Below are 57671 nucleotides of genomic sequence, written 5' to 3' on the forward strand. Positions count from 1 at the left end.
AGGTACAGATTTATCCGCAGGACGTACTGTAGGTTTAGCAGCTGTTTTATCTGCTTCATTATTACAAGCTACAGACTACGCTTATAGAATGTATCCTGATCTACAAAAATTGCCTGTACTTGTACCTATCCTAATTGCCATGGTAGTGTGTGCTTTAATAGGTCTTCTAAATGGATTTATTGTGTCCGTGCTTAAGGTGCCACCTTTTATTGCCACCTTAGGTATGATGATTATCGTTTATGGACTTAATTCAATATATTATGATAGGCCTCCTTATGGAGCACAGCCTATAGGTGGATTGGATCCTGATTTTTCTAAGTTTGTAACGGGAAGTTTTCAAAAAGGCGCTTTTGAGTTACCTTATTTAATAATTTATGCTTTCATCGTCACAGCAATTATATGGGTATTATGGAATAAAACTCGCTTTGGTAAAAATATGTATGCTATTGGTGGAAATCCAGAAGCAGCTTCGGTTTCGGGAGTCAATGTTACTAAATATATAATATTAATATACATGCTGGCAGGAGCGCTTTATGGATTTGCAGGGACTCTAGAGGCTGGTCGTGTGGGCAGTGCCACCAATAATACTGGAAATATGTATGAATTAGATGCAATAGCAGCTTGTGTTGTTGGTGGAGTTTCTTTATCTGGTGGTGTTGGAACAGTGCCAGGTATCATCACAGGAGTTTTGATATTCCAAGTTATAAACTATGGACTTGCGTTCATAGGGCTTAACCCTTATCTACAATATATAGTTAAAGGATTAATCATAATAGGTGCTGTAGCTATTGATATTAGAAAGTATATAAGGAAAAAGTAAAAAAGTATGACAATTAGATTGAAAAGCCTGTTAGACATATAAGATCTAATGGGTTTTATTTTTTAAAGTTATTTACATAAAAATTAAAAAGGATATTACAATTTTCTGTTAATTAATGATATTATATATATATTAAATGAAAGTTCTTATGTTAGGTACCTATTATGAGGTCAGAATGTATTTGAACTTTCCTACTATATATATAAGAAGTTTATTATTAAAATAAACCTTTAGGATTTATGACTTTTACAATGAAATTTTGCGTATTTTATAGTAAGTATAGTTACTTTGGGATAAAGGGGTATAATTATGGAAAGAGAAATTATGATAATGCGAAAAAAACGAAGGCAAAGAAAGAAACGAGCTAGAGCAATAGCAACTGCAATCTCCATGATATTAGGAATATTAATTTTAACTAGTATTTTTAGCATGTTTAAAAATGGAGAATCTAATAATAAGGGCATTTTTAATTTGTTTGGTGCTCCAGCCAAAACTTCTAGTGATAAACTGGTGGTATGTATAGATCCTGGTCATGGAGGCTATGATATTGGAGCTAAAAAATATATAGATAAGAAAGAGAAGGAAATCAATTTAGAAATAGCTTTAGAGCTTGGTAGAATATTAGAAAAGAATAATATAAAAGTTATATATACCAGAGATAGTGATAAAGTATCCTGGCCTGATAATGAGAAAGAGGATTTAAAGAAAAGATGCGAAATAACTAATAATGCTAAAGCGGATATTTTTATATCCATACATTGTAATTCTGATAACGATCCTAAAATAAAGGGAATAGAAACTTGGAGTCAAGATGGCAATTTAAAATCTAAAGAGTTAGCAAAAGCCATCCAACAAAATTTATCTTCTTATAATTATTCTGAAGATAGAGGTGTTAAAACTCAATCAGACAAAAATTTGTATGTATTAAGAAATACACAAGCAGCGGCGGTTTTAGTAGAAATAGGCTATATAAGTAATGCTTCAGACAATAATTTCATTAGTTCTAGCGAAGGTCAGAAAAAAATAGGACAAGCTATTGCTGATAGTATTTTAAAACTAGATATAAAGGAATAGATAATAAAAACCTAAGGACTAATTATATAAATAACTGATCCTTAGGTTTTAATAAGTCATATGAATTTATCTTTTCATATCGAAGATTTTTTTACTATCAATATATTCATAAACATTAACTAAGGCTTCTCCGAATCTTTGGTAATGTACAACTTCTCTTGCCCATAAGAATTTAAGAACTTCTTTTACATCTACGTCATCTGTTAAATCTATTAAATGCTCATAGGTGGTGCGAGCTTTTTGTTCTGCAGCCATATCCTCATGAAGATCAGTGACCGGATCTCCAGTGGCTTGAATATAGGCAGAAGTCCAAGGCACTCCATTTGCATCTGTAGGAAATAATGCATTATCATGTTGGGCATAGTGGCCTCCTAAGCCAGCGTCTTTTAATTCGTCAGGGGTAGCGTCTTTAGTCATTTGATATATCATTGCACAAATTATTTCAACGTGAGCTAGTTCTTCAGTTCCTATGTCTGTAAGCAAGGCTTTGGCTTTGCCTGTGGGCATAGTATATCTTTGCGTTAAATATCTTATAGCTGCGCTTAATTCTCCATCAGGTCCCCCGTATTGAGTCACTAGAAACTTAGCCATTCTTAAATCTTTATTTTTAATATTAACTGGATGCTCTAATTTTTTTTCATATATCCACATAACTTAACCCCCTAATCCTCATTTTCCCATGGCCAAGGTTCATTAACCCATTCCCAAGGTGCTTTACTTTGAGCATTTCCGAAATTTGTTAATGGTCCAAATTCCATTTCATAGTCATTTTTTAAGCAAGCTAATTGGGAGGCCATAAAATTATAATCAGCCAAGGCTTTTAAGTTATCAGGATTATTATCCAAAAATAAGTTTAATTCTACTGCAGCAAACTCCACCTCTTGAATTTTTTTTAATAATTTAAATTGATTATCCTTGTTATAGTGACGTTCAGACATTTTTATCCTCCTACTCCATTGATTTAATTGGGAATGGCTCATAAAGATTTGGGAATAGCATCCCTTTTCTCAAGGCCTCATTGATAGGGAACATGCCAATATAAGGTTGTCTAGGCACATAAGCTCTTGCAAATTTAAGGCTACTTACCATTGGGTGTCCCTTAGTCTTTTCTTTATGCTTTCTCTCTGGAGTAAAGTAAGGATTAAAATTATCGTACATAGCTTTCCACCCTTCGTTATAATTACAATACTATTTTATGTAAGGAAAGCTTTTAGTGTGAATACTTTAATATGATATTTAATATATTTAATAGGATTGCTCTATATAATTTTTAAAGCTATTTACTAAAAAAATAGCTAATATAAAAAAATCTGCTTTTAATTGCTATTTAGCATAATTTTTATATTAGCTATTATTAGAAATATTATAGAATTTTAGTTATTTCTTCTATTATAATAGAGTATTTTCCCTCTGGAGAATCCACTGTTACCTCTTGACCTGCTTTGCATTTATATAAAACCTTTCCTAAAGGAGATTCTATGCTTATTTTATTATTTAATGGATCAGCCTCGATAGTTGTTACATTGATACTGTGATTATAATATTATGAAGTAATATTGTAAATAATCTAAAAATGTCATAAATCTATTGACGAACTATATTAAAACTTAAAAAGGTATGAAAAACTTGAATATAAAGTTATAATATATGTATATTTATGTGAAGAAAACTTTTATAAAACTATATATTTATAGAACTTTAACAATTCATTCACGTATTATTAATAAAATTATAGTTATTTATAAAATGCAAGAATTAAATTGGAAAGAATAAGGGAATGATACCTATTAATAAATATGCATCAAAAAAAGAATGAAAACGTTTAATATTAATAGTAATTTGTTGCTAAATTAATAAATAAAAAATAATTATTTTATATAATATTTAAAATTATGCAAGTAAAGAATGTAGAATTTTGCAGATTGATATTCAAAAAATGTTAAAATGCACATAATTTGCTGCAGGATTCAACGATTTTTTTGGAGGTTATAATACAAATACCTTTAAATATGACATAAATTTTGAATATATTATATAAAATAATTTAAAAAAATTAATTAAACAGCAAAAAAAGTATTTTATTTTTATAAAAAGTATGATATGATAAAAAACATCAAAGTAAATAAAAAAAATCATATTTTTAAAAACCTGCATATTCACTATTCAGAAAAAAAGTAAAAATGCAAGTTTATTAAATTGTTATCCATTAATAATTGTTATTGATTACTTATTCCTTTATTTTTAATATCTTAAGGAGTAGGTAATTTAAATAAAACTATAAAGGGGGAAACATTAATGAAAAAAAATACACTAAAGAAACTTATGGCTGTTTTAGCAGTGGCACTTAGTGTAAATTTAACTCTTGCTGGTTGTGGAAAAAAATCAGGAGATGGGACTACAGGTTCCAAAAAAGACACTATAGTAATTGCACAAGGATCTGACGCTAAATCATTAGATCCGCATGCAACTAATGACCAACCATCATCAAGAGTTAGCAAACAAATCTACAGCAGACTAGTTGAAGCAGACGAGGACATGAAAATCATACCTGGTTTAGCTGAAAAGTGGACAAAAGTAGATAACGTAACTTGGGAATTTAATTTGAGAAAAGGTGTTAAATTCCACAATGGGGAAGAACTAAAGGCTAAAGACGTAGTATTTTCGCTAAAAAGAATGGAACAATCAAAGGTTGTTGCAGAAATTATTGAAGCAGTAAAATCCGTTGAAGCTAAAGATGATTACACAGTAATCATAAAAACAAAAGAGCCATTTGCTCCATTATTAGCTCACTTAGCTCACACAGCTGCTTCCATATTAAATGAAAAAGCTGTTACAGCAGGTGGACAAAACTACGGACAAAATCCAGTTGGAACAGGTGCATATAAATTTGTAAGCTGGGAAGCTGGAAATAAAATAAATTTAGAAGCTTTTGACGGATATTTCGGAGAAAAAGCAAAGGTTAAAAATGCAGTATTTAGAAATATCGTTGAAGGAACAAACAGAACTATAGGTTTAGAAACTGGTGAAGTTGATATAGCATATGATATAGAGCCAGTAGACAAAGAAAAAGTTAAGACCCATAAGAACCTACAATTAATAGAAGGACCATCTTTATCTTATGCATACATTGGAATGAATACTAAAAAAGCTCCTTTCAATGATCCTAAAGTAAGACAAGCTATCAACTTAGCTGTAGATAAAGAAGCTATAATTAAAACTGTATTAAATGGAGCAGGACAAGTTGCTAATGCACCTATAGCTCCTCAAGTATTTGGATATAACAAAGATATTAAAGGCTATCCATATGATAAAGAAAAAGCTAAAGCTCTATTAAAAGAAGCTGGAAAAGAAAATCTTAAAACTACTATCTGGACAAATGATAACCCAGTTAGAGTTCAAATAGCACAAATAGTACAAGCACAATTAAAAGAAGTTGGAGTAGATGCTAAGATTGAAACTCTTGAGTGGAGTGCATACTTAGATAGAACTGCTAAAGGCGAGCATGATATGTATATTTTAGGATGGACAACTGTAACAGGTGATGCAGACTATGCTTTAAATCCACTATACAGCACAAAATCTCATGGTTCAACTGGTAACAGAACATTCTTCTCTGATGCAGAAGTTGATAAGTTATTAGAAGAAGCTAAAGTTCAATCAGATGAAAAGGTAAGACTTGATGCTTATAAGAAGATCATGGAAAAAATCGTTGCTGCAGCTCCAGACATAATGTTATACTATACAACTCAAAATGCTGGATTACAAAAGAGTGTTGAAGGTTTCAAATTGCACCCAGCAGGACATCATAATATTTCAAATGTAAGCTTTAAGTAAAAAAACAAAATAGGACCTTCTTAGAAGGTCCTATTTTAAAGCTAATGCAAATACCAAAGGGGGATTGTAATGCATAAGTATATTATAAAAAGAATTTTGCTTCTTATACCGGTATTATTAGGTGTAACATTCATAGTTTTCTCCATTATGTATCTAACTCCTGGGGATCCAGCTCAGCTGATACTAGGAGAAAAAGCTAGCCCAGAATCTGTTGCGGCTTTAAGAACTCAAATGGGATTAGACAAGCCATTCATTGTTCAATATTTTACGTTCATAGGTAAAGCAGTTACCGGAGATTTTGGTAGATCCTATACTACTAATAGAGCGGTTTTTGCTGAAATTTTCCAAAGATTCCCGAATACTTTAACTTTAGCGGTAGTTGGTGTTGTACTATCTATTGCTATAGGTATACCAGTAGGTATCATTTCTGCTACTAAACAATATTCAATTACTGATAACGTTTCAATGGTTGTAGCTTTATTAGGAGTTTCTATGCCAAACTTCTGGTTTGGATTAATGTTAATTCTTATATTCTCAGTTAACTTAGGTTGGTTGCCTTCAGGTGGCTTTACAAGTTTAAAGAGCCTTATATTACCTGCTATAACATTAGGATATAGTTCGTCAGCAATTGTTACTCGTATGACGAGATCCTCCATGCTTGAAGTAATTAGACAAGATTATATAAGAACTGCAAGGGCAAAAGGGGTTAAAGAGAAGACAGTAATACTAAGACATGGATTAAAGAATGCTTTAATTCCAGTAATAACTGTAGTTGGTTTACAATTTGGACATTTACTTGGTGGTGCTGTTTTAACAGAGACAGTTTTCTCATGGCCTGGAGTTGGAAGATTATTGGTTGATGCTATAAGAGCAAAAGACACTCCAATGGTATTGGCATCTGTAGTGTTCCTAGCAACTGCATTCAGTATATGTAACTTGCTAGTAGATATACTATATGCCTATGTAGACCCTAGAATTAAGTCTCAGTACAGTAAATAATTTTGCTAAATGTTACAGGAGGGAATATAGATGGCTAATAAAAAGAGAAGTCAATGGGCCGAAGTTTGGAGAAGACTTAGAAAAAATAAAACTGCTATGATCGGTCTAGGTATATTAATAGTTTTAATATTATTAGCATTTTGTGCTGATTTTATCGCAGATTGGAACGATGTAGTAATAAAACAAGATCTTCCAAACAGACTAAAAGGACCAGGAAATGGCCATATTTTAGGAACAGACGAGTTTGGTAGAGATATTTTCGCAAGATTAGTGCATGGTTCTAGAGTATCCTTACTAGTTGGTGTAGTGGCAGTGAGTATAGCTGTACTAATAGGAGGTACTTTAGGTGCGATAGCTGGTTTCTATGGTGGTAATTTAGATAATGTAATCATGAGAATTATGGATATATTTTTAGCTATACCAAGTATATTACTTGCTATCTCCATAGTATCGGCTTTAGGTCCAAGCTTATTTAACTTAATGCTATCCATAGGTATTTCATCGGTACCGAGTTACGCTAGAATAGTTAGAGCTTCAGTGCTTTCTATAAGAGATCAAGAATTCGTTGAGGCTGCAAGAGCTATTGGTGCTAATGATTTTAGAATAGTAGTAAAGCACATTATACCTAATGCTTTAGCTCCAGTTATAGTTCAAGGAACATTAGGGGTTGCAGGTGCGATCTTATCTACAGCTGGATTAAGCTTCATAGGACTAGGAATTCAACCGCCAGCACCAGAATGGGGTTCCATGCTCTCAGGTGGTAGACAGTTCTTAAGATATGCATGGCATGTAACAACTTTCCCAGGAATTGCTATAATGCTCACTATCTTATCCCTTAACCTATTAGGTGATGGATTAAGAGATGCGTTAGATCCAAGACTAAAGAATTAATTCGGAGGTTAAAGCAATGGAAAACAAAGAGAAATTACTTAAAATTGAAAACTTGCACATTAACTTTATTACAGTAGATGGTACTGTTAAAGCTGTTAATGGTGTTGATTTAGAATTAAACAAAGGAGAAACCTTGGGACTAGTTGGAGAAACAGGTGCAGGTAAAACTACTACTGCCCTTGGAATCATGAGACTTGTACCAAATCCTCCAGGAAAGATTCTTGATGGAGATATACAATTTGAAGGACAAAGCCTTCTAAAATTAAGCGAAGAGGAAATGAGACGTATCAGAGGAAATAAAGTTTCTATGATATTCCAAGATCCTATGACCTCTTTAAATCCTGTAGAAACAGTAGGAGATCAAATCGCTGAAGTTATTTCTATACATCAAGACGTAACTAATGAAGAAGCTAAAAAGAAAGCGGCTGAAATGCTTGAGCTTGTTGGAATTCCAGCTGCAAGATTAAATGAATATCCACACCAATTCTCAGGTGGTATGAAGCAAAGGGTTGTTATAGCTATTGCTCTTGCATGTAATCCTCAGCTATTAATAGCTGACGAACCAACAACAGCACTAGACGTTACAATTCAGGCACAAGTTCTTGAAATGATGAATAAGCTTAAAAGGGATTTAGGCACTTCCATGCTATTAATTACTCATGATCTTGGTGTTGTGGCACAGGTTTGTGATAAAGTAGCCATCATGTATGGTGGAGAAATAGTTGAAGCTGGAAGCTTAGAGGATATATTTGAAAATACAAAACATCCATATACCATGGGATTATTCGGTTCTATACCAAACATGGAGGATGATGTGGACAGATTAAGCCCAATTAAGGGATTAATGCCAGACCCAACTAACTTGCCAAGTGGATGTAAATTCCATCCAAGATGTCCTTATGCAAAGCCAATATGCCAGGAAAAGATCCCAACAAAAACCGAAGTAAGTCCTGGACACAAAACTATATGCTTAATGTATGAAGAAGCAACAAAATCACTATTTGATGGACCTAAGGAGGAAAAATAATGAGTGAAAGCTTAATTCAAGTAAAAAATTTAAAAAAGTACTTTAAGACTCCAAAGGGACTTCTTCATGCTGTAGATGGTATTGACTTTGACATTAAAAAAGGTGAAACCTTAGGAGTGGTTGGTGAATCAGGTTGTGGTAAATCCACTACTGGTAGATTGCTTTTAAGATTAATAGAAGCTACGGATGGAGAGGTTCTTTTCGAAGGAAAGAATGTTCTAAAATATAATAATGAGCAAATGAGACAATTAAGAAAAGAGATGCAAATAATATTCCAAGACCCATTCTCATCTTTAAATCCAAGAATGTCTGTTTCAGAAATAATTGGAGAGCCACTTATAATTCATAAAGCTGTAAGCAGCAAAGAGGAATTAGCTAAAAAAGTTGCTCAGTTAATGGATACAGTAGGATTAACCGAGAGATTAGTCAATGCTTATCCTCACGAACTTGATGGAGGAAGAAGACAGAGAATAGGAATAGGTAGAGCTTTAGCTTTGAATCCTAAATTCATCGTTTGTGATGAGCCTGTTTCAGCTCTTGACGTGTCTATTCAAGCTCAGGTTTTAAATCTTATGCAAGATCTTCAAAAGGATCTTGGTTTAACTTATATGTTTATAACTCATGACCTTTCAGTTGTTAAACATATTTCAAATGATATTGCAGTTATGTATCTTGGTAAGCTTGTTGAGAAAGCTCCAGCTAAGGAATTATTTAAAAATCCAATGCACCCTTATACAAAAGCTTTATTATCAGCAATACCAGTACCAAGCATAAAGAACAAGAAAGAAAGAATATTATTAAAAGGAGAAATCACTTCTCCAATTAATCCAGCGCCAGGTTGTAGATTTGCTAAGCGTTGTCAATATGCTAAGGAAAAATGCTTCACTGACGATCCAGCACTAGTTAAATTTGGTAATGATCATTTTGTATCATGCCACTTTACTAAAGAATTAAATAACCTATAAGATATAGAAGAGGATGAGTTTCCTCTACTTTAAAACTGCTACTTTACATTATGTAGCAGTTTTTTTATTATAGCAAAATTCTATTTGCCTTTTAAAATACTAGCACATATTTAAGTTTCATTTAAGATAGCTATAAGGGATAATTAAGGAAAGGTTGCTATTATTAATATGAGTAGTATTAAATAAAGGAGTAATGATATGAATAAAATAAAAATAAAGCTTAAAAATCTTTGTTTAGCATTGAAGAATAAGATAAGACATACTAAACCCTTATCTAATGGTTGGAAAGGTTCCACTATAGCTTTAGCCATAATTACAATTATACTGTTTACGATACAAGGATATTTTCTTACGAGACCTAATGGTATCGTACCCTTTGTAGTAGGAACCATCATAGCTATATTGGTGGTAGCTTTAGCTACTGGCATTGTAACTTTAATAATGCATTTAGTTAAAAAGATCCCAAGCTCCTTTCTTTGGGCGCTTATATCTTCACTTTTACTACTATATATAACTTTTATAGCTCCAATAGGAATAGCTGCACTTGTAGTTATATCTATAATATTTCTTTTTTCTATATTGGGCGCTCTGCTGTATAAATTTATAAAAGGAGATTTTAGAAATATCAAGGGTTTTAAAAAAATAGCAATGAGTTTTATAGCTGTGTTTGCAGTAATATCAACGCTTTTAGGGGGATTCTGGCTAATAAATAATGGACAATCATCAGAGGAAGTATTAACTATGAGTAAATATAAAAATAATAGCTTATATAGTTCAATGCTTGAAGATCCGTCAAAACAAGGAAGTCTAAAGGTAAAAACTTTAACCTATGGTAGTGAAAATAATTATCGTAAAGAGTTTAATAAAGAAGATTCTCTAATTTCTAAAACAGTGGACGGATCGGCCTTCGTAGAAAAGTGGTCTTCTTTAAGAAAGAAAAATTTGGGCTTTGGGCCGGATAAAATGCCGTTAAATGGTAAGGTGTGGTATCCAGATTCACAGGGCACCTTTCCTTTAGTTATAATAGTGCATGGTAATCATATAATGTCGGACTACTCCGATGATGGCTATGAATATTTAGGTCAGCTCTTAGCTAGTAAAGGCTACATTTTTGTATCCATAGATGAAAACTTTTTAAACGTATCTCCCTATAATGATATGTTTTTAGTAAGTCCTATTGAGAAAGAAAATCCTGCTAGAGCAATGGTGATGCTAGAGCATATTAGGCTTTGGGAACAGTGGAGTAAGGAGGAAGGAAATCCTTTTTATAAAAAGATAGATATGAATAATATAGCTTTAATAGGACATTCTAGAGGTGGAGAAGCCGTAGCTATTGCGGCAGCCTATAATAAGCTAAAGGCTCACCCAGACAATGGGAACATAAAGTTTGACTATAATTTTAGTATACGTTCTATTGTATCTATAGCAGGGACAGATAAGCAATATAAGCCTTCAGGAAAACTTTTGCCCTTAAAGGATATCAATTACTTAGCACTACAAGGTTCACATGATATGGATGTTACCTCCTTTAGCGGGTTAATGCAATATGATAGGGTTAGTTATACAGGTAAGGAGGATTATTTTAAAGCCTGCATTTATGTTTATGGGGCTAATCATGGTCAATTCAATAGTACCTGGGGAAGAGAGGATGGTGTAGGATTAGGTAATAGGCTTTTTAATACTAAACAGCTTATGACTAAAGAGCAACAAGAAGAGACTGCTAAAGTTATTATATCTTCTTTCTTAGATACTACACTAAAAGGAGAAACTGAGTACAGAAAGATTTTCAGGGATTTGGGCTATGCAATGAAGTGGTTGCCAGATAATTTGTATATAAATAACTATTTTCAATCAAATACTTCTTTAATTAGTAATTTTCAAGAAGATATAGATATAACAAGCACCACCCTTTTAGGAGGAAAGATGCTAGGTGAGAACTTTGAAGAGTGGAAGGAAGAAAAGGTTAAATTTAAGCATAGGGAAGAAGATTATAGTGCAGTTAAATTAGCCTGGAATAATACTAAGAATTCCAAGACACCAGAATATTCTATAGTATTACCAGATGAAAGGCCTAATTTATCAGAAAGCAGTTTATTGGCATTTTCCATAGCTGATAATGATACTAAAAAGGAAAAGGCTTTTAAAAACTCCTTCATTGATTTAACTATAAGATTAGAGGATGTAGAAGGAAATAAAGCAGAGCTTCCATTAAGTCATTTTTCACCTCTATTACCAATGGTAGAAGGAAAAATAATAAAAAAGCCATTTAGCAATTTCATTCCTAATAAAGAACCTATTTTTCAAAGCTTTGAATTCCAATTGAAGGAGTTCAAAAAATCAAACGAAAGTTTTGATATAAAACAGTTAAGAAAAATAAGCTATATCTTTAATAAAACCGAAAAAGGATCTATTTTAATGGATGATATCGGTATAAGGAGATAAATAAATATAATATAAAAGGTGTTTAAATGTTAAAATATATTTATATATAAAAACTTATAAAGACACTTAAGTGTATAAGTAAGATGAGAGGTGAAGGTTATGGTAGATATAGCTTTATTAGGCTCTGGGGGAGGTATGCCTATACCTGAAAGATTTTTATCAGCCCTTCTTATAAATTATAGAGGCAGAAAGATATTGATAGATTGTGGAGAAGGTACACAGGTTTCTATGAGAATGTTAGGCTGGGGATTTAAATCTATTGATATCATTTGTATAACCCATGGTCACGGTGATCATATTGTAGGGCTACCAGGTTTACTTGCTACCATAGGTAATAGTGGCAGGACTGAGCCTTTAACCATAATTGGACCAGAAGGCATAGCTGATATAATAAGAGGGCTTAGAGTAATAGCACCCTATCTACCTTATTCCATAGAAATAATAGAAAATCCAAAAGAAGATTTAAAAGTAAATCTTGAAGAGACTTTAATAGTAACCGAAAATCAATTGAGCACAAAAACTGAGGATATACTTATATCCTCAGTGGAGTTAGAACACTCTTGCCCTTGTGTAGGTTACGGTTTTTATGTTAACAGAAAGCCAAAATTTGATGTAGAGAAAGCTATGAAAAATGAGGTGCCAAAACTTTTATGGAATAGACTCCAAAAGGGAGAATATATAGAGTATGAAGGTAAGGCATATGGGCCTAATTTAGTGCTTGGAGATAATAGAAGAGGAATAAAAATAAACTATATCACTGATACAAGGCCTGTAGACAAAATAGTAGAATTTATTAAAGAAAGTTATTTATTTGTGTGCGAGGGTACCTATGGAGAGGATAAGGATTTAGATAAAGCTATAAAAAACAAGCATATGACATTTAGAGAAGCAGCTCAGCTAGCTTATGAGGGTAAGGTGAAGCAATTGCTTTTAACTCATTTTACTCCAGCTATGACAGAACCAGAAGGATATATAAATAATGCAACAGATGTTTTTGAAAATACAATTTTGGGATATGATAGGTTTATGAAATCCTTGCAGTTTGAAGACTAGTCTTTTTAATGCACAATTCACAATGAAGGGAAATTTTTCTCCTCTAACGCTACGAAAAAAAATTCTCCTCAATTGTGCATTGTGAACTGTGAATTGAAAAAAAGCGACTTTCGTCGCTTTTTCTATTTAACTTCCACAATCCATCCTTCAGGAGCATGTACATCTCCAAATTGAATTCCACATAAGGTATCATAAAGCTTTTTAGTTATAGGACCTACTTCAGTTTCGCTATGGAATACATGTAAATTTTCTTTGTATTCTATGCCTCCGATAGGAGTTATAACTGCAGCGGTTCCACAAGCTCCAGCCTCTTTAAACATATCTAGTTTATCGACGAAAACATCGCCTTCTTCTACTTGCAAACCTAAATATTCTTTAGCCACGTGCATTAATGAATACTTGGTTATGCTTGGAAGAATTGATGGGGATTTAGGAGTTATGAATTTGTCATCCTTAGTTATTCCAAAGAAGTTTGCAGCCCCTACTTCTTCTATTTTAGTATGGGTAGCTGGATCTAAATAAATGCAATCTGCAAAACCTTTTTTAACTGCTACTTCGTGAGGTAATAAGCTTCCAGCATAGTTTCCGCCTACTTTAGCAGCACCAGTTCCATAAGGAGCTGCTCTGTCGTAATCAGATATCATAAAGTTCACAGGAGCCATACCACCTTTAAAATATGGACCTACTGGTGAGCAGAACACACAGAAGATGTATTCAGCAGCAGGTTTTACTCCAAGGTTGTCTCCTACTCCTATAACAAAAGGTCTTAAATATAGAGTTGCTCCACTTCCATAAGGAGGAACGAAAGCTTTATTTGCCTTAACCACTTGAATACAAGCATCGATAAATCTTTCCTCAGGAAATTCAGGCATTAAAAGTCTTCTACAGCTATTATTAAGTCTCTTTGAATTTTGATCTGGTCTAAATAATTGAATTTTGCCATCTTTTGTAGCATAGGCTTTTAGGCCCTCAAAGCATTGTTGTCCATAGTGAAGAGCTGTAGAACCTTCACTAATAGATAGATTATTGTCTTCTACTAGTTTTCCATCATCCCAATTGCCATCTTTCCATTTAGATATATATCTGAAGTCAGTTTTTGTGTAAGTAAAGCCTAATTTTCCCCAATCGATATTAATAGTTTTTGTCATAATCAGCACCTCTTTTATATTTGATATATTGTCTATTATATAATATATTATAATATAAAATCGTTTACATAACTCACTAAAATATTAAATTCTTAAAATTTATGTTAAATGCAAATAAATCTTGAAATCCTTAATAGCTTGTCACTAAATTTAAAAAATAATTTTTAATTTGTGAATAAAATGTACTTGAAATTATATTATGTAAATGATATCATATAAATATAAACAGTGTACAAAATTTTGTACACTGCAATCAATCCTAATATTCAAGGTGGTAAATATGGACATAAAAATGCAGCTCATGCAAAAAAATGGCTTAGTGGCAATAAAACTGGCTAGGGAACTTATGACCATGTCAGAGGGTGATAGAATACCTACTGTAGCAGCTTATGCGGAAAAATATGGAACTGCTAGAGGTACAGTACAATCAGCTCTTAAGCTATTAGAGGAACATAGAGCCATAAGTTTAGAGCCTAGAGGACATTTAGGTACCTTTATCAGTTTTATGGACTATAAGGTATTATGGCAATTCACGGACCTTGGTACTATTATGGGAGTTATGCCCTTACCCTATTCAAAATTATATGAAGGGTTGGCCACTGGACTATATAAGACCATGCATAAAAAAGAAATTCCCTTTAGTTTGGCTTATATGAGAGGTGCCGTAACTAGATTAAAAGCGTTAGAAGATGCAAGATATGATTTTGCAATTGTATCTAAATTAGCAGCAAAGCATAGCATGGAAAAAGGTGCGAATCTAGACATAGCAGTAGAGTTTGGGGAATATAGTTATGTAAATGAACACGCTCTTTTATTTGCGGATCCAACAAAAAATAAAATTGAAGATGGAATGAAAATAGGAATAGACTCAACTTCTATAGATCACTATTTATTAACTATAAGTCAGTGTAAAGAAAAAAAGGTTCAGTTTATTGATATACCTTATAATCAAGTAATTATGAAATTAGAAAATGGCAATATCGATGCAGCTATATGGAATATTGATGAAATCATTGAAAGAAAGCTAGAAATAAATTATCAATATCTAGATGAAAAGATATTTAAGAGAGAAGATACGGAGGCTGTTATCGTTATTAATAAGAATAATTATGGCGTTAGAAATCTTCTTGCTCAATTTATAAGTGGACAAGAAGTGATTAAGTATCAATTAGAGGTAGTGGCTGGAGAACTTATTCCAAACTATTAATTTTTTTAAGATCAATATACAAAAAAATGTACATTAGGAGGAAGTCATGGATTTTCATATTAGATTACAAGTTTTAAAAGATGCAGATATGATTAGTGAGGCTACATATGAGGGAGTTATGAGAGTCATTGGTATGTTTGAAAAGGAAATCAACATAAAACTTACAGAAGAAAATGCTTCAATGCTCGTTACTCACCTATGTATAGCTTGTGAAAGAATTAGAAAGGGGGAATTCGTTGAAGAGATAGATGATTTTATCTACGATGAAATTAGAAAAAATGCATATTTTCAAGAAGCGGAACAGACACTAAAAGCTATGGAAAAAGAACTTCATTTAGAAATTCCTGAAAGAGAAAAACCATTTATCATGATGCACTTATGCACTTTATATGAAAATACTAGAGTCTAAAAATTTTAAAAGAGGCTTAATATATATAAGATTTGAAAGGAGATATTGAAAATGTTAAGGATAGTTGTAGGTGGGCAAATAGAGAAAAATAAAGTAGCAGAAATTATAAAAAAAATTGGAGGAGAGAAAGTTTCTGTAACTATAAAATCAGATATTGAGGCAGCTATGGCCATTAAGACAAATCAAGCTGATTATTACTTTGGAGCATGTAACACTGGAGGCGGAGGGGCCTTAGCCATGGCTATTGCATTACTTGGAATGGGGCTTTGTGCCACAGTTTCAATGCCTGGAAAAATAAGATCTGATGAAGAGATAGTAAAAGAAGTAGAAAGCGGAAAAAAAGCTTTTGGCTTCACACCACAGCATGCTGAACAGGTTATACCTGTTATCATGAATAAAATATTAAAATAGATTTAAGGGGGAGTAAACATGAAGTATATTCTAGTTGCTTTAATAGGAGCATTAGCTTCAATTTTAGCTAACATGGGAGTTGCAGTATTCAACGATGGATTAAGACCTGTTGTCCCAGAATACCTAGAAGGTAGAATGGATAAAAAAGCTATTGCAGCTACCAGCTTTGCTTTGGGCTTTGGATTGGTTATCGGTTTTGGTATACCAGTATCCATTGCAGCTACTATTATATTAATTCACAGTATTTTACTTGGTACAGACATAATCGGTACCTGGGCACCAAGTGGTAAAAAAGGACTTATTATTTCTGGTGTTATTGGTGCAGTGTACGGATTAGGTATTGTAAGCGGGCTAAAGTTTATTGTAGACTTATTTGCAAAATTACCAGTAAACTTCTTGCCACAACTAGGACAAGTAGGAACTCCAATAGTTGCAGCTTTTGCAGCTTTTCCAGCCCTTGTAGTAGGCTATCAATATGGAGTTAAAAAAGGAGGAATAACCTTAATAATTTCCTTCTTAGTTAGACAATTTGTTCAATATTATGGAAAATTCAAAATAGGTAATGCTAGTGTAGCTATTAACCCTGAAGGAATGGCTCTACTTGCAGGTATGATTATGATGCTTGCCTTCGCTATGAGAGAGAAGGCAGACCCAAATGCTACTTCTGTAGATTTAACCGCTATATTTAGTGAAAGAGTAAAAAGAATTAAAAAGAATATTCCTTATCTTGCAGTAATGGGAGGCTTAGTGGCAGCAGCTACAAGTACTTCAATCATAGCTGGTGACCCAATTTCTTTAAACTTATTAGCTAAGGGTCAAAATATTGAAGCTGCTATGACAGCTTTTGCTAGGGGCATAGGCTTTATTCCTCTAGTGGCAACTACTGCTATAGCTACTGGAGTATATGGTCCAGTTGGAATGACTTTTGTATTTGTGGTAGGACTTCTTGTAAAGCAACCTTTATTGGCCTTTGTACTTGGTGCAGTGGTTATAAGCTTAGAAGTATTGCTTCTTGATGTACTTGCAAAGTTCTTGGATAAGTTCCCAGGAGTAAGAGGCTGTGCTGATAATATAAGAACCGCTTCTAGTAAACTTCTAGAAGTAGCCTTACTTGTAGGGGGAGCTATGGCAGCTAATGCAATGGCACCAGGATTAGGATTTTTCATAGTTGGAGGTATATATGTATTAAATCAAACCTCTAAGAAGCCTATTGTTAATATGGCAGTAGGTCCTGTGGCAGCAATTTTTGTAGGAGTACTAATAAACATTTTATATGTTTTAGGTCTATATTTAAAACCTTAATGACATAGGGAAACAACTTTAACTAATAACTTATACATGCACCATAATGGCTTAAAGATGCCATTTTGGAACATGTATAAGTTAAGTTTTCCTAGTGTTTCCCTATAAATGGAGGCCTAGGGCCTCCATTTTAAAAGAAATCTATCCTTAGGAGTGAAGCTAATGGAAGATAATAAAATAAATAAAATGCTAAGAGTTTCGAAGGCTTCTATAAGAGCTTTAGGGCTTATAGATAGCACTGTAGAGAAAGTTAATGAGGATGCATTAGTTGAAATTGCAGAAATATTAAAGGGACAAGAGGAAGTAACTACTTTTGGAGTAAAGAATACGGATCAAATAAGCAGGAGATATATTAAAAGGTTAGTTGATACGAAAAAGTATGTTTGGCATACCATTGATACTATGGCTGAAGGAGGAAGAGCCATAGATATAAATTTAATAAATCCAATTACGGGAAAACCTATGACAGGTTCTTCTAGTGCTACCGCTATCAATGTATTATATGGCATCAATGATATTGGAATAGGCACTGACGGAGGTGGCTCTGTACTAGCTCCAGCTCTTAGTCTTAATTTGATATCTATCATGGCAAAAGGCATGGGACTAAAAGGAGATACAGGAAAAACCTCTACGGATGGAATAAGTTTTGTACCAGGGATTGGAGTTATGAGTCAATCCTTTAGGAAGGCGAAAGATTGCGTTTATACAATGCTTGATATAGATAAAGAAGAATTACTTAATTTAAAAGATATTAAAGTATTAGTTTGCAAAGAGCATAATATAAAATTACCTGATGGAAGTGACATGAGAAGAAGTCTAGAAAAAGTGGTAAAAAGACTAGCAGAACTACAGGTAGAAATAATAGAAGAAAAGTTTCCAGACTTTTACGAGAGAGAAAAATCCATAACCTGGGCTCTAAATAAGCTAAAGGAATATGATATGATTCTTACTTTAGAAGGCCCTATAGATTTAATGGGCTTTGGAGATTCTGTTTTTGGTACCTTAGGCGACTTTGCCAAGAGCATTCAAAACCAAGGTGGAAAATATATGATAAAAATTGCTAATATGATCAACGCTACTTCTATTACTTTGCCTATAGACGAGGTAGCTTCAGGTATAGTAATCACCGCAAGAGAAGGACTTAAGGAAGGAATTAAAGCTATTGCCCTAGCTGAAGGTATAAAAGATCTATATACACTACCTGAGTTATATCATAAATATTTTCAAGAAGCTTATAAAAGAAAGAAAAACGAAATACTATTCTCAGTAAAAGGGGTGTAATAAATGAAATTAAAAGATGGAGTCACCTATATGCACGAACATATCACCATAGATTTAAGCGGAGTAAAAAAGGACTTAGACTGCAGATTAGATGTGATGGAAGATACTATTGAAGAGTTTAAGGCATTAAAAAAACTTGGTGTAGAGAATTTAGTAGATGTAACCAATAGAGGCATGGGAAGAAATATAGACTTTGCTCTTAAAGTACAAGAAGAGTCTGGCATAAATGTAATTTTCTCTACGGGCTATTATAAAGAACCTTTTCTTCCGGAAGAGGTATATAAACTTAGTGAAAAAGAATTAAGCAAAATAATGGTGGAGGAAATTTTATATGGTATTGATGGCTCTGGAGTAAAAGCTGAAATCATAGGTGAGGTTGGTACTAGCAAGGATACTGTAACACCTATAGAAAAGAAGGTAATCATTGCGGCTGCTATGACTCATATAGAAACTGGAAAGCCAATTACTACTCATACCACCTTAGGAACCTCAGGCTTAGAACAAATTAATATTTTTAATGAATACAAGATAGATTTAGATAAGGTGATTATTGGTCACGTAGATTTAAGCGGAGATATAGATTATATATTAAGGCTTATTGATAAAGGTGTATATGTAGCTTTTGATACTATAGGAAAGATAAATTATATGTCTGAGGAAAGAAGACTAGAAATGTTAAAGGAAATATGTAATAGAGGTCTTTCTGAAAGAGTGGTCATGTCTGTAGATATCACAAGAAAATCTCATTTAAAGCATAGAGGTGGTATTGGCTATAGTTATCTATTAAATAGCTTTATACCTTATATAAAAGAAAATGGCATATCAGAGCAGAATATAAACAATATGCTAAGAAATAACCCGCAGAAAATTTTTAAGTAGGAAGTGAAGAACATGAAGGCATACCCATTAGAATCCATTACAATAGAGGAAGCAAAAAAATTTCAATTTAAACTTATAGATACTATAACAAAGCACTTTCATGGAGAAGAGATACTATCTCTAGGAGATTTAGGAGTAGTTCAAGGCTTGAATAAACCTACCACTACCCTTAAAGTAGAAAAGGTATTAGCAGATTTTTTTCAGGTAGAGGCTGCAGTATTAGTAAGAGGAGCAGGAACCGCAGCCATTAGATGGGGATTATATAGCATGATAAAGCCAGGGCAAACTATCCTTGTCCATGAGGCACCTATATATCCAACTACCATGGTAACTATTGAAAGCATGGGACTAAATATTGTTAAAGCAGATTTTAATAATAGCGTAGAAATAAAGAAAGCCTTAGAAGAAAACAAAATAGACGGAGTGCTTATTCAATACACAAGACAAAAGATAGATGATTGTTATGATATGAAAGAAGTAGTAGAAGTTATAAAAAAACAGGATGAAAATATGCCTATTATTACTGATGATAATTATGCAGTGATGAAGGTTGAAAATATTGGAGTGCAATGTGGCGCTGACTTATCTGCCTTTTCAATGTTTAAGCTTTTAGGGCCAGAGGGTATTGGATGCGTAGTAGGTAAGAAAGAGTATATCGAAAAGATAATAAAGAGTAATTACTCTGGAGGCGGGCAGGTACAAGGTCATGAGGCTATGGAGGTATTAAGAGGACTTACCTATGCGCCAGTAGCTTTAGCTATTCAGGCAGAAGTTAATGATGAACTAGTGAATAGATTGAATAGTGGAGAAATAAAAGAGGTAAAGAATGCTTTTTTAGCTAATGCTCAATCTAAAGTACTATTAGTAGAATTTGAAAAGCCTATAGCCAGAGAGTTATTGAAATATGCAGAGAAGCTTGGAGCAGCACCTAATCCAGTAGGTGCGGAATCTAAATATGAATTTGTACCCATGTTTTATAGAGTTTCTGGAACCTTTAGAGCTGCAGATCCTACTTTAGAGGAGAGAATGATCAGAATTAATCCCATGAGAGCAGGGGCTCACACCATAATTAGAATTTTAAAAGAAGCAATAGAGCAATTAAGTTAAGCAGCGGGGGGTGAAAGATATGTTTTTAGACACAACTTTAAGAAAAAATCCTAACTTAATAGAGGCAGCTTTTAGCCTTCATCAGCAAGGCTTAATACAACCGGATACCTATATATTGGATTTAGATGCCATTATTAATAATGGAGCTTATTTAAAAGAAGAAGCAGATAAATATGGCATTGAACTTTATTTTATGACAAAGCAATTTGGAAGAAATCCTTATGTTGCAAAGGAGCTTATGAAATTAGGTTATGCCGGTGCTGTAGCAGTAGATTATAAGGAAGCAGATGTACTGTACGATAATGGGGTAAGGCTTGGAAATGTAGGGCACATAGTTCAAGTACCTAGCCATAAGGTGGAGGAAATGCTTTTAAAGTCTCCAGGAGTTATTACGGTTTATTCCATAGATAAGGCAAAGGAGATATCCAAGGCTGCTGTAAAGCTAGGCTTGCATCAAAATATTATGCTTAGGGTTATAGATGAAGGTGATATGTTATATCCAGCACAGTATGGGGGTTTTTATTTAGAAGAACTTATTGAAAGTACTGCTGAAATAATTAAGCTTCCTAATATTAGGGTCTATGGAGTAACTTCTTTCCCTTGCTTTTTATACGATGAAAATCTTAAAGAAATAAGACCTACTCATAATGTAAAAACTGTTATGAAGGCAAAGGAAATTATCGAAAAGACTTTCTCCATAAAATTAGGTCAAATCAATACTCCTTCTGCTACCTGTGGAAGCAGTATAAAAATCATTGCTGAACAGGGAGGAACTCATGGAGAACCAGGTCATGGACTACTAGGAACTACTCCACTGCATGTAGTAAGAGATGAGGTAGAGATTCCTGCCATTATTTACGTCAGTGAAATTTCTCATAATTTAAAATCTCAATGCTTTTGCTATGGAGGTGGACATTATAGAAGATCACATATGGAGAATGCTTTTGTAGGACAAAATATGGATAATATGAAGACCTTGAAAACAGAAATGCCAGATAGCGATAGTATAGATTACTATATAGGGCTGCAGGGTAATGCCAAGGTTGGTGATACAGCGCTGCTTGCTTTTAGAACGCAAATTTTTGTAACTAGAAGTGAGGTAGCTGTGGTTAAAGGAATTCAGCAGGGTAAGGCGGAAATCCTAGGAATTTATGATAGTCTAGGAAAGCGCTTGAGGTAATGCAAAGGAGGAAATAATATGAAAAGATTTGTGGTAGTGGTTTTAGATAGTTTTGGAGTAGGAGCCATGGAAGATGTAAAGGAAGTGCGCCCTCAGGATCTTGGTTCTAATACCTGTAAACACATTCTTGATAGATTGCCAGAGCTTAGATTACCTAATTTAGAGAAGCTTGGATTAATGAATGCCTTGGGAGATGAAACTGAGTATATGCATAAGAATCCTAAGGCTAACTATGGTATTTCAGCTTTAGCACACTTTGGAGCTGATACTTTCAATGGACACCAGGAAATAATGGGGACAAAACCTAAGAAGCCTTTATTTCAACCCTTTCAACAGTGTATCCATGAAGTGTATGAAGCCTTGACTAGTGCAGGATATGAAGTTCAATACAAAGGAGATAAATTAAAATTTCTTTTAGTAAATAATTGCGTTACAGTTGCAGATAATATTGAGGCAGATCCAGGACAGATCTATAATCTTACAGCAGCTTTAGATTTAATTCCTTATAAAGAGGTATTAAAGATAGGAAGGATAGTAAGGAAGGTAGTTAAGGTTTCGAGGGTTATTCCCTTTGGAGGAATAAATGTAAGCCTAGAAGATATATTAAATGCCGTAGAAGAGAAAGAAGATAAATTTATAGGAATAAATGCGCCAAAGTCCGGAGTTTATAATGAAGGCTACGAAGTTATTCATTTAGGCTATGGAATCGATGCTGAGGTACAAGTACCAACTATTTTAGGCAAAAAAGGTATTCCGGTGGTATTGCTTGGCAAGGTGGCGGATATAGTAGAGAATCCTTATGGAAAGAGCATTTCCTGTGTAGATACAGAAGAGGTAATGAAGCTTACTATTAAGGAAATGGAAGCTATAGAAGAAGGCTTTATCTGCACCAATGTTCAGGAAACGGATTTAGCTGGCCATGCTGAAAATGCAGAAAGATATGCAGAAAAGTTGGCTATAGCTGATAAATATATTGGAGAAATTATGGACAAAATGCAAGAAGAGGATATTTTAATTGTGATGGCGGACCATGGCAACGATCCTACTATAGGCCATAGCCATCATACAAGAGAAAATGTTCCACTTTTGATATATAAAAAGGGTTTAGAAGGTAAATTTATTGGACTTAGGGATACTATGTCTGATGTAGGTGCCACAGCAGTGGATTATTTCAAAGCAGATAGAACCGAGAATGGCTCATCCTTTTTAAAAGAATTAAATTAGCACTAAAACTGCGAAGCATTTTTGCTTCGCTTTTGTTTTTTTGCAAATATTCATTTACAAAACTAGATTTTTAGGCCACAAATGGGATTCTTGTCTTACAATTCGCCTTTTGCAATACCATAAAAGAGAAAGATTTTATTAAAACAATAAAAATATAAAGAATAACGATAAATAATTATTGAAATTATTAAAATGATGATATATAATATGGTTAATTAAAAAATATTTTAAAGTGAGGTAATATTTATGAAAGATAGAATAAGTTCAAAAGTATTAAATGGGTTTGTGATGCTTGGAATTGTCTTAACAATTCTTGCACTTATAGGTACTCCGCTTATATTGACAGCACTTTTAAAAGTTTCAAGGATGGAGCTATCAGTTCCCAATATGGAATGGATATTGACAGGATGTATCTATGCTTGCGCTATTCCTTATGTTGTGGCATTATTTAAATTAAAATCTATCTGTGGACTACTTGTAGGAGAGAATTCTTTTTCACCTAAGATTGCAAAAGAATTTAAGATAATAGCCATATGTTCCTTCAGCGAAGTGTTGATTTTTATATTCTCAGAGTTGTTACTCTATTTTGTTTACGACTTTTTTCTATATGCAGGAACAATTATACCTATGATAGTTATTCCATTTATTGCTGTAACAGCAGGATTTCTTTCCTTAGTTATGTCAAATATCTTTAAAAAAGCGGCTGAGATAAAAGAAGAAATCGATCTTACTTTTTAATTGGAGGTACAGTGATATGATAGTTGTCAATTTAGATGTTATGATGGCAAAAAGAAAAATATCCCTTACAGAATTATCAGAAAAGCTTGGCATGACTATGGCAAATGTTTCAAATTTTAAAAATCATAAAGCAAAAGCTTTTAGATTTACAACTCTTGATGCATTATGTAGAATACTACAATGTCAACCAGGTGATATTTTGGAGTATAGAGACGATATAGAATAGACAGATTCCTTGGTAAAATATATATATAAGATAACTGCGGAGGAAATATGAAAAAAAATCTTAAGTTTGAAGTTAGTATAATAGTATTTGCGCTATTTACCATGATCTTAAATTTAATTCTTAAGCACTATCCTAAATTTGTTGATAGGGTTTATTCAACCTCTATAAATAGAGCTACTAGGCAATTATTAAGCATTATTACAGGTGTTTTCCCTTTTTCTTTGGCAGAGATATTGGTACCTCTATTAGTATTGATTTTAATGGGCCTCTTTATAACTCTAGTTATGAAAATTAAAAGTGGTGAATTTTTAAAGCATTTTTTAATTATTAGTTCCTATGCATCACTGTTGTATATTCTGTTTATGTTTTTATGGGGCTTTAATTACAACAGACTTCCATTGAATCAAATAATGGGATTAGAATTAAAAAAAGCTTCTAAATCGGAGCTTTCAGAGCTTTGTGATAATCTTATAAAAAAAGCTAATAATTTAAGAACAGTGGTACAAGAGAATTCAGAAGGAGTTATAGAAATTAGTGGCGGATACAAAGATATTTTTAACCGAGCACAAAAAGGTTATGATAGGGCTTCTGAGGGTTATAAGGAGCTTGAAGGAAAGTATGGACCACCGAAAGCTATATTATTATCAAAAGCCATGAGTTACACAGGCATAACTGGCATTTACATGCCCTATACTGGTGAAGCAAATGTAAATGTGAATGAACCGGATATGATGCTCCCAGCTACAGTGCTTCATGAAATGGCACATCAGAGAGGTTTTGCCAGAGAAGATGAGGCCAATTATATTGCTTATTTAAGCTGCTCAATGCATCCAGATGCAGATTTTCAATATTCCGGGGCGATGCTAGCTTTAATTCATTCAATGAATGCTTTAGCCGGCAAGGACATGGATGAATATATTAAATTGACTAAAAATTATTCTGAAGGAGTAAGGATAGATCTAAGATATTACTCAAGCTTTTGGAAGCAATATGAAGGAAAAGTAAAAGAGGCCTCTAATAAGATAAATGATAATTATTTAAAGTCTAATGGACAAGGGGATGGAGTAGAGAGCTATGGAAGAATGGTAGATTTGTTAATTGCAGAGTATAGGAAAAAAGCGATGTAGGTCGCTTTTTTCAAAGCACAATTCAGAATTCACAATGCACAATTATTGTTATTTTTTCTACGCTAGCGGAGAAAAAAATTTCCTTCATTGTGAATTGTGCACTGTGCATTAAAAAAAGGCTAAAGAATAGCCTTTTAAATAAAAGTCAAAATATTTGAATTCTATTCTGATAAACATTCAGCTAGACATTCTTCAATAATGTCTTCTGTAATTATAAAGTTTTCTTTAACGTTCATTTAATTTCCTCCTATAATTTTTAAAAATTGTTACAATAAAATAGTATATGCTTTAACAGGCATATTTAGTACAAATAGAGAACAAAATTTTAAAAATTAGGAATTAAATTAGATGGTGGAAATTGAAGACTCTATGAAAGGTAAGTCAAAAGATTATAGACCAATGCTAATTTTATAAAACTCTAATATTCGAAAAGCTGTAATTATACATATTGTACTGAGTAATACATACATCGCATTAAAGTTTTATATTATGTCTTGGCCAGAAGGTATTAGAACTTTTGCAATGTATATATTTTATAAATTAATTTTATGATAACTTTATAAGTATAATGCAGTAATCTTTAAAAAGCAAGCTTTTTTTGACTTAAAAATATTACTTTCAAGTAATATGATAATATTGTAATATATAATAGAGTATCTTTAAAAGATAATTAGCTATTTTAAAGGATGCCTAATAGCTTAAATATTTATATTATAAGGGAGAAGAACAAATGTCAGATAAGAATATAGAAATGATGAAGAAATTAATTGAAGAGAAAAAGAAAAAAGGTAATAAAAACGGAGAAACTCTAAGGCCAGATAAGAATATGGGAGGAACTAGAAAAGCCTTTAAAAGCGGTAAGCAAGGTGGATTATTCGATAAATAGAATTATAACTATTTTTGAAGGCAGTTTAGTCACAAAAGAAATTAAATACCTATATAATAATACCATCTAAATAATTTGAGGTGTTTATTGTTATGAGAGTTTTGAAGGTAGGCTCTAGCGGATCAGATGTGATGAAAATTCAAGCAATACTAAAGAAAATAGGATATTATGAAGGTGCCATAGACGGAGTTTTTGGAAGTGCTATGGAAGCAGCAGTTAAGAACTTTCAAAGAGATAATAATTTAACCCCAGATGGAATTATAGGAGATAATACCTATAAAGCCTTAGAGCGATTTTGGCTTGGCTACGACACCTATACTATTAGACCAGGAGATACAATATATAATATAGCAAGAAGGCATTTTACATCAGTGGAAAGAATACTGGCTGCAAATCCTAATATAAATGTATATAATTTAACCATAGGACAAAGCATTAAAATACCTTATGGAATTGATATAGTGGATACTAATGTAAACTATACTTACGAAATTATGGAAAAAGATATAATGGGTCTAAAAGCAAGGTATCCTTTTATAGAAGTAGGAGTAGCGGGAAAAAGTGTACTTGGGAAAAATTTATACTATATTAAACTAGGCAGAGGCACAAATCAGGTGTTTTATAATGGAGCTCACCATGCACTAGAATGGATTACCTCCCCACTGCTTATGAAGTTTATTGAAAACTTTTCAAAGGCTTATGCGGATGGTACTACCATAAAGGGATATAATGTGAGGGATATTTGGAATAGAAGCACTATTTATATAATTCCTATGGTAAATCCCGATGGAGTAGATTTAGTTATTGATGGATTGAAAAGAGATAACCCTTATTATTCTCAGCTTATTCAATGGAATAAGGGAAGTACTGATTTTTCTAAAGTGTGGCAGGCCAATATCAGAGGTGTGGATTTAAATCATAACTATAATGCCGCTTGGCAGCTTTCTAAACAAGCAGAAGCTTCCTATGGTGTTTATGGCCCCGGACCTACTAGATATTCAGGCCCCTATCCTGAATCAGAGCCAGAATCTAAGGCTGTAGCAGATTTTACTCGCAATCACAATTTTAGATTAGTCATTGCCTATCACAGTCAAGGAGAGGTAATATATTGGACCTTCATGAATAAAATACCTCCTGATGCTAGAAGAATAGGTGAATTATTTGCAAAGGCTAGTGGCTATATGTTATCACAGCCCTATGGCATAACCTCTTATGCCGGCTATAAGGACTGGTTCATTGATAAATTTAATAGGCCGGGATACACTATTGAAGTAGGAAAGGGAACAAATCCTTTACCGTTAAGTCAATTTAATGACATATATAACGATAATATTGAAATCCTTCTTTTAGCACCTATTGTATAGAAACATTATAATAATACCCTTCAGCCTGAGATTTTTATCCTAGCTGAAGGGCATTTTTATTATTTAGATTCTTCAAAGGGATATTTTTTGCTATAGGTATTTAGATAAACCTTTTCGTAATTTAAATCCTTTGCATTCTTTGGTTCCTTTACTTCATCAGCATAACCAATAGAAACTATAGCTAACACCCCTAAATTCTCAGGGATATTTAAAACCTTACGTACATATTCTTCAGCGCTTGTATTATCATCATGGCTCCTTTCCCTTATTTGAATCCAACAGGAACCAAGCTGAAGTTCTTCTGACATTAAATGAATTACGGTAGTAGCAATGGAGGCGTCTTCTATCCAAACGCTGCTAAGTGCTGGATTTCCTAAAATAACTATACCTAGATCAGCATTTTTTAAAAATTGAGCACCTAATTTGGATAAAGAAAGCTTTTCCAAAAGGCTCTTATCTTCTACCACAATGAATTCCCAAGGCTTTGAATTCTTTGAAGTAGGGGATAATAAGGCTCCTTGAATTAATTGGATAACTTTCTCCTTTTCAACCTTCTTAGAGGTGTATTTTCTAATACTTCTTCTTTTCTTTAATATTTCTAACAAGAGTCATTCCTCCTAACTATTTTTTATAAATTTTAACACTAAAATTAGTAAAATAACAGTGTATATAACAAAGAAATAGGAACTTAAGATTAAGAATATGCTATTGCATAATTGTAAGTCCCCACTTTTTTAGTTCTATAAATACTGTTTCTAGATTTTTCCCTTTTTCAGTTAATTCATATTCAACTTTTGGAGGAATCTCTGGATAAACTATTCTTTTGACTAAACCGAACTTTTCTAGTTCACGAAGCCTAAGAGATAGAGTTTTAGGACTTATTCCTTCTAAAGAACGCAGCAAATAACCAAATCTTATTGTTCCATCTATTAATAAATCTCTTATTATTAGAAATGTCCATTTACTTCCTATGATATCTATCGCCTCTTCTATAGGGCATTTATCAGAAGGATTTCCACGCTCAAGTTTAATTTCTGACATAAAAAAAACTCCTTTCATTCATTGATTTATCACATTACTTACTTTTTTGAAATTATATGAAAAAAATATCACTACTTTTCAAAGTATAGTATATAAAATATAATGACATTAAGCAAGTAGTTTAAATAAAAGGAGATTAAAATTATGAACACTTTCAAAAGTTATACTTTAAAAAATACTAATTTAAAGAACAGGATTGTTATGCCGCCAATGTGTATGTATTCCTCAGATGACACTGGTAAAGTAAAGGATTTTCACTATGATCATTATGTTACAAGAGCTATTGGAGGAGTTGGTCTTATAATAGTTGAAGCTACAGGAGTAGCTAAAAATGGCAGGACAACAGATATGGATTTAGGAATTTGGGATGATGAGCATATAGATGGATTAAAAAACATTGTTCATGGTGTTAAGAAGTACGGCTCTAAAATTGCAATACAATTGAATCATGGTGGAAGAAAATATATAGGAACAGCCGGAGAAGCTGTAGCTCCAAGTGAGGTTAAATTCGATGAAAAAAGTTCATTACCTAAGGAGTTATCTAAAGATAAAATAAAAGAGATCATATTAAGTTTTAAAGAAGCAGCTAAAAGAGCTGATGAGGCTGGGTTTGATGCTATAGAAATACATGGAGCCCATGGCTATTTGATACATCAATTCTTATCACCATTATCGAATTTAAGAGTAGATCAATATGGCGGAAATATAAAGAATAGAACCAGATTTCTTAAAGAAGTACTACAAGCTGTGGCTGAAGTATGGCCAAAGGAAAAACCAATTTTGCTTAGAGTCTCAGCTTACGATTATAAAAATGGCGGAATAAATATAAATGACATGGTTGAAATTATAAATGATGTTAAAGAATATATTGATATGGTGCATGTAAGTACAGGAGGATTGGTTCCAGCAGAAATAAATGCCTATCCAGGATATCAAGTTAATTTTTCAAGTATAATTAAAGCTAAATGCAATATCCCTACAATAGCTGTTGGATTAATAACAGATGTTAACATGGCGGAGGAAGTAATATCAAATGATAGAGCGGATTTGGTTGCAATTGGCAGGGAACTTTTAAGAAATCCATACTTTGTATTAAATGAAGCTAAAATTAAAAATTCAGATATAAGCTATCCAGAGCAATATAAGGGCGCTTTTAACTAATTTGAGTTTGATTTAGAGAATGAAATCCCTAAAAGTTTTAAATTATTATTATAAGGTATAAACAACATGAATAAATTGCACATAAAACCTTAAGCAAGCAACTAAAAGAATTGAAAAGTTTTATTTTATAATATTAATAAATAGGACCATATCAAATTAATTTTTACTTTGGTATGGTCCTATACCTTTATATGCTTTTTATTGGAATATAAATTTTCATTGAAACTTTGTCATATTCCCAAGGATGACAATGCTCATCGTAATACTCAAAGTCAAATTTAGTTTCATCAATTTCATATTGTGAATTTGGAAACCACTGCTGGAGTATATAGCTCCAGGTTCCTTTTATGGAATCTACAAATTCCTCTTCACTTACCTCAGGGGTGGTAAATACAGCGTAGGTAGCAGCAGGGACTTCTAATTTATACATATCCTCTGTGGCTTTGTCAAAGCTATCAACCCCAACAGCCATTACATATGAAAAATCATCAGTAGTCATATCGGTATTAATACAGATACAATACTCTCCATGCTTTGATGGATTTAATTGTTTATACAATTTTTCCTCACAATTGCTATCATCAAAGCCGCGTTGAGCCCAGAAAGCTGGGATATCCCTTGAGCGTAATACGTTTTTAAGGTTATTCTTAAATTCATACCCAACTACCTTAAAGCTAGGTATTTCTATTATTTTAGGTTCCATAATAATCCCTCCAGTTAAATTCTCTTTTAAATATGATAAACTAATTTTTGGGGGTAATCCTTTTGGTGCATGAAGTCTATATAGACTTGGCGGATATCCAAAAGCACGTTTAAAAGCTTTATTAAAGCCTGCATGAGTCTCAAAGCCATAATCCATTGCTATATCAATTATCTTTGCTCCCATTGCTATATCATGTAAAGCAAACTGTAACTTTCTTTTCGTTACATAATCCATTACTGATAAATGAACAAAACTACTGAATACTTTATAATAATGATAGGTTGAAAAACCGGCAATGGAAGCTAGCATATCTACAGTTAAATTATCTTGAATATGCTCATCTATATAATCAATAGTTTTTTGAATCAAGTTAACATACTCCATGAAGTCACCTCTTTATAATCATTAATTTCCGTACGGTAATTATATAATAACATTTACAAATGTAATTTCTTATCCTAATTTGTTAATATTGAAATTTAAAAAGGTATAAAGGTAATAATAAAAGTATAAAGAATGCTAACAGTTGCTTTAGTTATGTCCTGAAGGAAAGCTGATATAACATAAGAAAGAAATAACATTAATTTTTAAATTATGTTAATATTAAAGTGATAGTTTTAATTTTTTTATATATTAGGAGGAATTATAATGGTTGAAGCTGTAATTTTTGATATGGATGGAGTAATTATCGATAGTGAGCCCTTACATAAAGAGGTTTTTAAAGAATATATGAAGGAGTTAAAAATTCAGGTTAGTGAAGAATTGTATAATACCTTTATTGGAAGTACGTCTATTGAAATGTTTACTCAGCTTAAGGAAAAGTTTAACTTTGAGGGAGAGGTAGAAGAGGTCATTGCAATCTACGCGGGAAGATATGTAGAATATATTAAAAAACACAAAGACCTAAAGCCTATTGAAGGAGTTAAGGAGTTAATAGAAGAGCTTCATGAAAGAGGGATAAAAATAGCTTTAGCTTCATCTTCTTGTAGAATGCATATAGATATGGTTTTAAATATGTTTAACTTTAATAAATACTTTGATGTAGTGGTAAGTGGTCATGATGTGGAAAAGCCAAAACCGAATCCAGATATATTTTTAAAGGCTTCAGAGCTTTTAGGAGTAAAACGAGAGCAATGTTTAGTTATTGAGGATTCCTTCAATGGGGTTAGAGCTGCTAAAAGCGCAGGAATGTTATGCATTGCCTATGATAATCAAAATTCCGGAGCTCAAAATAGGGAGGATGCGGATGCTATAGTACAGAGTATTAGCGATATAAATATCGCGTATATAGGAAAAATTGTAAAGTAGTTGCTTTATGATATGGTGAACCGTACCATAAGGAACGAGGTTTTTGGCTAAGTCCATGTATAACTGATGTTAAGAGAAATCATAGGTTATATAATTGCAGTATAAACTAAAAATTACGAAAATATATGTGTTAAGAATGTTGACTCTTACCTATAAAAAATCTTAGGTAAGAGTTTTCTTATTTTTATAGTATTTTTAGAAAAAATGTCGGGAAGTAACCTGTTGGTTTTATTATAATAGAGTTATCATATGATATTCGTAATTTAGGGAGGAGCCTCTTATGAACTATTATGACCGAATACAAGAATCCATTGAATATATTGAAAGTAATTTAGAGAGTTATATTGATTTAGATATAGTAGCTTCAAAAGCTTATATGTTACTTTCAAATTTTTATAGAATGTTTTTTGCATTAACAGGGCATTCGGTTAAGGAATACATAAGAAAAAGACGCATGAATCTGGCAATTAATGATATTACGGTTAAGAAAAGTACCATCTTGAATATTGCAATTAAATATGGGTTCGAGAGTGGTGATGCCTTTTCTAGAGCTTTTCGGCATATTGTGGGATGTAATCCCTCAACGTTCAAAAAACATAATATAAAATATAGTTTTGAAAGGATGAGTGTTTTGGATAAATATTATGATGTACAAGATAGAGACCTACTTGAAAGATACCCTGATATTAAAGTCTTAAAAAAGTTAGAACCTATGAAAGTGGCATACTATAGGTATTATGGTAAAAGCCCTGAATATAATGCTTTTAAGGTTTTGCTTGAATAGGCAGAAAAAAACAAGTTAACTGCAGGTAATAGTAAATATAGATTGTTCGGATATGATACACCTGATTGCGAGCCAGGTTTAGATGGATATGGATATGAAGCTTGTATTATCATTGATGATAATTGTAATGTTGAAGATGATAGAGTAAAGGTAAAAGAATTAGAGGGTGGGTTATATGCGGTAACTACTGTTCAAGTTAAAGATATAGCAAATGCATGGCAAAGATTTAAAGCATGGGTAAAAATAAGTAAATATGATTTTGGTTCTCATCAATGGCTGGAAGAACATTTGGAAGGTATTAATGAAAATTTTGATTATGCTGTAGATTTATATATGCCAATATGTGAGAAAAGTAAATTTTCAATTGAATCTTTAAATAATACAAATGTAGTCATGTGTAAAATTATTGGTGAAGAAGAAAAAGCTCCCTATGAAGCATGGGATATTTTACTGAATTGGGCTAAGGCTAATGGTATATTAAATACCTTAGAAAAATATAAATTTTTTGCTCATCATAATTATAATATCCGAAGAGAAGGAATAAAGACATGGTATATTGCTATGTTAACAGTAGATGATGAAATTACTATTAATGATAAACGAATAAAAAAGGACATTTTGTACGGAGGAAATTTTGTAACATGTAATACAAATTTTGATAAGCTTTTAAAAACATGGGGAGAAGCGATTAATTGGATTGGCTTAAATGGACAACGAATAAACCCTAAAATTAGGTGGATTGAAGAATGGTATGTACAAGATAGTAAATTGTCTCCAACAGAATGTCCAAGTATTAAAATTTATATGCCTATAAAGAGCTAAGATTAAGATATTCTGATACTTGCATTAATAATCCATGTGTGGTACATTAAGGATATAAATTTGAAAGGAGTGGTTGCGTATGATTAAGAAGAACAATAGATTTTTATTAAATTTATATATGCAGCTATTCCAGATGAAAGTTATTAAATGTAATTTTGTTTTATAGATAGCATTAATTTTGAAGTTATGAATCAATATTATGAATATAAATTTATTAACCCTGGAGTAGTTGGATTTAACTGTTTCAGGGTATTTTTATACCCCAATTTGGATTGGCTGCATATAAAATGAAAAATTTATGGATTATAAAGAGAGGTAAGAAAATGATATTTGAAAAGTTAAATGAAAAGTATTTAGAAGATGCAGTTAAGCTTACACAAGCACAATACAATATGGAGCAGAAACATATAGAAGCCTTATATGAGAAGGATTATAAAGATATTCTGACTGATATGTTAAGTGACATCTTTAAGAATAAGCGCGGATTGGTAGCTGTTGAAAGAGGAAAAGTATTAGGGTATTTAAGTTTTTGGGGAAGTGTGAATGGGCATTTTGGTAATGTTAAAGGTTCATTTTCTCCATTATTTGCAAATGCTTATGGCGGAGAAAATAGGGGTAAAATAGCATCACTTCTATTTCAATATACATCAGAAGAAATGATTAAGGAAGAAATTTTAAGTTATGCAATTTGTCTATATAGCCATGATGCTGAAGTTATGCAATCTTTGATGATGAATGGATTTGGCGTAAGGTGCGGAGATGCAATTAGAAATGTTAACAAGCTGCTCAATATTGAAATTAACACAGAGTATTCTTATGATGAAATACATTATAGTAAAGCAGGTTGTCTATTAACATTAAGTAACAGTTTAGAGAGGCATATGAGAAAGAGTCCTACATATTTTCCAAAGGAAGAACTTTCAGAGGAGAAATTTACTGAGAGATGTTATAATAGGCAATCGCGTTTCTTTATTGCCAAGGATAAATCAGAAATAATAGGATATTTAGAAGTTGCGAATGATGGGGAAACATTTATTTCTGAAGAACCAGACTATTTGCATATTTGTGGAGCATATTTGAAAGAAGGCTATCGTGGAAAAAATATAATCCAGAGTTTACTTTCATTTGTTATTGAAACGCTAAAGAAGGATGATATAAAGCGATTAGGTGTGGATTTTGAGACAATTAATCCAACTGCATTAAAATTTTGGGAAAAGTTTTTTGATAGTTATACGTATAGCTTTGTCAGAAGAATTGATGAAAGAATTCTTAGATAAAAAACTAATTTAATAATAAGTGTATTAGCATAATAAGATGTTAATTTATAAAGTTACAGTAAAAAGGTAGAGAAAGTACCTAATAAATGAGAGTGTGAAATTTTTTCTGTAAATAGCTTTCTATGATAAGTATTGTTGAGTCATGAAGACCTATAAAAAAGTCTACGTTATACCTGTTACGGAGAGCGTATCACAAATGATGTAGACTTTTTTTCACAGGCTCGTTTCATCAGCTGCATCCAAGTGGAAAGTGAAAATGTTTTCATCTTCGATGAATCTTATATCCCTACGCCAGACACTAAATCTTTCCGCATCACATTTTCCTACATACTCAAAATCATCAATCGCTATTCCGTTATCCTGTAAAAATTGCACTATAGCTTCTTCATAACTTACATCTGAATGCTCAATAAAATCTTCTAATTTCAAAAATCCGCTCATGCAAAACCTCCTTTGTATTCCTGATATATTCCATCTTAATAGAAATCATGCAATATTGTGTTTATTTCAGCCATTCTATCTCTCATTAGTTCCAAATCCCTTAAATATTTTGGCTGTCTCATAGCCAATACTTTTAAAAACATTAATTTTTCAAATGATATTATTAGAAAGTTATCTTCTTCAACTGCTTCTTCCGAAAGAAATTTATAATCAAGCAAGCAAATACTTTTCCACATTTCAAATTCATACTTACATACTCCAAAATCATCATATATTTCCTTTACATGATTAGGATACTTGTATGATAGTTGTTCATAATCTTCTTCTGCTATAACAAAATCAATATCTTGACCTGATTCTCTTATTTGATAATATTCCATTGCCTTTCCACCTATCAACAAAGGCTTTGATAAAAACTCAAAGTTTAACTTATTCAGATTAATATCTAAATCTTCTACTCCTAAACAATTTTCTAGTAATACTCTTTCAAAATCATTCTTCATAATCATAAGCCTCCCATAAAATACCACACATGTTATAAGAATGATTATAAATAGAAAGATATACAAATTCAAACTACAATAACTTATTTAATATCTATCAGAATATACTAAAATTAATATCGTACAAATTTTATGGATTTTCAAAATATATATTGACTACATATTATTTTTAAGATAATATATACTGCCTTTTCAAAATATAAATCTAGTAATTCGCGATATTTTTCAAAAGCTACGTAAAATTGAACTTACGTCGTTTAATAAGAAAATTGCGTATTATATTAATCAACTTTTTAATTAATATTAACTAAAAATGCATAGGAAACAGTTCCTTGTTTCCAAGTTGCTATTACTTCATAAACTATCAAACCTTTTAATTCAGGCATTAATAGTTTATTATCAGTTATTGTTTGTTTTATAGGTTTATTGTCCTGCCATATATTAACTATGGTAGTTTCTGGTTTATCAGAGAAGTCTAACGTTAAGGTAGATTTAGGAGGTAAAATTAATGGAGTTGAGTTTTTTACTAATTCATTAGGACCAGCACTATCACCATTTGTTGTAGTTTTGGTTCCGTCATTATTGTCAACAGTCCAAGAATATGCTCCTCGTTTAGCCTCGATGCTTTCATCTTGGTAAAATACTTTTAATGTAGGAGGATTTTTCAATTCTGTTTTCTCATTAATAACACTTATATTCTTGCCCTCGCATCCTATAAGTGAAAATAATAAAACTGTAAGAGAAAAGATAACTAAAAATCTCTTTATAAATACCATATAATTCACCCTTCTATACCTTTTTATAGTATTACGTTTTGAGAATTAAAAAGCTCTGTAATTATTTAATGTCTATTAGGCAATTTATTTTTTACTACGCATTTTTCTACTATTCTGATTCATCTGATCAAAATAGCTCTTTGTGCTAATTCATAAAGTGACATTTCAACTGCTTCATTAATATACTCAATCACTTCTTCAAAATTTAATACTTCTAGGGGTTCCAATAATAACTCCTTACTATATTTAAAATCCTTATGTACTGCTTGTACAAATGTTGGTATCATATTTATATCTAATTCGTCAATTTCTATATTGTCAATCATATTTATATTGTTTTCTAGGTTGTAGTATTCAATTAGTCTCCCGTTTAATTTATAAAAATCATAATAATATCCTTTAAGATATTCCTTTCCTGGGTATACCGTGCCGAAATATTTAGTAAAGATTTTATCATACCACAACTCATCCGAAATCAGATGACAAAAATATCCTGCAAAGAAAGAATCATTAAGTTTATCTTTATATTTTATATAAAATGCTTTATAATCATGTTTTAACTCATTTTCAGTCTTCTTCATAAAATGCGTTTCATCCTTTGGCTTATTGAATAATTGAGGTATGTCTGCAACCAAATAACCAATTAAAAATCTATCTCTATCAACTTTTATAATTCTACTTAATTTATCTGAAATGCAAAAATGTATTATTCGTGATCCCATGCTACTTCCTCCCAAGTTTCATTTTTGTAAGTTCCTCCTAGCAAATTCGTCATCTTATAATGATTTATTTATCAATACCTAATTATTCGTATTATGGATTTCAATAGTTAGTTTGCAATACTTTACAATTATGGCATCAATTCATTAAATATACTCAAAACCTCTCTTGCGAATTCTTCCTGTCTCACTGCCTTATACCGGTAGCCGTTTACATAGAGTTCATTTTCTTTATAGTCTTCATTAATATACACAGTATATATACTGTGTTGCATTTCTCTATTTCTTCCAGCTATACTTATGCTTGAAAGGCTTTCGTTTTTTCTAATAACTGGTGCTCTTCTAAAGCTGTGTTTATCTATGACACTTGCAAGCCGATCAATTCTATCTCTGCTATCAATTGAAAGTCCAAGTCGTCCTCTATCCTTATGGCCACCAAACCAGTCATTTATAGTAATGTCAACCTTATTTTTAACTGGCGTATAATATACGCCTAAAACTGCTGCCAACGCTAAAACTGAAGTAATAATAGCAGTATTTAATTTCCCCTTTTTTTGTTTAAATAGATAAATATTTTTAAGCATATATATGACTAGAGCGCCAAGCATATATGGAAGGAAATAATAAAGCCTTGCGCTAGCATATAAGTAAAATTCTCCTTTGTCACTTGAATCTAAAGCGCGCTCGCCCACCCGAAGCAGTATATGCAAAATCCAGTAAAAAGCAGCAACCACTATAGTACCATTGAGAAGCTTAGTATTTAGCTCCCCTATTTTTAACTTTACATGGATAATATTAATTATCAAAATAAAAGATAAGGCAAATAGTACTAGGGGCATCAATGAAAAAATAAATATGATAACAAACATAAACATAAAGCATCTCTCCATATCTAATCAATAAAAATTTAAATTAATTCGCATTAAGTTATCATTCCAAATTAAAATTATAGATTTATTATAACATAAATTCCCAGTAAAATATTTTTTCAGTTTTTACAATAAGGATTTAATCAATTGAGAAAATGAGAATTATTATGGAATATATATAGATATAAAAATTTTATAGCTGCAAATATTAATTAAAATGTTTATGACTGCTTAAAAAGAGAAGATAGTAGCTAATCCGTCTGTGAAGGAAGCCACTATTTTTTGTGCGTTCAGCAAAGTTAGATTATGACTACTGGTGAAAGTTGGTTTTATTCCTGAGTGTTACAACTATTGAATTCATTATAATATCTTTAAAATATGTACAAATTTTTAAAATGAATGTAAATTATTCTTATATAGTCGCGATAATTTAATGTAGAGATTTGGGTACTGCGACTTGTATTGTAGTAATTACAAAGGAATGCTTTTTATTTTTGGGAGGGATGAAATATTACTGATTTAGAATAGAAATAATTTTAAATAAGAGTTGGAAGGGGAATACATTTTGGAACAAAATTTTGATAGCAGCGAACCTATAGAATATAAATATAAATTTAATTGTAAATATGAAAAAAGTGAATTGATTGATGCCTATATGGATAGAAAAGCCCCTATTAGATATAAGAGAGCTTTTCTAGGTACCATTATATTTTTAGCGATAATTATTATTTTTTCAAAATCAAATTATTTTGAAAAAGCCGCATTGTATAAGAATTATGTTTTTTGGTGTTTAAGTGGAGTATTGTTTATGATGATTTTTTTAAGAAATCACCATAAATTTATGTGGAAATCCTTGGCTGGACGTTCATTTGCACCTCAGGCAAATACATATGATATATATTTATGTGAAGATTGCATAAATTTAATATTTCCTTTGAGTGGAATTAAAAAGGTCTTTAATTATGATGAGATAGATGTGTATGAAGTAAAAGACTATTTTATATTAGAAAATGAATATTTAAATGGCTTTAATATAGCGAAAGAAAAAATAGATAAAAATACTATTGATAATGTAAGAAATTTTTTAAAGAATAAAACTAGAGTTAAGAATCTTGGACTACCTTTTCCTTTACGTAAATTTGCGAGAATGCCAATATACGTGGAAATAATTATAATTATGATATTATTAATTCCAGTAGCAGTTCCTATGTTAACAACAACTACAAGTAAAGTTGTGATGGGTGAAAGCGTTGTATGTAATAATTTAGGAATAAAAGTTAAAAAAACATCTCATGTAAGCTTCGGAAAAAGTAATCCTATAGACCTTTATAAAGTAGAGTTAGAATTAGAAAGTTTTGAAAAAGAAACTGCAGCTGGAAAAAGCTATAGTGAAACAGAATTCAAACTTGTAAGCAAAGATGGAAAAGAATATCAAAGATTCAGCATATCAGATCCAAAAGAAATAAAATCGGGAGCACTAAAGGAAAAGGAAAGCATTAGTGGAGATTTATATTTTAAAGTTCCTAAAGTTGAAGAACCAGAATATTTGATATACACAGCATATAACAAATCAAAATCAAAGCAATATAGTCAAAAAATATATTTGAGTAATAAGGGAGAGAAGAAATAGTTATGGTAGATTCACAAATAAGTGAAAAGATGAAGTGCTTAATAGCAGATGAAGTTAAATGCGCTATAGAAAATGAAAATAGGACCATTAAAAATAGCGAATATAAGGAATATTTATATGAAACATTAGTAACTAATGATCCTTTTAATCTATATTACGAAAAATATGATAAAACAAAAAAAATCTCTATGAAAGTATGTATAATCATTGCTGCTTCTCTAGTGTTTTTGTCTTTCATTTGGTCTATAGTAGATCCTCAGATGGACTTTTTACGTACCGCCGCAGAGCTAATAATATTTATGATATTTGCTATGGGTTTTATAAGTATTATTATATTTTCATTCGAAAAAAAGAAAGCTATGAAACACTATATACCAATAATTAAAAAAATATAGATAGATTAGAGTATGAATTAAAGATTTCTACAATCAGCCAAGAAAGAAGAAATTATATAGCTGTTCTACATAATTTATGCAATTACATCTATTCTAATGATGAGTATACCTTTAAACATTATAAGTGTTAATGATTTTAATATCCTGTATATGGGAAAGCGCTTTAAATTAAAAGGGGATTATCTCAAGGTAAAAAGCAATTTTTACATGGGAATAATCCTATTTTTTTGAAACAATATGTGTGCTTCATTATATTGACATAATGTCATGATATTGATATCATATTACCTATGGTAATTACCATAGGTAATGAAGGGAGAGAATGAAGTGAAAAATAATAAAAAACATGTAAGTAAGGAAATTATTTTGGAAACTACATTAAGTTTGATTGATAAAAATGAAGGAATAAAGGATGTAACCTTAAGAGATATTGCTAAAAAGATTGGGTGTGCACATACAAACTTATATAATTATTTTAGCAGTCTGGACGAAATATTTTGGGAAGCGCTTGGCCAGGTGCTTCTTATGATGATGGATTACTCCAGCAGTGGCTTAAGTAATGAAAAAGATGATGAAGGAAGATTTTTCTTGATTTTATCAAACTTGATTGATTTTTCTATGGAACATCCTGGGTGGTATAGATTTATATGGTTTGATTCTATAGATGGAAGCCCTTCTCCAGAAGTTACTAAAATATTGCATAAACCAGGAGAAGGATTTTCTGAACTTATAAAATTGGGAAATAGCAATATTTCAGATGAAAAAGCAAATTTAATCGGTGACATATTACATAGTTATTTGCATGGTGAATTGTGTAAGTGGATTAATAATCGAAGCTTTATAAGCAGAGATGAGGAAACCAAAATAATGATTCTATCGAACCTAAGACATTTATATAAACTGCTAATTCAATAGTGTAAATAGTAAATTAACAAAAATGCTCCTACTGCATTTTAAAAAGTTTAAGGAGATGTTTAAAAGTGTTAGGAAAGTTAATTTCAAAAATTTGTCCAATCTTTATGGTTCCTGAAAGTAATCCAGTTAATGAAGAAAAGTACTTGGGTGATAAAAGGAATGATCCTTCAATATATGAGACAGAAAATAATAAATATATTTATCCACTAATTAAATTTAGAGATGAACAAGTGATAATTGAGAAGCTTTGCTTAATAGATTTTGAGGGAGATCCTACTTATAAAGCTATAGAATTACAGCAAGTAAAACAAGAAAATCTCGTGCATTACATTGTACTTATGGGAATGCAGGATGGCGAATCAGATATTTACTATACAAAGGGATTGAAAGTTGATGGGGGTAGGTATAAATCATTACTGAATAAAGTAACATTACAAGAAGTTGATTCCATGAAGGTACAGTTTGATGTAACTGAAAAAGGCATAGATGTATATCTATCTTTAAGGGATAGGGAAAAGAGAATTGTAGAGTTTAAAATGAAGGAGAATAAGAATAAACTAGATAGTTTCGGACTTATAGCACCTGTAGGTATTATGAGTGAGTGCCCAGATAAATTTCCTATCATATATTTAAAAAAATTCAATATGGTGCAGCAAAAGCACACAGATATATTTGTAAAGATAGACGGAAAAAGTCTAAAGCCTATTAAACTTTTTCCCTTGTGTAACTTCAAAAGGGTCTACTTAGCTAGGTATTCTTATTTTAATAATATTAAAGAATTGAATAATAATTATACAGGCGTCATAGAGCCAGTAAGATTTACTAATGATGTAGATGAAATAACCATAGATAATTGTATTTATTCAATTAATATAAATAATGCACATCCTGAAGTAAAGTGCGTGAAAAGAATTGACAGCAATAGTGAGATGAAAATAACTTTTTCTCCACCCATACCAGACATCATTTCATTAAAGGATGATACAGAAATACTAGGACATTTTTCAATATCTGTTGATGAGATTAGAGGTATTATGGGTGGCATTTATTTGGTAAAGAAAAATAATGATTCTATTAACTTTCAAATTAACCCCCAAAAGGGTTGGCAGCCAATGCCTGGTAAACTGTGGATGAAAACTTACTTATGGAATTGTGATATAAAAATTGTAGATGATAAATTACAAGTAATATCAAAGTGGAGCCGTACAAAATAGTTATATATGGTTTTTTGTACTGACAAATTGCGTAAAATAGTGGTAAACTTGAAGAGTATCGAAATACATTGATGGGGAGAATTATGACTGAAGAGTTAGAGGGGGTAAATATGTACACAAAAACTGAAATACTTAGTATAGCAAAAAAACAATTGGCACTTGATTATAATTGTAAGCTCTCAGATTTTGAAAAACAGGAAAATACAATTACAGAGAATAAGCTTCAAGAAGGCAGGCGTATCTATGAAAGTGATGGCTGCATCCTAAAAATAATTACTATTGGAGGGAAGGCAATAATTTGTGCCGATGAAAAAATAAGACCTTGGACTGAAGAAAAGCTTTTAAAGAGAGATGCTAGCTGGTTATTTGACTATGATAAACTTAGAGCTATAGATAATAAATTAAGAGAATTTGGTCATGAAATTGATCAGATGCCTCACTTTTATCTACCAAACCCTGTTACTTGTGAAGTAAAGCCCATTACCACAATAAAATGGTTTGAAAGAGAAGAAATATCGCAATTTCAGGATGACAGCAGGTTTGATGAAGCTTTTGTTTTTAGTGATAATTATCCGGATGTTCTTGCAGTTGCTGCCTTTGAGGGTGACAATATAATAGGGATGGCAGGAGCTAGTGAAGACAGTAAAACTTTATATCAAATTGGTATAAATGTGATGCCTGAATATAAAGCAAAAGGTATTGGTACAAATCTAGTTACATTATTAAAACAAGAACTCTTAAACCGTGGAAAGGTACCTTTTTATGGAACAGCAGTATCTCATATAATTTCTAAGAATACTGCTATAAATGCTGGTTTTTTTCCGGCGTGGGCAGAAGTGTATTCAAGAAAATTAAAGGATTAATTTAGAACGGGTTATATATAGAAATTGAAATTAGAAAATAGATAGCAGAAAATATCAAAAATAATTATTACTAAAAATATATAATGAACCTAAAGTTAAGTTATTGGAGGTTTTATTATGTATAAAGTGAATGGTTTTTTTACATTTTTACAAGGAAATAGCTACGAAGTAGGTTTAAAGCAAAGTGAGATATTCAAAAATAACCCGGAGCTATTAAGTTCTTTTCTTTCTAAAGAACCATTAATTAATGATAAAGAATTTGATGAAATGAAAAGGCAATTAGAAATATATTGCCCGGGAATTAATGAAGAGCTTAATGGGTTTTGTGATGGATTAAGAATCTCACCTCAATATTTAAATTATTATAGAAGCACCTTAGTAAAAGTAGGATGCAGCCATGGAGTTGTACTTCCTAAAAAAACTAAGGACAATAAAGTCTATGTTTTTCGTAATTACGATCTTACTCCTGCTATGGATGGAATGAGACTCTGCTCTACAAATATTGAAGGAAAGTACAGCCATACAGGCTTTGAGATTTCTTTGTTTGGAAGAAGTGAGGGTATGAATGAAAAAGGTTTATGCATTACTTTCTCTGCCTGCGGCACACCCGTAGGGGATTTCCCAGGGATGAGAAAACCTAAAGCATCAGGACTTCAGTTTTGGGCTATAATTAGAGCTTTATTAGAGCAATGTAAAAATGTAGAGGAAGCCATGACCATGATAAAAGACATGCCCATTGCATCAAATATGAATCTTATTATAGCTGATGCTTTAGGTAATAGTGCCCTAGTAGAAGCCTTTGATGGAAGGAAGGTATTTAAGGAAGGTGCTATAGAAGATGAGTATCTAATCGCTACAAATCATCCTTTATTTTCTGAAATCATGGCTATAGAAAACAAAAAGGTAAATAACTCTTGCATTAGATATGATTTAATTCAAGATTTTTTAAATAATAATGAGCAGGTATCAAAAGAAGATATAAAAGCTTTAATGAAAAAAGAATATCCTAGAGGATTGGCTGTCCACAATTATAAAGAAGTTTTTGGAACTTTAAGATCCATGTTCTTTGATTTAAAGGATAAAACTATAGAATTTTGCTATGGGTCACCTATAATGAATAATGAATATAAAATTAAAGTTGGGGAAGCATTGCCTTTCCATCAAATAGAAGTAGTCATAGAAGAAAATAATTATTCACCAGATTTTTGGAAGCTAGTATAGAGGAGGAAGAAAATGCCTGACTATATTCCTGACTTAGAGAAAGCTATTACTTATATAGAAAAAAATATTAAAAATTCTATAGCAGTAGAAAAGGTAGCTTCCTTTGTAAACTTTTCATATTATCACTTTCATAGGCTATTTTTTTCACTTACAGGAGAAAACTTAGGGAATTATATAAGAAAACGAAGGTTGAGCGAGGCTGCGGCTGAGTTAATATGTAGTGAAAGAAAGATTATAGATATAGCCTTAGATTATAATTTTGAATCCCAGGAAGCCTTTACTCGCTCTTTTAAAAATATGTTTGGGATGACGCCGGCAGCTTTCAGAAAAAAAGGAGTTAAACCTATAATAAATCAAAAGGATATTTTGCTAGGAGAGGTTTTAAGTCATAGAACTAAGAACATAAGTCTAAAACCAGACATAGTAAGAATAAATTATGATAAGACTATAGTAGGCATTAAAGGAAACACAAATCTAAAACATAATAAAATAAAAGATTTTTGGAAGGAATTCTACAAAAGAGTAAGTGAAATTCAAAACATAGTAAATCCTAGTACAGGCTATGGTATATGTTTTACAGAGTCAGACCTTGATTTTAATATATTAACAGAGCAAACAGAGTTTACGGAATTGGTGGGGGTAGAGGTAGAAAACTTAGAAAACCTACCTGAAGGCATGGACGTAAGGATTATTAAATCAGGATACTATGCAGTATTTAGACATGAAGGCAGCATTGATAGTTTAAGGGAAACTTATAAATATATATGGACAACTTGGCTTTGTAATTCAGATTATTCCATAGATCTTAGAGATGATTTTGAGTTGTATAAGGAAGATTTTTTAGGACCTTATAATGATTCTTCTGTAATATGGATATATATACCTGTTAAAATAAAATAAAACTTATCACCTTTAAAAAATACTTTCATATAATGTTTGATGAAGTATTTTTTAGAGGTTTTTTATTATGTTAACGGAAAAAGACTTGAATGATTTAATTAAAAAGTTCTTACCGCCTTCGGCGGAGATACTAAAGTTAAAAAATAATTCTGATAAAGATATTATATATGTCACTGACCTGGATGGAGATAAAATTCCAGAGATAATCGTAGGCTATAAGTATCAAGGTGATGCATATATAATGATACTAAAAAATCAAGGTGGTACCTGGCATATAGCTCAAAATATAAAAGGACCGGGTTATAACATAACTTATCTAAGAGTTGCATCTCTTACAAAAGGAAAACCGAGCTTAATAATAGGCTGGCAGGTAGGAAGTATATGGTCCAAATTAAACATTTTAGAACAGGGTAAACATGGTTTAAAAGAGAGTTTAAATAAGGAGGTTTACTTTAGCAAAATTGAAGTGGAAGATATGCCTGGGAAAAATGGAAGAGATGGCATAGAAGAGATAGCTCTATGGAAACATGATACAGGGGAGGCCCATATAGTAGAAGTATACAGGCTCATTAATGGTGAGTTGGTAATAGCAAAGGACGTATATCCCTATTATTTTAAAAAGGTAGCTTCCTATTATAATAGATTAGTTGAGAAACATCCAGATTACTCATTCTATTGGTACTATTTAGCTCTAGCGGAGTTCAATGCAGGAAGAAAAGAGCAGGCTTTAAAAGCTGTGGAAAAAGCTTTAGAATTTGAAAATCCTTATCCCTCAAAGTCTCATTTGTTAAAGCTGAAGGAAGCAATCAAGGGAGAATTTAGAAAGAGCAGTCTATTTCCTGCATCTATTAATACAATAGGAGGAGTTTTTTGGGGATATATTGATAAAACAGGAAATTTGGTAATTAAGCCACAATTTAAAGAGGCTAGAGAGTTTCAAGCTAACGGCTTGGCGGTGGCAAGGAAGGGCAAGTATTATGGCTTAATAAATGAGCAAGGAATTTTCGTGGTAGAGCCTAAATATGAAAGTATAAATGAATTTTCAGAGGGAAGAGCTGTAGTTATAGATGGCAGTGGATTTAAAGTGATTGACGAAAATGGAAAGGAAATAACTAATAAGGCTTACGATTTTATAAATAATTATAAAAATAGCAGAGCGCTATTTTCTAGTAATGCGGGTAAAGGCAAGTATTTATATGGATATTTAGACTTAAATGGAAGAGAGATAATACCTGGTAAGTACCAGGAGGCCAGCGATTTTTCTAAGGATGGTAAAGCCACAGTTAAAGTAAAAGATAAGGAATTCAATTTGATTAATACTAATGGACAAATATTAAATAAATATAATTATCCCTTTGTGGGAGCTTTTAGCGAAGGAGCTATGTCCTTTCAAAAGGAAGCAGGAGGTAAGTTTGGATTTATTGATGAAAAAGGCAATGAAATCATATCTCCTCAGTATAGCAGTGTAGGTTCCTTTGAAGAGGGCAGAGCTGTAGTTAATACTTTTCAGGGTGTGATGAATAATTATGGGCTAATTGATAATAAGGGTAATTACATTATAAAACCAGAATATAATTATATATTTTTATTAGGAGAAGGAAGATATGCTATAGGAAAAGCTATAGATGCTAAAAAACCCTATTTAGACTCTAAATATGCCATAGCAGATACAAATGGAAATATATTAACAGACTTTATTTATTATGAAGTAAATCCTTTTGAAAAGGGCCTCGCTTCAGTTTATGATGAAAAAAATACCTACTTTATAGATAGGAGTGGACAAAAGGTAAGTAATCTACCTATAGTTCAAGGTAACGGGGTTCTAAAGATGATGGATGGCATAATACAGTTAAGTATGGACTTTAGAATATCCTATTTAGACAGAGAAGGCAATATAATATGGCAACCAAACACCCTAATACCTATAAACCACCAATATAGCATTAAAGAGATAAAATATAAGCCTAATAGAGATTATTTAGTGTATTATCCTGAGATAATAGGCATGAAGGATAATGCGGCACAAGCTAAATTAAATGAGGAATTAAAGAAACTCTCTAAAGTCCAGAAAATAGATAGTAATGTTAAACTAGATTATAACTATTTTGGAGATTTTGCTGTAGCCTTTTTTAAAAAGCAGCTTTTAGAGCTAAGATTAGATGGTTATCAGTATTATTTTGGGGCTGCCCATGGCATGCCTAGTAAAATATATGTACCAGCAGATTTAGTAAGTGGTAGAATATATGGTTTAAAGAATCTATTTAAGGAGAATAGTGATTATGTTAAGGTGCTTAGTGATATAATAGGTGATCAAATAAAAAACAATGAAGAATATTCCTATGTATTTCCTGATAGCTATAAAGGCATAAAACCTGATCAACCTTTTTATGTGAAAGAAGATGCCTTATTTATCTATTTTTATCCCTATGAAATAGCTCCCTATGCTGCAGGGTTCCCTACCTTTAAGATATATTATGATGAGATAAAAGATATTATTGATACTGAGGGTGAGTTTTGGAAATCATTTAATTAAAGATTTAAGGCATAAGAAAGAACTAAAAAAGCTCTTTCTTATGCCTTTTGTTAAATGCTGTTAATATTATTTTACTTCCACGTAATGCTCACTTAATCTAAAGAATATATTATAGATATGAAAATGCTATTTTTATTAGATATATGTAATAACTTGGGTATAAAAAATGAAATATAGTATTTCAAAAAATAATTTAGTTATGATATAATTTACTTAAAAGTTAAAATATTACAATTAGTCGTTTAAGGGATAGAATATATCTTAGTAGAAAGAAAAACCTTTAGTTAAAAATTTTATAGCAAAGGTGGACAACCAGCAAAAATAAAAGTCAGGAGGGAAATTATGCAAAATTCACTTAATGATCTTGCAGCGGAAGTTTCTTCTAAGAAAGAACTAATTTATCTTAAGCCCAAACAGAAATTTTCTATTGTACCATACTTATATTTGATTCCTTGCCTTGTGATCTTTGGCATTTTCGTCTATTTTCCATTTTTTAAAACTTTATTTTTGAGTTTTACTCTTACCAATGCAAGAGGTAAGGTAGTAGAATTTATAGGCCTTGAAAATTACCTGGAGCTTTTTAAGTCACCTGAATTTATAAATAGTCTAAAGGTTACCTTTAAGTTTGTACCAATGCTAGCTATACCAGCTATTATCCTAGGCTTTACTCTAGCTTTGCTTGCAAACAATAAATTAAGAGGTAGCAAGGTTTACGAGGTTATGTTTTCTATGCCTATGGCTGTAGCCTCTGCTCCAGCTGCTATTATATGGTCTATGTTATTTCATCCTACCATAGGCGTTATAAACTACATATTAGGAACCTCTATTGGATGGCTTACAGACGATAAATGGGCCTTAATCTCTGTAGCTGTAGTCACCGTTTGGCTAAATTTAGGAATAAACTTTATTTTCTTACTTACAGGCTTAAAAAATATTCCTGAGGAGCTAAATGAGAGTGCTTCTATAGATGGAGCAAATTATTTTCAGAGATTATTTAAAATAACCATACCTATGGTTTCACCTACTTTGTTTTTTGTAGTGATGATAAATTTAATAAATTCCTTCCAAGCTTTTGGACAAGTTAAGCTGATGACTGGCGGTGGACCAGGAGAGGCTACCAATGTTATAGTTCACTCCATTTACAGGGAAGCTTTTTTTAACAACAGATTTGAAATGGCTTGTACTCAGTCCATGATACTATTTTTAATGATATTAACCATTACTCTTATACAATTTATGTATGAGAAGAAAGGGGTGCACTATCAATAATGCTTAGTAAGAAGAAGAGAATAATTTTATATATAATCAATATAATTGTGGGTCTTATGGTGATATTCCCAATTTTATATGCCCTTTCTTTAAGCTTTATGACTCAAAGTGAAATCTTTGAATTTCCTCTCAGGTTTATACCTAAGGGGCTGTATTTTGGAAATTATTCTAATGTAATAGAGTCGGTGCCAATTTTTAGGTTCATTCTAAATAGTTTTATTGTGGCTTCTTCAGTAACTATTGGACAGATAGTAACCACCAGTTTAGGAGCCTATGCCTTTGCTTTCTATGAATTTAGAGGAAAGAAATTTTTATTTATAGCTATTCTAGCCACCATGATGATACCAGGCGAAGCCATCATTATTGCAAATTATCTTACTATAAGCTCTTGGGAATGGGTTAATAGCTATAGGGGACTCATTGTTCCTTATCTTACCTCAGCCATGGGAATATTTTTGATGAGACAATTTTATTTAACAATTCCAAGGGAATTAAGAGAAGCTTCCATCATCGACGGTTGTAATAGCCTTCAATTCCTTTTAAGAGTGGTAATGCCTATATCTAGACCCGCTATAGGAGCCTTAGGAACCTATGTATTTTTAGCCACTTGGAATCAATATATGTGGCCATTACTTATAACTAATGATGCCGAAAAGAGGACGGTTCAAATTGGAATCAGCATGCTTCAATTTTCAGAGTCTCAAGCCTTTGGTGTGATTTTAGCTGGCATAGTTATGATTTTAATTCCATCTATACTTATTTTTATCGTAGGTCAAAAACAGCTTATAAAAGGTATGACCTCTGGAGCTGTAAAGGGTTAAAAATGTTGAAAACAACATTTCTATAAATAAAATCATTGAAAGGAGTTTTAGAATGAAGAAAAAAGTTATTTCTGTTTTAATACTTACAACCTTAGTTACCACCTTATTATCTGGTTGTAGCACCGGAAAAAGCACTAAAACTAATTCAGAAAATAAAGTAACAGAAATTGTATTTTGGCATTCCATGGGAGGAGTAGGGGGAGAGGCCATTGATAAAATGGTAGGTAATTTTAACAGCTCTCAAAGCAAAATAAAGGTCACTGCACAATATCAAGGCACTTATGATGATGCTATAAACAAGATGAAAAGCTCACAGCAGGGTAATGCAGGGCCTGATGTAATGCAACTTTATGATATTGGAACAAGATGGATGATAGACAGCGGTTATGCTGCACCTATTCAAAAGCTTATAGATGCAGATAAGTTTGATACTTCAACTCTTGAACCTAATCTGCTTGAATACTATACTGTAAACAATAAATTATATTCAATGCCCTTTAATTCCTCAACCCCTATATTGTATTATAACAAAACTGCTTTTAAGGATGCGGGGTTAGATCCTGAAAAACCACCTAAAACCTTCGATGAAATAAAAGAAATGTCTAAAAAGCTTACAAAGAAAGATGCAAGCAATAAGATTACTCAATATGGATATTCTATGGCAATATATGGTTGGTTCTTCGAACAGCTTATGGTAAAACAAGGACAATTATATGCAAATAATGAAAATGGCAGAAAAGATAAAGCTGCAGCAGTGGAATTTGATAAAAATGGAGCAGGTTTAAAGATATTTAAGGTATGGAAGGAGCTATATGATTCCGGAAATTTCGGAAACTTTGGAAGAAAAACTTCAGATACTCAAAATGCCTTCATAGCAGGAAACACAGCCATGATGATAGATTCTACCTCAGTATTAAATTCTGTACTTAAAGGTATCGGTGGAAAGTTTGAAGTAGGAACAGCCTTTTTACCTAAACTAAATGAAAGTGATAAGGGGGGAGTATCCATAGGCGGAGGATCTCTCTGGATTATGGATAAAAAGGATGATGGTAAACAAAAGGCCTCTTGGGAATTTATAAAATTCATGGTATCTCCTGAACAACAAGTTTACTGGAACAAAAATACAGGATATTTCCCTGTAACAAAGAAAGCCTACGATTTGCCAGAGATGAAAGAGCAATTAAAACAATATCCTCAATTCCAAACAGCAATAGATCAATTACATCAATCTCCATTAGAGTCAAGAGGAGCGCTTCTTGGCATATTCCCAGAAGCAAGACAAACTATTGAAACTAATATAGAAAGTATGATTTCAAATAAGATGACTCCAGAGCAGGCAGTGGAAAACTCTGCTAAAAGCATAAACTCTGCTATAGAAAAATATAATAAGACTAACAAGTAGACTATTTTATGATTTTCAGCTAGTTATGCTAGCTGAATTTTTTTATTTAGTATAATATAATACTGGTAGATTACTTTTGAATATCTCTTAAGATGAAAGATGTTACCAAGGATGAAGCTTAATGCTTTACACTTACTATGATTGGAGGGAAATTTATGGATAATAACGTTTCCTGGTATATTGAAAAGCAGGTAGAAAGAACCATAAATAATTTAGAAAAACGTAATATGGCAGGATATTATGTTAATGATGAAGTACAACTATTAGCTAAATTAAAAGAGTTTATTCCTGAGAATTCTGTTATTGGAGTAGGGGATTCCATGACTCTTTTTGAAACTGGAGTTATAGACTTTTTAAGAGAAGGAAAATATGTGTTTTTAGATAAATATAGGGAATCCATAAGTAGTGAAGAAAAAAAGCAGATATACATAAAAAATTTTTCCTCAGATACCTTTCTTTGCAGTTCTAACGCCATAACTGAAGATGGGGAACTCTATAATATAGATGGCAATGGAAGCCGTGTAGCGCCAATGCTTTATGGACCTAAACAAGTCGTTTTGGTTGTAGGTATAAATAAAATTGTAAAAGATATAGAGGCTGCAGAGAAGAGGGTTAGGGGGTATGCGGCACCTATAGACGCCAAGAGATTAGGTAAGGATACTCCCTGTGCTAAACTAGGCTATTGCGTGGATTGTAAAAGTCCTAATAGGATTTGTAATGATTTTGTTATCATAAGAGGTCAATTTATAAAGCGTAGGATAAAAGTGATTATTGTAGGTAAAAATTTGGGCTATTAGGGTAATTGCTTTATAAAATTAACACCTAGGAAACTATATTAATAAACAAGGAGATAAAAGATTATTTACATTAAATAGAATTTATAGCATAGTACCTAAGACGAAATATAAAGTTAAGCGTATTACAAATGATACTAAAACATACAAGTTTTATATGAGGAGGGGTATTATGTTTAAAAAACTATTGGTTTTTACTCTAGGAATATTATTTTTAACTACACAAGCCGTTCAGGCCTGTTGGGCATTTTTTTCTATAGAAGAGCTTATAGAAAAATCAGATGTGATTTTAATTGGGAAGATACAGGGAAAAGCAGGTCAAGTCAAAAATCAAGATGATATGGCGGAAACCTATTGGAATATAAAGGTAGGCTATTATTTAAAGGGAGATAGCAATACTAAAAATTATATTGTGGCAACACCAGGCGCTAAATCTCTATTTAATAGTGTAGTGACTTCTGCAGATTATGAGTTAGCTGATGAAAAATATGCTCTATTCTTCTTATCTAACAATAGACCTATAACACCTAGAGGAGTGCTTTATTTAGATGTTAAGGATGAGAAAAATTTCTTTAGTAATTCTAGTGAAGTAGATATATCAAAGCTTATTTCTAATATTAGTCCTCAATCCAGCGAAGAAGAAAATGAAAAGATAATGAGCTTTATAAAAACTTCTAATATAACCATACCTACCGTAGATAATAAAATTGATGATGCTAACTCAAAAGACAAAATGATGCTCTTAGCTTTTATGAGGTTTTTGATGAAGCGTTTTGCTAATATTAATTTATAAATTTTCTATTAACTTAATATAAAAATAAATTATTATAAAAGTGCTTTTAGGCATCGTAAAAAAATAACTAGTCAAAGATGCGAAGTATATTTTGCGTAAGACAAGGACACAGGTTCCATTAATAGTGGGGCTATTAGTGGGTTCTGTGGACACAGTATTACGCAAAATAGACGAGTAGACTGACTAATTATTTTTTTGGAGATGCCTTAAGTACCAGATTTTCTTAAGGGCTTTAAAGACAGATAGAAATCCTGTTTAGTTACTATAATATTATAACTAAATAGGATTTTTTATTGTTACATCATATTAACAAACATATGTTTGGGGTGAGTTTTTTCTGTCAATACTATATAATAGTAAACTGAGAGAATATAAATTAGACTCTTAAGCACCTAAGAAAAATAAATAGATAAAGTTATAAATAAATGAGCATAAGTATTAAGGAATTTTGAGGTGCTTCAGGAAAAGGAGAAGTCATATGTGGAAAAATGAAGCTCTTAAAGCTTTAAAAAATTATTTTGGTTATGATAAATTTAGAAAAGGGCAAGAGAAGGCCATAGAAAATATTATGGAAGGCAGAGATACCTTTGTAATAATGCCTACAGGAGGAGGAAAATCTCTATGCTATCAAATACCTGCCCTTTTATTAGAAGGAATTACTATTGTAGTATCTCCTCTCATATCTTTAATGAAGGATCAGGTAGATACTTTAAATAATATGGGTATAAGCTCTACTTATATAAACAGCAGCTTATCTAGGGAGGAAATTGACGAAAAGATACTAGAGATAGGTGAAAATAAGTATAAGATAATTTACCTAGCTCCAGAGCGACTGGAGACCATGCAGGGAATTTTTAAAATGCTAGATATAAAAATATCTCTAGTGGCCATTGATGAAGCTCACTGTATTTCAAAGTGGGGCCATGATTTTAGACCAAGTTATAGAAAGGTACAATATTTTATAGAACTGTTAGAGCCCAGACCAAGAGTTCTAGCATGTACGGCTACAGCTACGGAACTAGTTAAGCAAGATATAATCGATTTATTAGGTTTGAGGAACCCGGGATTATATTTTACTGGCTTCGATAGAGAGAATTTGACCTTTAAGGTTTTTAGAGGAGAAAATAAAGAGAGATTTATTTTAGAGTATATTCAAGATAAAAAAGAAGACAGCGGTATTATATACGTAGCTACTAGAAACGATGGAGAAAAGCTTTATGAAACCTTATTGAAGAAGAATTGCAGGGTAGGATTATATCATGCCGGACTCAGTGAGGAAAAGAGGAAGAGCATGCAGGAAGAGTTCATGTATGATAATGTAAACATAATGGTAGCCACCAATGCCTTCGGTATGGGAATAGATAAGTCCAATGTAAGATATGTAATACACCACAGCGTACCTAAGAATCTAGAGGCTTATTATCAAGAAGCAGGAAGAGCAGGAAGAGATGGTGAACCAGGTGAGTGTATATTGCTATTTAATAGCGGAGATGTGTTTACTCAAAGGTATTTTATAGATAATTCTAATACTTCACCAGAGAGAAAAGCGCAAGAATACAATACTTTAAGAGCTATGGTGGACTATTGCTATACCTCTAAATGCTTAAGAGCCTATATATTAGAGTATTTTGGAGAAGAAGCCACCTTTATAAATTGCAGTAACTGCAGCAATTGTAATGGAGATGTAGAGGAAAAGGACATAACCACAGAGGCTCAAATGATATTTTCCTGCATCTATAGGGTAAAAGAAAGGTATGGATTAAACACAGTATTAGATGTACTTAAGGGATCCCAAAACCAGAAGATACTAAAACTATCCTTAGATAAGGTAAGTACTTATGGGCTGATGAAGGACTATGATAGAAAATATCTAGAGGAATTAACAAATAAATTAATAGCAGATGGCTATATTGTAATGACCAATGAAGAGTTTCCAGTATTAAAACTTACTACAAAGGCTGTTAACTCCTTAAAGAATAAAGAACAGGTTTTTGTAACCGTAAGAAAGATTAAGGAAGTAATTAAGAAAAAGAATGATCTGTTTAATATTTTAAAAGCCACCAGAAAGAGTATTTCTGAGGAACTAAAGTTGCCGCCCTATATTATTTTTCACGATGCTACCCTAAAGGAGCTAAGCACTTATATGCCTGCTACCAAGGAAGCTTTCTTGAACATTAAAGGAGTAGGAGAAAATAAGTTTGAAAAGTATGGTGCTCAGTTTTTAGAGGTGATAAAAGAGTATTTAGAAGAAAAGAATTTAAAACCTATAGATAATATAAACAAAGAGGATGAGATTAATGAGGGTATAAAGAAGGTAAAGGAAAAAGTTAAAAGTCACCTTCAGAGCTATGAACTGTATAAACAAGGCCTTTCATTAAAAGAAATAGCAAAACAAAGAGAACTTTCTTTAATTACCGTCCAAAGCCACATATTTGATTGTGTAGCAGAAGGATTAGAAATTAATATAGAAGAGTTTATACCTGAGGGTACAGAAAATAAAATATTGGAGGCTATAAATGAAGTAGGGGCAGCTAAGCTAAAGGCTATTAAAGAATTATTACCAGAAGGGGTAGAATACACAGCTATAAAGGCTGTTATATGTAAACATCATTTATAATATTAATGGGATGGGTGAAGTTGTATGGCATTAAAGTTATTTGATTTTGTAGAAGATACTATAAGTTTACTTGAAAATAGGAGTGAAATATTTGAAAAAGCCTCTGAGAATATTGAAATATATTTTAAAAATATTCTTCAGGAGAACAGTGAAGGCTATTTAAATATTAATGCAAGAGTGAAATCTTCTATTAGCTTAAAGGAAAAAATTCTTAGAAATAATTATTATAGAAAATATAATAATTCGGAAGAGCTTTTAGATAATCTATCTGATTTGATTGGTATAAGAATTGAATGTAGATTTATTCAAGATGAAAATGAAATATATAAAGCTATAAAAAAGCATTTTAATGTAGAAGGACACAATGGATTCTATTATAATTCTTGTAATGATAAAATAAGCCTTAAGCTCCAAGGAAAGCAGCCTCAGAAGCAAAGGAATGGCTTTGAAATATATAGAATTGATGGAGTATACTTATTTGAGGATATAAAAATAAACTTTGAGCTTCAAATAAAGTCCCTAGTAAATATATTCTGGGGAGAAATTGAGCATAAGGTTACCTATAAAAACTATAATTATCTTTTAGGAGATAAATTCTTTAAAGATATGCTTGCTTCCATTAAAAGAAATTTAACCATGATAGATAATCAGTTATTGATAATGTATAACCAGTTTAACACTATGAATTCCATAGATCAGCAGGCCAGAAAAAATCAATTTGAAGGGGTTATGTCTAAGATAATATATGAAATCTATTCTAATAGAGTAAGGGATAGTCTAGGATTTATAGTAGACTTTAGAAGATCTTGTGATGTTGTTATGGAATATATATTTAGTACAAATAAGGTAGAAGATATAGAGGATTATAGCAAAACCCTTATAAAAACCTTAAATAGATTTAATAGCATAAGCAAGAATCATATCGATTTTAATGAGGAGATTAACTTTGAAAGAGAAATAAACTTTAAGGGTGAGTTTTCTGAGCTTGTAGGTAAGACTATTCTTAAATCTATTAACACCGACTTTCAATGGAATTTATTTTTTAAGATATTATTTGATATAGAAGTGGGAAATAATGCTGAAGACTTTGAAGCCTTCATAGAATTTTTAAGAAATAAATTCCTAGGGATTAAGGTCTTTAACAATCTATACGTGAAGTATGATGAGGAGCAGTGTAATTATATAGTTCAATGCTTTGTGGAACAACTGGCAAATTGCTTTGTGCAAATAAATTCCATTGACTTTATACATAAATCTTCCATGGAAAGAATTAATGAAATTCTTGAAGAAATAATTTTGGAGATTCTTAAAGAATATAATTGTTTTGATGAATTTAAGGATAATAGGGTTAAATACACTGAATTATTTAAAGAAAAACTTATGGAAGAGTTTATTTAAAAATATAAAGGGACTGTTCAAAATAGAGTTAGCTTCTTCTACTTTGGATAGTCCCATGTTTTTTATTAACAATAAAACTGGTTATATAAATTGCATAAGTCTAAGCATTTTTAAGTTCCTTAGCTAACTCATCCATAAGTTCCCTAACGGAAAGAATGCTGTTGATTTTATAAGCATTGCTTCCACAGAAAATCAGAGCCTCTTCTACATTTCCTTTTACTGCATTTATTAAAGCCTCAGTAATGCAGTAGGGAGTCTCAGCGGGATTACAATGGGTGAGGCACTTATGGCATTTTTTAACCTTTATATTACCTAACTGAGTTTTCTTAACAAAAGCATTATTTAGAGCTCTGCCAGGCATGCCTACAGGGCTTTTAACAATGACAATATCCTCTTTATTGCACTCTACATAAGCCTTCTTAAAATTAATATGAGCATCGCATTCTTCAGTAGCTACAAACCTAGTAGCCATCTGAACTCCACTAGCCCCTAGCTTAAGGAAATGAGCTATATCAGCGCCAGAATATACTCCTCCTGCAGCTATAAGAGGAATATGTCTATTATAAATCTCTTCGTAAGTTTTAATAACCTTAAGTATTTTAACCATTTCATCCTCATAAAAGTTATCAGTTCTATCTTCTAAATCCTCAATTTTAAAGCCAAGATGGCCTCCAGCCTCAGGACCTTCAAAAACAACAGCATCGGGCACCTTGTTATAATGTCTGTGCCAAAGCTTAAATAGAACTTCACAGGAACGGTCAGAAGATACTATAGGTACTAAGGCTATATCAGAGTCCTTACATAAGGAAGGCAGCTTAGTGGGCAGTCCTGCTCCAGATATAATAACCTGGGCACCAGCTTCTATAGAAGCCTTTACTAATTCCTCATAATTATTAGCAGCGCACATT

The 57671-nt window shown here is 32.0% G+C and carries 57 protein-coding genes (2 of these 57 only partly in view); 43 read left to right on the forward strand and 14 right to left on the reverse strand.

Annotation, left to right across the window (positions count from 1 at the left end; all coding sequences use genetic code 11):
* Positions 1 to 820 carry the 3' portion of a galactose/methyl galactoside ABC transporter permease MglC gene (mglC, locus tag BN2665_RS23850; protein WP_074042395.1) on the forward strand. 209 nt of this gene lie to the left of the window's left edge, so only the last 820 of its 1029 coding nucleotides appear in the window; its start codon lies beyond the left edge, outside the window; its stop codon occupies positions 818 to 820.
* 309 nt (positions 821 to 1129) lie between these two features.
* The gene (locus tag BN2665_RS23855) at positions 1130 to 1894 is read left to right on the forward strand and encodes an N-acetylmuramoyl-L-alanine amidase (RefSeq protein WP_055669586.1); all 765 of its coding nucleotides are present in this window, start codon (positions 1130 to 1132) and stop codon (positions 1892 to 1894) included.
* Between the two features lie 66 nt (positions 1895 to 1960).
* Here BN2665_RS23855 and BN2665_RS23860 read toward each other — a convergent pair whose 3' ends face one another.
* The 4 genes from BN2665_RS23860 to BN2665_RS26555 all read right to left on the reverse strand — a co-directional run bounded on the left by BN2665_RS23860 (position 1961) and on the right by BN2665_RS26555 (position 3422).
* The gene (locus BN2665_RS23860; protein ID WP_055669587.1) at positions 1961 to 2545 is read right to left on the reverse strand and encodes a manganese catalase family protein; all 585 of its coding nucleotides are present in this window, start codon (positions 2543 to 2545) and stop codon (positions 1961 to 1963) included.
* An 11-nt stretch (positions 2546 to 2556) separates the two neighbouring features.
* Complete coding sequence (locus BN2665_RS23865; protein ID WP_055669588.1) at positions 2557 to 2832, reverse strand: spore coat protein CotJB; 276 nt, start codon at positions 2830 to 2832, stop codon at positions 2557 to 2559.
* A 10-nt stretch (positions 2833 to 2842) separates the two neighbouring features.
* Positions 2843 to 3052 carry a spore coat associated protein CotJA gene (locus tag BN2665_RS23870; RefSeq protein WP_055669589.1) on the reverse strand — a complete coding sequence of 70 codons (210 nt, stop codon included), beginning with the start codon at positions 3050 to 3052 and terminating at the stop codon, positions 2843 to 2845.
* Positions 3053 to 3257: 205 nt separating this feature from the next.
* Entirely contained in the window at positions 3258 to 3422 is a 165-nt protein-coding gene (locus tag BN2665_RS26555) for a GreA/GreB family elongation factor (RefSeq protein ID WP_082436037.1), read from the reverse strand.
* A 767-nt stretch (positions 3423 to 4189) separates the two neighbouring features.
* Here BN2665_RS26555 and BN2665_RS23875 point away from each other — a divergent pair.
* The 7 genes from BN2665_RS23875 (at position 4190) to BN2665_RS23905 (ending at position 13105) form a co-directional block, all read left to right on the forward strand.
* The gene (locus tag BN2665_RS23875; protein WP_055669590.1) at positions 4190 to 5728 is read left to right on the forward strand and encodes a glutathione ABC transporter substrate-binding protein; all 1539 of its coding nucleotides are present in this window, start codon (positions 4190 to 4192) and stop codon (positions 5726 to 5728) included.
* Positions 5729 to 5797: 69 nt separating this feature from the next.
* Positions 5798 to 6727, forward strand: a complete 930-nt coding sequence (nikB, locus tag BN2665_RS23880) for a nickel ABC transporter permease (RefSeq protein WP_055669591.1) — start codon at positions 5798 to 5800, stop codon at positions 6725 to 6727.
* A gap of 30 nt (positions 6728 to 6757) precedes the next feature.
* Complete coding sequence (locus BN2665_RS23885) at positions 6758 to 7618, forward strand: ABC transporter permease (RefSeq protein ID WP_055669592.1); 861 nt, start codon at positions 6758 to 6760, stop codon at positions 7616 to 7618.
* A 16-nt stretch (positions 7619 to 7634) separates the two neighbouring features.
* Entirely contained in the window at positions 7635 to 8645 is a 1011-nt protein-coding gene (locus tag BN2665_RS23890; RefSeq protein ID WP_055669593.1) for an ABC transporter ATP-binding protein, read from the forward strand.
* A complete protein-coding gene (locus BN2665_RS23895; protein WP_055669594.1) occupies positions 8645 to 9610 on the forward strand; it encodes an ABC transporter ATP-binding protein in 966 nt (321 codons plus the stop codon). The genes BN2665_RS23890 and BN2665_RS23895 overlap by 1 nt, the downstream gene beginning before the upstream one ends.
* A gap of 198 nt (positions 9611 to 9808) precedes the next feature.
* Positions 9809 to 12052, forward strand: a complete 2244-nt coding sequence (locus BN2665_RS23900) for an alpha/beta hydrolase (RefSeq protein WP_055669595.1) — start codon at positions 9809 to 9811, stop codon at positions 12050 to 12052.
* 99 nt (positions 12053 to 12151) lie between these two features.
* A complete protein-coding gene (locus BN2665_RS23905; protein WP_055669596.1) occupies positions 12152 to 13105 on the forward strand; it encodes a ribonuclease Z in 954 nt (317 codons plus the stop codon).
* 122 nt (positions 13106 to 13227) lie between these two features.
* Here the strand turns inward: BN2665_RS23905 and BN2665_RS23910 are convergent, their stop codons facing one another.
* On the reverse strand, positions 13228 to 14253 hold the full coding sequence (locus BN2665_RS23910; RefSeq protein ID WP_055669597.1) for a branched-chain amino acid aminotransferase: 1026 nt from the start codon (positions 14251 to 14253) through the stop codon (positions 13228 to 13230).
* Positions 14254 to 14533: 280 nt separating this feature from the next.
* On the opposite strand from BN2665_RS23910, the gene yhfZ reads away from it, so the two are divergent.
* The 14 genes from yhfZ to BN2665_RS23975 all read left to right on the forward strand — a co-directional run bounded on the left by yhfZ (position 14534) and on the right by BN2665_RS23975 (position 27594).
* Positions 14534 to 15460, forward strand: a complete 927-nt coding sequence (yhfZ, locus tag BN2665_RS23915) for a GntR family transcriptional regulator YhfZ (protein WP_055669598.1) — start codon at positions 14534 to 14536, stop codon at positions 15458 to 15460.
* Positions 15461 to 15506: 46 nt separating this feature from the next.
* Positions 15507 to 15869 (forward strand): PRD domain-containing protein, encoded by a 363-nt coding sequence (locus tag BN2665_RS23920; protein WP_055669599.1) that lies wholly within the window; start codon positions 15507 to 15509, stop codon positions 15867 to 15869.
* Positions 15870 to 15920: 51 nt separating this feature from the next.
* The gene (locus BN2665_RS23925) at positions 15921 to 16280 is read left to right on the forward strand and encodes a DUF2620 domain-containing protein (RefSeq protein ID WP_055669600.1); all 360 of its coding nucleotides are present in this window, start codon (positions 15921 to 15923) and stop codon (positions 16278 to 16280) included.
* Between the two features lie 18 nt (positions 16281 to 16298).
* Positions 16299 to 17582, forward strand: a complete 1284-nt coding sequence (locus tag BN2665_RS23930; RefSeq protein ID WP_055669601.1) for a YhfT family protein — start codon at positions 16299 to 16301, stop codon at positions 17580 to 17582.
* A gap of 162 nt (positions 17583 to 17744) precedes the next feature.
* Positions 17745 to 18863 carry an amidase family protein gene (locus BN2665_RS23935; protein WP_055669602.1) on the forward strand — a complete coding sequence of 373 codons (1119 nt, stop codon included), beginning with the start codon at positions 17745 to 17747 and terminating at the stop codon, positions 18861 to 18863.
* A 3-nt stretch (positions 18864 to 18866) separates the two neighbouring features.
* Positions 18867 to 19742 (forward strand): phosphotriesterase family protein, encoded by an 876-nt coding sequence (locus BN2665_RS23940; RefSeq protein ID WP_055669603.1) that lies wholly within the window; start codon positions 18867 to 18869, stop codon positions 19740 to 19742.
* A gap of 12 nt (positions 19743 to 19754) precedes the next feature.
* On the forward strand, positions 19755 to 20849 hold the full coding sequence (locus BN2665_RS23945) for an aminotransferase class V-fold PLP-dependent enzyme (RefSeq protein ID WP_055669604.1): 1095 nt from the start codon (positions 19755 to 19757) through the stop codon (positions 20847 to 20849).
* Between the two features lie 19 nt (positions 20850 to 20868).
* On the forward strand, positions 20869 to 22029 hold the full coding sequence (locus tag BN2665_RS23950; RefSeq protein ID WP_055669605.1) for a YhfX family PLP-dependent enzyme: 1161 nt from the start codon (positions 20869 to 20871) through the stop codon (positions 22027 to 22029).
* 18 nt (positions 22030 to 22047) lie between these two features.
* Complete coding sequence (locus BN2665_RS23955; RefSeq protein ID WP_055669606.1) at positions 22048 to 23253, forward strand: phosphopentomutase; 1206 nt, start codon at positions 22048 to 22050, stop codon at positions 23251 to 23253.
* A gap of 246 nt (positions 23254 to 23499) precedes the next feature.
* A complete protein-coding gene (locus tag BN2665_RS23960; RefSeq protein WP_055669607.1) occupies positions 23500 to 23991 on the forward strand; it encodes a DUF2975 domain-containing protein in 492 nt (163 codons plus the stop codon).
* Positions 23992 to 24007: 16 nt separating this feature from the next.
* On the forward strand, positions 24008 to 24217 hold the full coding sequence (locus BN2665_RS23965) for a helix-turn-helix domain-containing protein (protein WP_055669608.1): 210 nt from the start codon (positions 24008 to 24010) through the stop codon (positions 24215 to 24217).
* A 47-nt stretch (positions 24218 to 24264) separates the two neighbouring features.
* The gene (locus tag BN2665_RS23970; RefSeq protein WP_055669609.1) at positions 24265 to 25344 is read left to right on the forward strand and encodes a DUF3810 domain-containing protein; all 1080 of its coding nucleotides are present in this window, start codon (positions 24265 to 24267) and stop codon (positions 25342 to 25344) included.
* Positions 25345 to 26074: 730 nt separating this feature from the next.
* Entirely contained in the window at positions 26075 to 26230 is a 156-nt protein-coding gene (locus BN2665_RS27430) for a hypothetical protein (RefSeq protein WP_195892737.1), read from the forward strand.
* Between the two features lie 92 nt (positions 26231 to 26322).
* Positions 26323 to 27594 carry a M14 family metallopeptidase gene (locus tag BN2665_RS23975; RefSeq protein ID WP_055669610.1) on the forward strand — a complete coding sequence of 424 codons (1272 nt, stop codon included), beginning with the start codon at positions 26323 to 26325 and terminating at the stop codon, positions 27592 to 27594.
* A 59-nt stretch (positions 27595 to 27653) separates the two neighbouring features.
* Here the strand turns inward: BN2665_RS23975 and BN2665_RS23980 are convergent, their stop codons facing one another.
* Positions 27654 to 28199: a nitroreductase family protein gene (locus BN2665_RS23980; protein ID WP_055669611.1), complete on the reverse strand. Its 546-nt coding sequence runs from the start codon at positions 28197 to 28199 to the stop codon at positions 27654 to 27656.
* Between the two features lie 100 nt (positions 28200 to 28299).
* Complete coding sequence (locus tag BN2665_RS23985) at positions 28300 to 28635, reverse strand: winged helix-turn-helix transcriptional regulator (protein WP_055669612.1); 336 nt, start codon at positions 28633 to 28635, stop codon at positions 28300 to 28302.
* Positions 28636 to 28779: 144 nt separating this feature from the next.
* Between BN2665_RS23985 and namA the strand changes: the two genes are divergently transcribed.
* A complete protein-coding gene (gene namA, locus BN2665_RS23990) occupies positions 28780 to 29796 on the forward strand; it encodes an NADPH dehydrogenase NamA (protein WP_055669613.1) in 1017 nt (338 codons plus the stop codon).
* A 187-nt stretch (positions 29797 to 29983) separates the two neighbouring features.
* Here the strand turns inward: namA and BN2665_RS23995 are convergent, their stop codons facing one another.
* A complete protein-coding gene (locus BN2665_RS23995) occupies positions 29984 to 30883 on the reverse strand; it encodes an AraC family transcriptional regulator (RefSeq protein ID WP_055669614.1) in 900 nt (299 codons plus the stop codon).
* Between the two features lie 264 nt (positions 30884 to 31147).
* Here BN2665_RS23995 and BN2665_RS24000 point away from each other — a divergent pair, with 264 nt between their 5' ends.
* From BN2665_RS24000 to BN2665_RS24015, 4 genes are all read left to right on the forward strand, one after another.
* Positions 31148 to 31807 carry an HAD family hydrolase gene (locus BN2665_RS24000; RefSeq protein ID WP_055669615.1) on the forward strand — a complete coding sequence of 220 codons (660 nt, stop codon included), beginning with the start codon at positions 31148 to 31150 and terminating at the stop codon, positions 31805 to 31807.
* 280 nt (positions 31808 to 32087) lie between these two features.
* Positions 32088 to 32591: a helix-turn-helix transcriptional regulator gene (locus BN2665_RS26775; protein ID WP_055669616.1), complete on the forward strand. Its 504-nt coding sequence runs from the start codon at positions 32088 to 32090 to the stop codon at positions 32589 to 32591.
* A 42-nt stretch (positions 32592 to 32633) separates the two neighbouring features.
* Positions 32634 to 33413, forward strand: a complete 780-nt coding sequence (locus BN2665_RS26780) for an effector binding domain-containing protein (RefSeq protein WP_055669617.1) — start codon at positions 32634 to 32636, stop codon at positions 33411 to 33413.
* A 323-nt stretch (positions 33414 to 33736) separates the two neighbouring features.
* Complete coding sequence (locus tag BN2665_RS24015) at positions 33737 to 34690, forward strand: GNAT family N-acetyltransferase (RefSeq protein WP_055669618.1); 954 nt, start codon at positions 33737 to 33739, stop codon at positions 34688 to 34690.
* A 213-nt stretch (positions 34691 to 34903) separates the two neighbouring features.
* Here BN2665_RS24015 and BN2665_RS24020 read toward each other — a convergent pair whose 3' ends face one another.
* From BN2665_RS24020 to BN2665_RS24040, 5 genes are all read right to left on the reverse strand, one after another.
* Complete coding sequence (locus BN2665_RS24020) at positions 34904 to 35131, reverse strand: hypothetical protein (protein WP_055669619.1); 228 nt, start codon at positions 35129 to 35131, stop codon at positions 34904 to 34906.
* A gap of 35 nt (positions 35132 to 35166) precedes the next feature.
* The gene (locus tag BN2665_RS24025) at positions 35167 to 35634 is read right to left on the reverse strand and encodes a hypothetical protein (RefSeq protein ID WP_055669620.1); all 468 of its coding nucleotides are present in this window, start codon (positions 35632 to 35634) and stop codon (positions 35167 to 35169) included.
* A gap of 293 nt (positions 35635 to 35927) precedes the next feature.
* On the reverse strand, positions 35928 to 36410 hold the full coding sequence (locus BN2665_RS24030; RefSeq protein ID WP_055669621.1) for a hypothetical protein: 483 nt from the start codon (positions 36408 to 36410) through the stop codon (positions 35928 to 35930).
* A 119-nt stretch (positions 36411 to 36529) separates the two neighbouring features.
* Complete coding sequence (locus BN2665_RS24035) at positions 36530 to 37132, reverse strand: zinc dependent phospholipase C family protein (RefSeq protein ID WP_055669622.1); 603 nt, start codon at positions 37130 to 37132, stop codon at positions 36530 to 36532.
* Positions 37133 to 37260: 128 nt separating this feature from the next.
* Positions 37261 to 38004 carry a hypothetical protein gene (locus BN2665_RS24040; RefSeq protein ID WP_055669623.1) on the reverse strand — a complete coding sequence of 248 codons (744 nt, stop codon included), beginning with the start codon at positions 38002 to 38004 and terminating at the stop codon, positions 37261 to 37263.
* 559 nt (positions 38005 to 38563) lie between these two features.
* On the opposite strand from BN2665_RS24040, the gene BN2665_RS24045 reads away from it, so the two are divergent.
* The 15 genes from BN2665_RS24045 (at position 38564) to BN2665_RS24115 (ending at position 56763) form a co-directional block, all read left to right on the forward strand.
* On the forward strand, positions 38564 to 39628 hold the full coding sequence (locus BN2665_RS24045; protein WP_055669624.1) for a DUF4352 domain-containing protein: 1065 nt from the start codon (positions 38564 to 38566) through the stop codon (positions 39626 to 39628).
* Positions 39629 to 39630: 2 nt separating this feature from the next.
* Positions 39631 to 40023, forward strand: a complete 393-nt coding sequence (locus BN2665_RS24050) for a hypothetical protein (RefSeq protein WP_055669625.1) — start codon at positions 39631 to 39633, stop codon at positions 40021 to 40023.
* Between the two features lie 327 nt (positions 40024 to 40350).
* The gene (locus BN2665_RS24055) at positions 40351 to 40938 is read left to right on the forward strand and encodes a TetR/AcrR family transcriptional regulator (RefSeq protein WP_055669626.1); all 588 of its coding nucleotides are present in this window, start codon (positions 40351 to 40353) and stop codon (positions 40936 to 40938) included.
* Between the two features lie 65 nt (positions 40939 to 41003).
* The gene (locus BN2665_RS24060) at positions 41004 to 42152 is read left to right on the forward strand and encodes a hypothetical protein (RefSeq protein ID WP_055669627.1); all 1149 of its coding nucleotides are present in this window, start codon (positions 41004 to 41006) and stop codon (positions 42150 to 42152) included.
* Between the two features lie 110 nt (positions 42153 to 42262).
* Entirely contained in the window at positions 42263 to 43015 is a 753-nt protein-coding gene (locus BN2665_RS24065) for a GNAT family N-acetyltransferase (RefSeq protein WP_055670053.1), read from the forward strand.
* 117 nt (positions 43016 to 43132) lie between these two features.
* Positions 43133 to 44236: a C45 family autoproteolytic acyltransferase/hydrolase gene (locus BN2665_RS24070; RefSeq protein WP_055669628.1), complete on the forward strand. Its 1104-nt coding sequence runs from the start codon at positions 43133 to 43135 to the stop codon at positions 44234 to 44236.
* A 12-nt stretch (positions 44237 to 44248) separates the two neighbouring features.
* Complete coding sequence (locus tag BN2665_RS24075) at positions 44249 to 45136, forward strand: AraC family transcriptional regulator (protein WP_055669629.1); 888 nt, start codon at positions 44249 to 44251, stop codon at positions 45134 to 45136.
* Between the two features lie 67 nt (positions 45137 to 45203).
* Entirely contained in the window at positions 45204 to 47669 is a 2466-nt protein-coding gene (locus BN2665_RS24080) for a WG repeat-containing protein (RefSeq protein ID WP_055669630.1), read from the forward strand.
* Between the two features lie 342 nt (positions 47670 to 48011).
* The gene (locus BN2665_RS24085) at positions 48012 to 48938 is read left to right on the forward strand and encodes a carbohydrate ABC transporter permease (RefSeq protein ID WP_082436003.1); all 927 of its coding nucleotides are present in this window, start codon (positions 48012 to 48014) and stop codon (positions 48936 to 48938) included.
* On the forward strand, positions 48938 to 49759 hold the full coding sequence (locus BN2665_RS24090; protein WP_055669631.1) for a carbohydrate ABC transporter permease: 822 nt from the start codon (positions 48938 to 48940) through the stop codon (positions 49757 to 49759). Before BN2665_RS24085 ends, BN2665_RS24090 begins: the two co-directional genes overlap by 1 nt.
* Before the next feature lie 52 nt (positions 49760 to 49811).
* A complete protein-coding gene (locus tag BN2665_RS24095) occupies positions 49812 to 51161 on the forward strand; it encodes an ABC transporter substrate-binding protein (protein ID WP_055669632.1) in 1350 nt (449 codons plus the stop codon).
* A gap of 155 nt (positions 51162 to 51316) precedes the next feature.
* Entirely contained in the window at positions 51317 to 51958 is a 642-nt protein-coding gene (locus BN2665_RS24100) for a lactate utilization protein (protein ID WP_055669633.1), read from the forward strand.
* A gap of 169 nt (positions 51959 to 52127) precedes the next feature.
* Positions 52128 to 52748 (forward strand): hypothetical protein, encoded by a 621-nt coding sequence (locus tag BN2665_RS24105; protein WP_055669634.1) that lies wholly within the window; start codon positions 52128 to 52130, stop codon positions 52746 to 52748.
* 478 nt (positions 52749 to 53226) lie between these two features.
* On the forward strand, positions 53227 to 55365 hold the full coding sequence (gene recQ / locus BN2665_RS24110; RefSeq protein ID WP_055669635.1) for a DNA helicase RecQ: 2139 nt from the start codon (positions 53227 to 53229) through the stop codon (positions 55363 to 55365).
* Positions 55366 to 55389: 24 nt separating this feature from the next.
* Positions 55390 to 56763, forward strand: coding sequence for a GTP pyrophosphokinase (locus BN2665_RS24115; RefSeq protein ID WP_055669636.1), 1374 nt, complete (start codon positions 55390 to 55392; stop codon positions 56761 to 56763).
* 100 nt (positions 56764 to 56863) lie between these two features.
* Here BN2665_RS24115 and BN2665_RS24120 read toward each other — a convergent pair whose 3' ends face one another.
* Positions 56864 to 57671: the 3' portion of an NAD(P)H-dependent flavin oxidoreductase gene (locus tag BN2665_RS24120; protein ID WP_055669637.1), read on the reverse strand. The gene runs 263 nt beyond the window's last position; only the last 808 of its 1071 coding nucleotides appear in the window; the start codon falls outside the window, past its right edge; it ends in the stop codon at positions 56864 to 56866.

The sequence above is a fragment of the Desnuesiella massiliensis genome (genome assembly GCF_001403615.1).
GTDB lineage: Bacteria > Bacillota > Clostridia > Clostridiales > Clostridiaceae > Desnuesiella > Desnuesiella massiliensis.

Coding starts and splice junctions, on each gene's coding strand:
- BN2665_RS26775 (WP_055669616.1), top strand. CDS start 32,088: ATGAACTATTATGACCGAATACAAGAATCCATTGAATATATTGAAAGT.
- BN2665_RS23890 (WP_055669593.1), top strand. CDS start 7,635: ATGGAAAACAAAGAGAAATTACTTAAAATTGAAAACTTGCACATTAAC.
- BN2665_RS24090 (WP_055669631.1), top strand. CDS start 48,938: ATGCTTAGTAAGAAGAAGAGAATAATTTTATATATAATCAATATAATT.
- BN2665_RS23940 (WP_055669603.1), top strand. CDS start 18,867: ATGAAATTAAAAGATGGAGTCACCTATATGCACGAACATATCACCATA.
- BN2665_RS23910 (WP_055669597.1), bottom strand. CDS start 14,253: ATGACAAAAACTATTAATATCGATTGGGGAAAATTAGGCTTTACTTAC.
- BN2665_RS23965 (WP_055669608.1), top strand. CDS start 24,008: ATGATAGTTGTCAATTTAGATGTTATGATGGCAAAAAGAAAAATATCC.
- BN2665_RS24100 (WP_055669633.1), top strand. CDS start 51,317: ATGGATAATAACGTTTCCTGGTATATTGAAAAGCAGGTAGAAAGAACC.
- yhfZ (WP_055669598.1), top strand. CDS start 14,534: ATGGACATAAAAATGCAGCTCATGCAAAAAAATGGCTTAGTGGCAATA.
- BN2665_RS23995 (WP_055669614.1), bottom strand. CDS start 30,883: ATGGAGTATGTTAACTTGATTCAAAAAACTATTGATTATATAGATGAG.
- BN2665_RS23960 (WP_055669607.1), top strand. CDS start 23,500: ATGAAAGATAGAATAAGTTCAAAAGTATTAAATGGGTTTGTGATGCTT.
- namA (WP_055669613.1), top strand. CDS start 28,780: ATGAACACTTTCAAAAGTTATACTTTAAAAAATACTAATTTAAAGAAC.
- BN2665_RS24015 (WP_055669618.1), top strand. CDS start 33,737: ATGATATTTGAAAAGTTAAATGAAAAGTATTTAGAAGATGCAGTTAAG.
- BN2665_RS23895 (WP_055669594.1), top strand. CDS start 8,645: ATGAGTGAAAGCTTAATTCAAGTAAAAAATTTAAAAAAGTACTTTAAG.
- BN2665_RS23860 (WP_055669587.1), bottom strand. CDS start 2,545: ATGTGGATATATGAAAAAAAATTAGAGCATCCAGTTAATATTAAAAAT.
- BN2665_RS24080 (WP_055669630.1), top strand. CDS start 45,204: ATGTTAACGGAAAAAGACTTGAATGATTTAATTAAAAAGTTCTTACCG.
- BN2665_RS24035 (WP_055669622.1), bottom strand. CDS start 37,132: ATGGGATCACGAATAATACATTTTTGCATTTCAGATAAATTAAGTAGA.
- BN2665_RS23925 (WP_055669600.1), top strand. CDS start 15,921: ATGTTAAGGATAGTTGTAGGTGGGCAAATAGAGAAAAATAAAGTAGCA.
- BN2665_RS23955 (WP_055669606.1), top strand. CDS start 22,048: ATGAAAAGATTTGTGGTAGTGGTTTTAGATAGTTTTGGAGTAGGAGCC.
- BN2665_RS24105 (WP_055669634.1), top strand. CDS start 52,128: ATGTTTAAAAAACTATTGGTTTTTACTCTAGGAATATTATTTTTAACT.
- BN2665_RS23950 (WP_055669605.1), top strand. CDS start 20,869: ATGTTTTTAGACACAACTTTAAGAAAAAATCCTAACTTAATAGAGGCA.
- BN2665_RS23945 (WP_055669604.1), top strand. CDS start 19,755: ATGAAGGCATACCCATTAGAATCCATTACAATAGAGGAAGCAAAAAAA.
- BN2665_RS23900 (WP_055669595.1), top strand. CDS start 9,809: ATGAATAAAATAAAAATAAAGCTTAAAAATCTTTGTTTAGCATTGAAG.
- BN2665_RS23875 (WP_055669590.1), top strand. CDS start 4,190: ATGAAAAAAAATACACTAAAGAAACTTATGGCTGTTTTAGCAGTGGCA.
- BN2665_RS23930 (WP_055669601.1), top strand. CDS start 16,299: ATGAAGTATATTCTAGTTGCTTTAATAGGAGCATTAGCTTCAATTTTA.
- BN2665_RS23975 (WP_055669610.1), top strand. CDS start 26,323: ATGAGAGTTTTGAAGGTAGGCTCTAGCGGATCAGATGTGATGAAAATT.
- BN2665_RS23970 (WP_055669609.1), top strand. CDS start 24,265: ATGAAAAAAAATCTTAAGTTTGAAGTTAGTATAATAGTATTTGCGCTA.
- BN2665_RS24020 (WP_055669619.1), bottom strand. CDS start 35,131: ATGAGCGGATTTTTGAAATTAGAAGATTTTATTGAGCATTCAGATGTA.
- BN2665_RS24085 (WP_082436003.1), top strand. CDS start 48,012: ATGCAAAATTCACTTAATGATCTTGCAGCGGAAGTTTCTTCTAAGAAA.
- BN2665_RS23935 (WP_055669602.1), top strand. CDS start 17,745: ATGGAAGATAATAAAATAAATAAAATGCTAAGAGTTTCGAAGGCTTCT.
- BN2665_RS24065 (WP_055670053.1), top strand. CDS start 42,263: ATGTACACAAAAACTGAAATACTTAGTATAGCAAAAAAACAATTGGCA.
- BN2665_RS24040 (WP_055669623.1), bottom strand. CDS start 38,004: ATGTTTATGTTTGTTATCATATTTATTTTTTCATTGATGCCCCTAGTA.
- nikB (WP_055669591.1), top strand. CDS start 5,798: ATGCATAAGTATATTATAAAAAGAATTTTGCTTCTTATACCGGTATTA.
- BN2665_RS23985 (WP_055669612.1), bottom strand. CDS start 28,635: ATGTCAGAAATTAAACTTGAGCGTGGAAATCCTTCTGATAAATGCCCT.
- BN2665_RS24075 (WP_055669629.1), top strand. CDS start 44,249: ATGCCTGACTATATTCCTGACTTAGAGAAAGCTATTACTTATATAGAA.
- BN2665_RS23885 (WP_055669592.1), top strand. CDS start 6,758: ATGGCTAATAAAAAGAGAAGTCAATGGGCCGAAGTTTGGAGAAGACTT.
- BN2665_RS23865 (WP_055669588.1), bottom strand. CDS start 2,832: ATGTCTGAACGTCACTATAACAAGGATAATCAATTTAAATTATTAAAA.
- BN2665_RS24070 (WP_055669628.1), top strand. CDS start 43,133: ATGTATAAAGTGAATGGTTTTTTTACATTTTTACAAGGAAATAGCTAC.
- BN2665_RS24095 (WP_055669632.1), top strand. CDS start 49,812: ATGAAGAAAAAAGTTATTTCTGTTTTAATACTTACAACCTTAGTTACC.
- BN2665_RS24050 (WP_055669625.1), top strand. CDS start 39,631: ATGGTAGATTCACAAATAAGTGAAAAGATGAAGTGCTTAATAGCAGAT.
- BN2665_RS23920 (WP_055669599.1), top strand. CDS start 15,507: ATGGATTTTCATATTAGATTACAAGTTTTAAAAGATGCAGATATGATT.
- BN2665_RS23905 (WP_055669596.1), top strand. CDS start 12,152: ATGGTAGATATAGCTTTATTAGGCTCTGGGGGAGGTATGCCTATACCT.
- BN2665_RS23855 (WP_055669586.1), top strand. CDS start 1,130: ATGGAAAGAGAAATTATGATAATGCGAAAAAAACGAAGGCAAAGAAAG.
- recQ (WP_055669635.1), top strand. CDS start 53,227: ATGTGGAAAAATGAAGCTCTTAAAGCTTTAAAAAATTATTTTGGTTAT.
- BN2665_RS27430 (WP_195892737.1), top strand. CDS start 26,075: ATGTCAGATAAGAATATAGAAATGATGAAGAAATTAATTGAAGAGAAA.
- BN2665_RS24025 (WP_055669620.1), bottom strand. CDS start 35,634: ATGAAGAATGATTTTGAAAGAGTATTACTAGAAAATTGTTTAGGAGTA.
- BN2665_RS24000 (WP_055669615.1), top strand. CDS start 31,148: ATGGTTGAAGCTGTAATTTTTGATATGGATGGAGTAATTATCGATAGT.
- BN2665_RS23870 (WP_055669589.1), bottom strand. CDS start 3,052: ATGTACGATAATTTTAATCCTTACTTTACTCCAGAGAGAAAGCATAAA.
- BN2665_RS24030 (WP_055669621.1), bottom strand. CDS start 36,410: ATGGTATTTATAAAGAGATTTTTAGTTATCTTTTCTCTTACAGTTTTA.
- BN2665_RS24115 (WP_055669636.1), top strand. CDS start 55,390: ATGGCATTAAAGTTATTTGATTTTGTAGAAGATACTATAAGTTTACTT.